This window comes from Spirillospora sp. NPDC000708 (assembly GCF_040299565.1).
Taxonomy (GTDB): domain Bacteria; phylum Actinomycetota; class Actinomycetes; order Streptosporangiales; family Streptosporangiaceae; genus Spirillospora.
Map to the genome: position 1 here is coordinate 1 of NZ_JBEPCJ010000084.1, position 48,664 is coordinate 48,664.

The 48,664-nt window shown below is 71.1% G+C and carries 43 protein-coding genes and 1 pseudogene; 26 read left to right on the forward strand and 18 right to left on the reverse strand.

Translation table 11 applies throughout. From position 1 onward, the window contains the following. Window positions 1-745: 745 nt before the first annotated feature. The 3 genes from ABT299_RS40340 to ABT299_RS40350 all read right to left on the reverse strand — a co-directional run bounded on the left by ABT299_RS40340 (window position 746) and on the right by ABT299_RS40350 (window position 5,691). A complete protein-coding gene (locus tag ABT299_RS40340) occupies window positions 746-895 on the reverse strand; it encodes a hypothetical protein (protein ID WP_500253976.1) in 150 nt (49 codons plus the stop codon). Between the two features lie 221 nt (window positions 896-1,116). After that, complete coding sequence (locus ABT299_RS40345) at window positions 1,117-2,565, reverse strand: hypothetical protein (protein ID WP_500253977.1); 1,449 nt, start codon at window positions 2,563-2,565, stop codon at window positions 1,117-1,119. Between the two features lie 66 nt (window positions 2,566-2,631). Next, on the reverse strand, window positions 2,632-5,691 hold the full coding sequence (locus ABT299_RS40350; RefSeq protein ID WP_500253978.1) for a DUF262 domain-containing protein: 3,060 nt from the start codon (window positions 5,689-5,691) through the stop codon (window positions 2,632-2,634). 124 nt (window positions 5,692-5,815) lie between these two features. Between ABT299_RS40350 and ABT299_RS40355 the strand changes: the two are divergent. The 3 genes and pseudogenes from ABT299_RS40355 to ABT299_RS40365 all read left to right on the forward strand — a co-directional run. Beyond that, window positions 5,816-6,055 (forward strand): annotated as a pseudogene (locus tag ABT299_RS40355) (AIR synthase related protein); the annotation flags it as partial. Window positions 6,056-6,233: 178 nt separating this feature from the next. Next, window positions 6,234-6,692: an AIR synthase-related protein gene (locus tag ABT299_RS40360; protein ID WP_500254005.1), complete on the forward strand. Its 459-nt coding sequence runs from the start codon at window positions 6,234-6,236 to the stop codon at window positions 6,690-6,692. Between the two features lie 611 nt (window positions 6,693-7,303). Continuing rightward, window positions 7,304-8,500, forward strand: coding sequence for an MFS transporter (locus tag ABT299_RS40365; RefSeq protein WP_500254006.1), 1,197 nt, complete (start codon window positions 7,304-7,306; stop codon window positions 8,498-8,500). On the opposite strand, the gene ABT299_RS40370 is transcribed toward ABT299_RS40365, so the two are convergent. Both ABT299_RS40370 and ABT299_RS40375 read right to left on the reverse strand, forming a co-directional pair. Further along, on the reverse strand, window positions 8,387-9,232 hold the full coding sequence (locus ABT299_RS40370) for a helix-turn-helix transcriptional regulator (protein WP_500253979.1): 846 nt from the start codon (window positions 9,230-9,232) through the stop codon (window positions 8,387-8,389). The genes ABT299_RS40365 and ABT299_RS40370 overlap by 114 nt on opposite strands. Before the next feature lie 611 nt (window positions 9,233-9,843). Further along, window positions 9,844-11,844: a beta-propeller fold lactonase family protein gene (locus ABT299_RS40375; protein WP_500253980.1), complete on the reverse strand. Its 2,001-nt coding sequence runs from the start codon at window positions 11,842-11,844 to the stop codon at window positions 9,844-9,846. A gap of 383 nt (window positions 11,845-12,227) precedes the next feature. On the opposite strand from ABT299_RS40375, the gene ABT299_RS40380 reads away from it, so the two are divergent. The 8 genes from ABT299_RS40380 (at window position 12,228) to ABT299_RS40415 (ending at window position 20,211) form a co-directional block, all read left to right on the forward strand. Continuing rightward, window positions 12,228-12,443 (forward strand): hypothetical protein, encoded by a 216-nt coding sequence (locus ABT299_RS40380; protein WP_500253981.1) that lies wholly within the window; start codon window positions 12,228-12,230, stop codon window positions 12,441-12,443. Beyond that, the gene (locus ABT299_RS40385) at window positions 12,440-13,489 is read left to right on the forward strand and encodes an AMP-binding enzyme (RefSeq protein ID WP_500253982.1); all 1,050 of its coding nucleotides are present in this window, start codon (window positions 12,440-12,442) and stop codon (window positions 13,487-13,489) included. Before ABT299_RS40380 ends, ABT299_RS40385 begins: the two co-directional genes overlap by 4 nt. A 539-nt stretch (window positions 13,490-14,028) precedes the next feature. Beyond that, window positions 14,029-14,805 carry a helix-turn-helix domain-containing protein gene (locus ABT299_RS40390; protein ID WP_500253983.1) on the forward strand — a complete coding sequence of 259 codons (777 nt, stop codon included), beginning with the start codon at window positions 14,029-14,031 and terminating at the stop codon, window positions 14,803-14,805. 80 nt (window positions 14,806-14,885) lie between these two features. After that, the gene (locus ABT299_RS40395) at window positions 14,886-16,481 is read left to right on the forward strand and encodes an AMP-binding protein (RefSeq protein WP_500253984.1); all 1,596 of its coding nucleotides are present in this window, start codon (window positions 14,886-14,888) and stop codon (window positions 16,479-16,481) included. Window positions 16,482-16,526: 45 nt separating this feature from the next. Further along, entirely contained in the window at window positions 16,527-17,411 is an 885-nt protein-coding gene (locus tag ABT299_RS40400; RefSeq protein WP_500253985.1) for an amidohydrolase family protein, read from the forward strand. Further along, window positions 17,411-18,211 carry an SDR family oxidoreductase gene (locus ABT299_RS40405; protein ID WP_500253986.1) on the forward strand — a complete coding sequence of 267 codons (801 nt, stop codon included), beginning with the start codon at window positions 17,411-17,413 and terminating at the stop codon, window positions 18,209-18,211. Before ABT299_RS40400 ends, ABT299_RS40405 begins: the two co-directional genes overlap by 1 nt. Before the next feature lie 10 nt (window positions 18,212-18,221). Beyond that, window positions 18,222-19,253, forward strand: coding sequence for an LLM class F420-dependent oxidoreductase (locus tag ABT299_RS40410; protein ID WP_190850986.1), 1,032 nt, complete (start codon window positions 18,222-18,224; stop codon window positions 19,251-19,253). A gap of 469 nt (window positions 19,254-19,722) precedes the next feature. After that, window positions 19,723-20,211, forward strand: coding sequence for an RDD family protein (locus ABT299_RS40415; RefSeq protein ID WP_500253987.1), 489 nt, complete (start codon window positions 19,723-19,725; stop codon window positions 20,209-20,211). Between the two features lie 116 nt (window positions 20,212-20,327). On the opposite strand, the gene ABT299_RS40420 is transcribed toward ABT299_RS40415, so the two are convergent. Further along, window positions 20,328-20,603: a DUF6225 family protein gene (locus ABT299_RS40420; RefSeq protein WP_387024685.1), complete on the reverse strand. Its 276-nt coding sequence runs from the start codon at window positions 20,601-20,603 to the stop codon at window positions 20,328-20,330. Window positions 20,604-20,698: 95 nt separating this feature from the next. Between ABT299_RS40420 and ABT299_RS40425 the strand changes: the two genes are divergently transcribed. From ABT299_RS40425 to ftsH, 7 genes are all read left to right on the forward strand, one after another. Continuing rightward, complete coding sequence (locus ABT299_RS40425; RefSeq protein ID WP_500254007.1) at window positions 20,699-21,133, forward strand: NUDIX hydrolase; 435 nt, start codon at window positions 20,699-20,701, stop codon at window positions 21,131-21,133. 92 nt (window positions 21,134-21,225) lie between these two features. Further along, complete coding sequence (gene fdhA, locus ABT299_RS40430) at window positions 21,226-22,434, forward strand: formaldehyde dehydrogenase, glutathione-independent (RefSeq protein ID WP_347256485.1); 1,209 nt, start codon at window positions 21,226-21,228, stop codon at window positions 22,432-22,434. A 94-nt stretch (window positions 22,435-22,528) separates the two neighbouring features. Continuing rightward, the gene (locus ABT299_RS40435; protein ID WP_500253988.1) at window positions 22,529-24,757 is read left to right on the forward strand and encodes a bifunctional glycosyltransferase/CDP-glycerol:glycerophosphate glycerophosphotransferase; all 2,229 of its coding nucleotides are present in this window, start codon (window positions 22,529-22,531) and stop codon (window positions 24,755-24,757) included. Window positions 24,758-24,794: 37 nt separating this feature from the next. Further along, complete coding sequence (locus ABT299_RS40440; RefSeq protein ID WP_500253989.1) at window positions 24,795-25,967, forward strand: hypothetical protein; 1,173 nt, start codon at window positions 24,795-24,797, stop codon at window positions 25,965-25,967. Window positions 25,968-26,022: 55 nt separating this feature from the next. Beyond that, window positions 26,023-26,589 carry a dihydrofolate reductase family protein gene (locus ABT299_RS40445; protein ID WP_190850972.1) on the forward strand — a complete coding sequence of 189 codons (567 nt, stop codon included), beginning with the start codon at window positions 26,023-26,025 and terminating at the stop codon, window positions 26,587-26,589. 109 nt (window positions 26,590-26,698) lie between these two features. Continuing rightward, window positions 26,699-27,838, forward strand: a complete 1,140-nt coding sequence (locus tag ABT299_RS40450) for a site-2 protease family protein (RefSeq protein ID WP_500253990.1) — start codon at window positions 26,699-26,701, stop codon at window positions 27,836-27,838. 158 nt (window positions 27,839-27,996) lie between these two features. Beyond that, a complete protein-coding gene (gene ftsH / locus ABT299_RS40455) occupies window positions 27,997-29,862 on the forward strand; it encodes an ATP-dependent zinc metalloprotease FtsH (protein ID WP_500253991.1) in 1,866 nt (621 codons plus the stop codon). Here the strand turns inward: ftsH and ABT299_RS40460 are convergent. From ABT299_RS40460 to ABT299_RS40490, 7 genes are all read right to left on the reverse strand, one after another. After that, complete coding sequence (locus ABT299_RS40460) at window positions 29,859-31,136, reverse strand: alpha/beta hydrolase (RefSeq protein ID WP_500253992.1); 1,278 nt, start codon at window positions 31,134-31,136, stop codon at window positions 29,859-29,861. The two genes, ftsH and ABT299_RS40460, sit on opposite strands and share 4 nt — an antisense overlap. 128 nt (window positions 31,137-31,264) lie before the next feature. Then, window positions 31,265-31,918: a response regulator gene (locus tag ABT299_RS40465; RefSeq protein WP_500253993.1), complete on the reverse strand. Its 654-nt coding sequence runs from the start codon at window positions 31,916-31,918 to the stop codon at window positions 31,265-31,267. Window positions 31,919-32,003: 85 nt separating this feature from the next. Beyond that, window positions 32,004-34,265: a DUF7134 domain-containing protein gene (locus ABT299_RS40470; RefSeq protein ID WP_500253994.1), complete on the reverse strand. Its 2,262-nt coding sequence runs from the start codon at window positions 34,263-34,265 to the stop codon at window positions 32,004-32,006. Between the two features lie 51 nt (window positions 34,266-34,316). Beyond that, window positions 34,317-35,207 carry a M48 family metalloprotease gene (locus ABT299_RS40475; RefSeq protein ID WP_500253995.1) on the reverse strand — a complete coding sequence of 297 codons (891 nt, stop codon included), beginning with the start codon at window positions 35,205-35,207 and terminating at the stop codon, window positions 34,317-34,319. Continuing rightward, a complete protein-coding gene (locus ABT299_RS40480) occupies window positions 35,204-35,575 on the reverse strand; it encodes a BlaI/MecI/CopY family transcriptional regulator (protein ID WP_433145377.1) in 372 nt (123 codons plus the stop codon). The genes ABT299_RS40475 and ABT299_RS40480 overlap by 4 nt, the downstream gene beginning before the upstream one ends. A 105-nt stretch (window positions 35,576-35,680) precedes the next feature. Further along, complete coding sequence (locus tag ABT299_RS40485) at window positions 35,681-35,935, reverse strand: hypothetical protein (protein WP_500253996.1); 255 nt, start codon at window positions 35,933-35,935, stop codon at window positions 35,681-35,683. A 100-nt stretch (window positions 35,936-36,035) separates the two neighbouring features. After that, window positions 36,036-37,172: an epoxide hydrolase family protein gene (locus ABT299_RS40490; protein WP_500253997.1), complete on the reverse strand. Its 1,137-nt coding sequence runs from the start codon at window positions 37,170-37,172 to the stop codon at window positions 36,036-36,038. A 62-nt stretch (window positions 37,173-37,234) separates the two neighbouring features. Between ABT299_RS40490 and ABT299_RS40495 the strand changes: the two genes are divergently transcribed. Continuing rightward, window positions 37,235-38,197, forward strand: coding sequence for a helix-turn-helix transcriptional regulator (locus tag ABT299_RS40495; RefSeq protein WP_500253998.1), 963 nt, complete (start codon window positions 37,235-37,237; stop codon window positions 38,195-38,197). Window positions 38,198-38,275: 78 nt separating this feature from the next. Here ABT299_RS40495 and ABT299_RS40500 read toward each other — a convergent pair whose 3' ends face one another. Beyond that, window positions 38,276-38,629 carry a VOC family protein gene (locus tag ABT299_RS40500; RefSeq protein ID WP_500253999.1) on the reverse strand — a complete coding sequence of 118 codons (354 nt, stop codon included), beginning with the start codon at window positions 38,627-38,629 and terminating at the stop codon, window positions 38,276-38,278. A 116-nt stretch (window positions 38,630-38,745) separates the two neighbouring features. Here ABT299_RS40500 and ABT299_RS40505 point away from each other — a divergent pair, with 116 nt between their 5' ends. Both ABT299_RS40505 and ABT299_RS40510 read left to right on the forward strand, forming a co-directional pair. After that, window positions 38,746-39,573: a helix-turn-helix domain-containing protein gene (locus tag ABT299_RS40505; RefSeq protein ID WP_500254000.1), complete on the forward strand. Its 828-nt coding sequence runs from the start codon at window positions 38,746-38,748 to the stop codon at window positions 39,571-39,573. An 87-nt stretch (window positions 39,574-39,660) separates the two neighbouring features. Continuing rightward, a complete protein-coding gene (locus tag ABT299_RS40510) occupies window positions 39,661-40,557 on the forward strand; it encodes a LysR family transcriptional regulator (RefSeq protein ID WP_500254001.1) in 897 nt (298 codons plus the stop codon). Window positions 40,558-40,574: 17 nt separating this feature from the next. Here the strand turns inward: ABT299_RS40510 and ABT299_RS40515 are convergent, their stop codons facing one another. Then, a complete protein-coding gene (locus ABT299_RS40515; RefSeq protein WP_500254002.1) occupies window positions 40,575-41,342 on the reverse strand; it encodes an oxidoreductase in 768 nt (255 codons plus the stop codon). A 443-nt stretch (window positions 41,343-41,785) separates the two neighbouring features. Between ABT299_RS40515 and ABT299_RS40520 the strand changes: the two genes are divergently transcribed. The 4 genes from ABT299_RS40520 to ABT299_RS40535 all read left to right on the forward strand — a co-directional run bounded on the left by ABT299_RS40520 (window position 41,786) and on the right by ABT299_RS40535 (window position 44,396). Then, entirely contained in the window at window positions 41,786-41,917 is a 132-nt protein-coding gene (locus ABT299_RS40520) for a hypothetical protein (RefSeq protein ID WP_500254003.1), read from the forward strand. Window positions 41,918-42,027: 110 nt separating this feature from the next. Beyond that, window positions 42,028-42,549, forward strand: a complete 522-nt coding sequence (locus ABT299_RS40525) for an EF-hand domain-containing protein (protein ID WP_347256483.1) — start codon at window positions 42,028-42,030, stop codon at window positions 42,547-42,549. 225 nt (window positions 42,550-42,774) lie between these two features. Continuing rightward, complete coding sequence (locus ABT299_RS40530; RefSeq protein WP_387024649.1) at window positions 42,775-43,986, forward strand: ammonium transporter; 1,212 nt, start codon at window positions 42,775-42,777, stop codon at window positions 43,984-43,986. A gap of 11 nt (window positions 43,987-43,997) precedes the next feature. Beyond that, a complete protein-coding gene (locus ABT299_RS40535) occupies window positions 43,998-44,396 on the forward strand; it encodes a VOC family protein (protein ID WP_190850942.1) in 399 nt (132 codons plus the stop codon). 91 nt (window positions 44,397-44,487) lie between these two features. Here ABT299_RS40535 and ABT299_RS40540 read toward each other — a convergent pair whose 3' ends face one another. Then, window positions 44,488-45,126 (reverse strand): acetate uptake transporter, encoded by a 639-nt coding sequence (locus ABT299_RS40540; protein ID WP_190850940.1) that lies wholly within the window; start codon window positions 45,124-45,126, stop codon window positions 44,488-44,490. A gap of 428 nt (window positions 45,127-45,554) precedes the next feature. Between ABT299_RS40540 and ABT299_RS40545 the strand changes: the two genes are divergently transcribed. Continuing rightward, a complete protein-coding gene (locus ABT299_RS40545; RefSeq protein ID WP_500254004.1) occupies window positions 45,555-46,388 on the forward strand; it encodes a glycoside hydrolase domain-containing protein in 834 nt (277 codons plus the stop codon). Between the two features lie 11 nt (window positions 46,389-46,399). On the opposite strand, the gene ABT299_RS40550 is transcribed toward ABT299_RS40545, so the two are convergent. Both ABT299_RS40550 and ABT299_RS40555 read right to left on the reverse strand, forming a co-directional pair. Further along, complete coding sequence (locus tag ABT299_RS40550; protein WP_387024644.1) at window positions 46,400-47,749, reverse strand: sensor histidine kinase; 1,350 nt, start codon at window positions 47,747-47,749, stop codon at window positions 46,400-46,402. Further along, window positions 47,746-48,420 carry a response regulator transcription factor gene (locus ABT299_RS40555; RefSeq protein WP_387024642.1) on the reverse strand — a complete coding sequence of 225 codons (675 nt, stop codon included), beginning with the start codon at window positions 48,418-48,420 and terminating at the stop codon, window positions 47,746-47,748. The genes ABT299_RS40550 and ABT299_RS40555 overlap by 4 nt, the downstream gene beginning before the upstream one ends. Between the last annotated feature and the right edge of the window lie 244 nt (window positions 48,421-48,664).

Consider the following 48,664-nt stretch of genomic DNA (forward strand, 5'->3'; position numbering starts at 1 on the left):
CGCAAGGCCCGCTGCTCACCAAGCCGCCTGACCGCCATCGTCCAGGCGATCCTCGCCCTGCACCATCACGCCAATTGAGGTTGGAAAGACCTCACTTGAGGGCGCGATTGCCGTCAGCGCGGGCTTGCGACGGCCCGCGCTTCTCCAGGTGTGACCGGGGTACTCGGGCTGCGCGGTCGTAGGCGTCCGCGGCGCGATCGAGGTTGCCGCCACGGTAGTCACTATGCGTAAGTGAGGGAATGGTGTTTCGCGGCCTCAAACCACGTTGGCGGTGAGCACGAGGTGCGCACGAACTGCAATGGATCTTGGTGGATGAGGGTGCATCGTGCGGAAGCTGACCTGCGGGAACGTGGATTCGTCGGGATGGCGAATCATCACATAGCACGCCCGGAATGGTACTGCTAATGCGGTTTGGGTTTACCGCCCATCCGGGGTTCAAATCCCCGATCCTCCGCCACTACCAGCGGTTCTCTCGATGTGACGAGCGTCGAGCGGGCCGCTGGTTTTGCTTTGGGGGGCCGATGGGGGGCCGAGGCGGCGGGGGACCACCGCGGCGGATGCCTCGGCGGCCTTGAAGACTCATCTCCGCGTACGGCTCGCTCGCATGGTGGGCTCGAAGGTCCACCGGCCGCCGGTGGCCGAGCGCTGGTTCAGATGTCGATGATGGCTGCCAGTTCGGTGCGTTCCAGCGCGCCAGACTGGGCGGCCAGGAGTTCCAGGATCTTGCCATGCCGGTCGAGGCTGGTCAGCGCCGGCAGCGGCGGTGGTCGCTCCAGTGGCCGTGGGCTGGTGGTCCGGCCAGGTCCCGCGTGAGGCGGCGGGTCATGTGGTGGACGGTGGCCCACAGCACCATGGCTTGCCTCGGCCTCCGGCCGCAGCACACTCCACTGCTCATCGGTCAGGTCCGATGGATAGGACCGTGGGCGGTCACGGCAGCGGCAGCCCGGCACGACGCAACTGGCGTCAGGGACCGGAACCGGGTAGACAGGCGTCCAAGGGTTTCTGGTGGACGGGTGATCTAGACACTCCCTCGATTGCCAGAAGTCCTCTTCGGTCTCCAGACCCGCCGCGCGACCCCACCCGAACCGTCCGCTAACGGGCTCTTAGATCGAGGCTTCAGCGCTCGAGAAGGGCCATGAGTGTGGAATCGGCGGCCTGTTCCGCGGGGCCGGCTCCAGAAGCGACGCCGTTCCATCTCTCGGCGAAGGCCTCCGCGGTCTCGCGGAACGACTGCCTCAAAGCCGGTCCGGAAAGCACGCCTGCGACCGCGATCAGATGACGCGCCCAGGCGCGGCCTTCGACGGCGGCGCTGATCGCCACCGTCCATTCGCCGTCCTCGTCCGCAATGCGCTCGACGGCCAGGGAGGCCTGGCCCACCGGGTTCTCGGCGCTGCCGGTGAACAGCGAACCCGTCCTCCACCAGCGCTGGAGGTCCGCTTCCGCGGCCGCCGTGAGGGGCATGTCGCCGGTGACCGTACCGGTGAATCCGGCACGGACGACGGTGGGTCTGCGGGCGCTGTCGATCTCGACCCACCCTGCCTGCGCTCCGTCCGGACCAGCGAACTCGATGCGGTTCGGCCCATCGAACTCCCATGCCGAGACCTTCACATCGAAAGGCGCGGGCTTGCTCTTCGAGGCGGAAGCCTTCGAGGCGAAGGCGATGCGGTATCTGGTGCCCGGCCTGATGTGCTTGCCCTTGAGAAGCCGCACTTCGTACGTACTCTCCGGGCTCGTGAAGAGCCGACGCCCGTCGAAGGCCAGCCTCTCGACGCCCTGGTGAAGCTCGGCCACATAGGTTTCGGCCCACTCGCGGGACACGGCCCGGAGGTGGACCCGATGCTCGAAGTCGAGACGCTCATGCATGCCGCGCTTCGCCATACCGGGCACCTCGGCGTTCCAGGCGGACACGGCGTTGGCGAGGCCCTCGTCCAGTTTGCGCAGGACGCGGGCCCGGTTGCAGGCGAGCCACACCGCCGCTACAGGACGGAGAAGTGAGCGTCCACCGAGCCGCGTCGTGGTCCGGACGGACCAGCGTCCGCGCTTGTCCTTGCGCCGCTCGAGCCGCAGTTCGGCAAAGGCGAACGGATGTACGAGCCGCAGCGAGAAAGGGGACGTTTTCGAAGCGGGTGCGGACCACCACTCCTCGGCCGGCAGTTCCCCTTTCCACCGCGCGCGCCGCAACCAGCGAAACGGCTTCGGTCCCTGATAATCACCGGTCATGCGGATGGAATGAAGCCGCTGGCCGGACATGACCAGGTCCAGGCGCAGATTGACGGTATGACCACCGGAGACGCCCTTGGCTTCGATCCGCGACGCGCCGGACCGGTTCCAGACCGGGAGGTGCACATCGACGGTCAGCTCGTCTTCCTCTCCGCGATAGCGGGCTCCGGAGGCGAGATGTCGGCCTTCTACAAGCCGGACGTCGCTGATGATCTCGTCCCCGAACTCGAAGCCGTCCTCGGTGATCGGCGCCTCCTCCATCGCGTCCAGCAGCGCACGCACTACCTGGTCCAGCAGGTCGCGCGGGAGCGGAGCGACCTCGACATCACGTCGATAGCGGCCCATACTGGCAAGTCCCTAAGTTCGAGCTTTTGGTCGGTAAGTCAATAGGTAGAATGGGCAGTCGAACGGTCACGCCGGATAACCGAACTGTGTTAGCCAGTCGCGAGCCTTTCGCAGTTCCTCGTCAGTGAAGAGCGGGGCGAACTTGGGATCGAGGACCTGAGCCTCCACGGTGAGGTCCAGTCGTTTGCGCTCGTAGAGGGCGACGAAGCCGTCGGAAACGCGAGGATTCGCGAGCAGGCGCTTGGCGGTCGCCAGGCCGCCGTGGTCGGTGAGCATCCGTAGAAACTGGTTCGCGTTGTAGCCGGCTTCGGTCTTCGCTCTGGTGTAGACGCTGAGCATGGCGGCTTGGAATTCCGCCAGCAGTCCCTCTTCGGGGTCGGTGATCGGGGGTTTCGGGTCGTTTCGCAAGGGCTGGAGGGTGTCGAGGAACCAGTCGAGTGCCTGGAGCAGGCGTTCCGTGCCGGTCTCGGTCAGCAAGTGGAAGGGGAGGCTTGGGTAAGAGGTCAGGTTGGCGTCAGGCACGCTGACGCCCTCGATGCGCTGCAGCCTGTCCCGGAGTTGGGCGCGCAGTTCAAGCGCATCGAACGGCGGTCTGGTGGACAGCGGCTTGAAGGCCATCTCGATGACGCCCGATTGGGGGTAGATCAGCAGCGGCCAGATCACGCCCTTCCCGCCGTTCGGCAGGGGAAACTGCAGGCGGCAGCTGACTTCCGCGGAGGAGCCGTAGAACAGGCTTCCGCCGCGTGCTCGCCAATGGTCGAGTATTCGGCCGACCGAACTGGCGATCTCCAGGCCTTGATCGGTCAGCTGATTCCGGAAGCGGTCCGCCTGCTCCTCGTCGGTGGTGTCCATGCCGATGGACGCCGCGAGATCCGCCGGGCCGAGGCGTCGTGCGAAGTCGGCGACGCCGCCGTGGCTGAACGGGACGCCCTCGCGGGCGAGGACGTCACGTGCCGTCTCCGTGCGGTCGTCCGGCCAGCGGAACGCTGGGGAAACGGTTCCTTCGGAAGTCAGGACCCGGTGGGCGTTGTCCATGCCGGGATGGTTGTTGAGGTAGCTGCCGACGCGAGGCGCTGGGACGCCCAGGACTGTGGCCAGGTCGCCGAAGGTCGTCCATGATCCGGCGGGAATCTCGGCGAGAAGGCGGCGCAGCACTACCCAGGTGCGGCGTTCGTCTTCCAGGTCGGCGCCGCCAGGCAACGGTGCGGGCCACAGCGCTATGGCGCGTTCGGCCAGCGCACGCCCACGTGCCTGGATCTGGGCCTTGCCCCAGCCGGGTGTGTCGGCGATTTCCCGGTTCATCCGCAGCGCGCTGGCGTCCAGGATCTCCTGTTTGCGGGTGAACGGATGGTTGGACAGTGCCGAGTTGTGCGCGGTGAGGGTGAGGTTTCCGAGGGTGTGCAGCAGCGCCGAGTGCAGCTCGGCGGGGCCGCCCTCGTCGGTGACGTCCTCGGCCAGCAGCGCCAGCCATTCGGGGGTCGCGGTCTGCGGCATGATGTGTTCGATGGTGAGCTTGGCCGCCGTGAAGTCGACCGGCTCGGGTGCCTCGTAGCTCTGCTCCAGCCGCTTGAGGACGAAGCGCCGCTGGTTGGCGCGGCCCCGCCAGTAGAACGGCGCGTCCAAGATCGCCTTGAGCAACTGCTGGTCGGACGGCCAGTTACGGCGCGGCCCGGACAGGTAGCGGTGCACCGCCTCGTCCACCGGCCGGTCGGCCTCCATTTCTCGGGGTGCGCCGTTGACGATGCGGTTGAGGTTGCTGGTAGTGATGTGGCAGATCATCCGCCGGACCAGAAAGCTCTCCAGGTAGGTCAGGGCGCGGGTGGCTTCGGCGACGGTGGCCTCGCCTCGGTCCAGCAGGTCGAGCAGGTGCAGCGCCAGCGGGTAGCTGATCTGGCCACCCCATTCCTGAAGACGTTCCAGTACGGCCCGCAGTTCGGGGTCCTGTTCCCGGCCGCCGGGTTGGACGATTCGCATCAGTAGCCGCCCGCGGCGCCGCAGTTCGGCGACCTCCGCTTCCAGGGCCTCTTCCCCGCCGACTTGATGGATCTCGTCCAGACGGCGTTGCTGGGCCCGGTAGACCTCGCTCTGCTTGACTCGGTCGTCGCCTCGGATCACCAGATCCAGCCAGGCGAGCAGTTCCAGGTTGTCGGCGCCGAGCTCGGTCTGCATCGGCAGCCAGATCTTGGTGTAGACCCTTTCCCCGTTATGGGGCAGCAGCATGAAGACATAGTTGCGCAGTAGATCGGTCTGGCCGAGGCGCACGCCGGTGTTGTTGAGCGATTCGAATATCCGGTAGACGTTGTCGCCCTGTTCCGCGGTGATCTCCACGATGGACAGGCCAGAACGTAGGACGACCTCCAGCCGCTTCAACGCGGCGATGTCGTCCTCGCTGTCGTAGTCGATCAGCGCGTCCCGGAAGAACCGGTACGCGGCCCCGACGCCGTCCCTGCCGCCGGCCGTGGGATCCTGGTCGACGCAGGCGATGAACGCCGCGCGGTCGGCCTGGGTCGGCAGCAGCCGGTAGAAGTCCTGGCCTTCCCGGAACTCGTTGGTCAGATACTGCTTGTGAATGCGGTCGCCGTCGCGCGGGCTCATCTCGCGGAAGCGGTCGCGCAGGGCACAGCACGCCACCATCAACGTGGTGAGGCGTTGCTGCCCGTCCACAACGAGCCACCGCTGGGTGTCGCCGGCGGACATCTTCCCCGGCGCCAGTACCACCGACCCGATGAAATGCGGTGTGCGCTGCTCGGTGGCCAGCAGTTCCGCTTGCTCGAGGATGTCGTCCCACAGCTGCGTCCACTCGGGCTGCCGCCAGCTATAGGTCCGCTGGTAAAGCGGTACCTGGAACTGCTTGTCACCTTCGATGAGCTTGAAGTAGGAGATCTCGTGAGCACGCATCCGGGAGTCACCTCCGGGCAGGGGGACGACATGTGCCTTGACCCGAACCCCTACCCCATCGATCGTCGCAATGAGCCGGTTCTTCGCCCGAATCGTCCACTCCTGGCCACCACGTGTAGCGACACGCATGTTGAGCGCGAGTCCGATCGCCGGGCGCCATGGTTCCATGCAGAGCGCCGGCATCGCCTCCGACGAGCCGACGCGGCTGGCCGACATCATCGCGCCCATGTTCGGCGGACAGTCAGGATGGTCTCAGCAGCTTCGCGACGGAGTCCGAGCCGAACTCGTCGCGGGCGCCAACGCCCAGGACGACTGCGCGGTCTTCGGAATCGACGGGCCCATGGACATCGTCATGGGATCGGATTACGTCCGCGGGCCGAAATTTCAGCTATACGAGCTCGGCTACCTGTCGAATTACGACATCGGCTACTACCTGGCGATGGCCAATCTCAGCGATATCGCCGCCATGGGTGCGCTTCCGATCGCGCTTCTCACGGTCGTTCGTTATCCGCGGTCACTGCCGGACGACGACTTCACGGTCCTCATGGAGGGGATTCGCGACGCCTGCCAGCAGGTGGGCACGCCGAACGTCGGAGGCGATATCGGCAGCGCCGAGAGGATCATCCTGTCCGCGTCCGCCGTCGGCATCGTCGAGCGAGGCGGATCGTTGCTGCGGACCGGTGCGCGGGCGGGAGACCCTCTGTGTCACCGGGCCGACGGGGGTGGCGGCATCCGCCCAACGCTATTTCGGTGCTCTCGGCTCTGGCTCGGTGAAGCTCCCGCCGACCAAGGAGGAAGCGCTGATATCCGCATGGCGGCACCCCCAGGCACTCGTACGGCAAGGGCGTTGCCTGAGCACGAGCGGTGTGGTGACGAGTTGCCAGGACACCTCCGACGGCCTGAAGGCCGGCGTCCAGTCACTGGCGGCCGCCAGCGGCGTCGGCTTCGTCGTCGAGGAGGGCGCACTCCCCGTCGCAGGCATAGTGGCCGAGGTCGCACAGCTGACCCAGGGCCACCTGACTTCGGTCATATTGGGCGACTCGGTGGACTTCCAACTGGTCTTCACCGTCGCGGAAGAAGGAGCGTCGCGGCTCTCGAAGATCTTCGCGGAGGCGGGGCTCCAGCTCTTCGACATCGGCTACGCCACCGAGGAACTCCAAGTGCGGCTGAGGCGCACGGACGGCCGAAAGGAAGAGCTCCCCGGAGTTCCCTGGCGTCACGCCACCTGAGCCGATGGAGAGTTAGGCCACCTCGTCGGGCATGGCCGGGCGGTGCCTTCGACCGTGCGGCACGCCTCCGCACTCGGTCCAGAGGAATGGCCTGTGACCGTCGGTGGCCGATGTTAGGTTGGCCGCGCGGTATCAAGGAGCTGACCACGACCGGGTTCCTCAACGAGACCGTAGCCCGGTCACGGCCGGCGGACGTGCGAAGTCGTACTGTCCGCGTTTGCAGAAGGCGGTCAGGAACATCTCCGCCACGACGTCCTCGGCCGTGCCAGGGCCGAGGCGGCGGGCGACGTACCGGTGGATCTCGTCGCCGTGCCGGTCGAACGAGTGGCTGTCACCCGGTACTCGGCCGGTCGCCCCGGAACGGTTCCCTTTCCGGATCGCCTCTCGCGGCGGCCCGTCCGGCGACTCGACCGCCGACAACGGCGGACTGCCCCTCGCCATCCGCGGATGCCGCCAGATCACTCGTTCCTGGAGCGCCGCGCTCCGGACTGCACCGACTCCTGACGACGATCCCGCATCGTCGATCGCGTACGGCGCAGACCGGTCAGGTGATCAACTTTTGGCGTCACGCGATCAACTGCGGCGGCACGGAGGAGGCGAGGCTGGAAGGCATGTCAACGCCTCAGTCCTCGCCGCCGTCCGCAGACACTCCGCCGCCGGAATGCCCGGCATGGTCCGGCGGCTCGACGAACTGGTCACCGATCGTCGCGCTCGCTGCCGGGATCGCGGTGCTCGTCGCCAGCGAGTTCCTGCCGGCAAGCGTGCTGCCCGCGATGGCCGCCGATCTCGGGCTCAGCGAGGGCACCGCCGGTCTGGCGGTCGCCGCGACTGCGGTCGCGGGCGCGGTCACCGCCCCCAGCATCGCGGTGCTGCTGCCGCGGACCGACCGGCGCACAGTCCTGACTGGCCTGCTGGTTGCGGCGGCCGTCTCGAACCTGGCGGTGGCGCTCGCCCCCGATTTCGCCGTCCTGCTCCTCGGCCGACTCGTCCTCGGCGTCGCCATCGCCGGGTACTGGTCGTTCGCGTTCGGCGCCGGAACCCGCGCCGTGCCGGGACGCGACAGCGTGGTCTCAACGTCCATCGCGCTGGGCGTCACCCTCGCGACGATCGGCGGCGTCCCGTTGGCGTCCCTACTCGGTGACGCGGTCGGCTGGCGGTTGGTGTTCGGCGTCGCGGCGGCCCTCGGCATCGCCGCTGCCCTGGCCGTGGCCGTGACATTGCCACCGGTACCCCCGCACCCGGCTGCCGGAATGGCGATGCTGCGGGCGGCGCTCGCCAACCGGTGGCTGATGGCCGGGGTGCTGGGCGTGGTCCTGGTCGCGTTCGGCAACTTCGCCGCCTACCCCTTCATCCGGGTCGCGATCAAGGACGTCGACGCGGGCGCCACGGTATGGCTGCTGCTGGCCTGGGGCGTGGGCGGGATGGCGGGCAACCTCGCCGCCGGGCGGTTCGCGGGACGGCTGCGCGCTGTGGTCGCTGCGGCCCCGCTGCTGCTGGCCGGCGGCCTGCTGGTCACCGCGACCGCGCCATCCCTGCCGCTGCTGGCCGCGGGGGTCGTCGTGTGGGGCCTGGCCTTCAACATGGTCCCGGTCGCCACCCAGCTATGGGTGACCCGCGTCGAGCCCGAACGCGCCGAGTCGGCCCTGTCATTGCAGGTCACCGCGTTCCAGGTGGCGATCACGCTGGGGTCGGCGTCAGGAGGCGCGCTCCTGGACGCCCGCGGCGTGCAGGCGGCCTTCCTGCTCGGCACGGGGTTCGCCGCGGCGGCCGGGCTGCTTTTCGCCGCGCTGCGCGTCCCGCGCGGGTGACGGCTCCCGCCAGGCCTGCGGCGCGACGCCGTGGTGGGACGAGAACGCCCGGCTGAAGGCGGCGGTGGAGCCGTACCCGACGGCGGACGCGATGTACTCCACCGGACGCGAGGGGTCGGTGAGCAGCCGGCGCGCCTCCCGCATCCGGATCTCCCGGAGCACCTCCGCGGGTCCGCGGCCGAGTGCGCGGCGGAACCGCTCGCCCAGGGCGGAACGCGACAGGTGGACCAGGCGGGCCATCCCCTCGACGGTCCACGGCTCGGCTGGGCGGGCGGTCACGGCGGCCACCACCGCGGTGACGGCCTCGTCCGGAGGTCCGGCGTCGCCGCCCTGGTCCTCCTGCCAAGAGGCGGTCATCGCCGCGCCGATCAGGTTGCCGTAGCTGGCGGCGAACAAGGTCGGTCGGGACGCACGCTCGAGCGGGCACCGCGTGACGAGCGCCATGACGCCGCCATGCCGGGTGCCGAAGCCGCGGACCACCAGCGGGCTGGGCAGCCGACGAACCGGGACGGTCATGCGCAGGTCCGCTACAACCAGGGTGGACTCCTCGTGCCGTTCCGACGCGGTGAGCCGGTGAGCGGTGCGGGCGTCGATGAGGACGGCGTCCCCCTCGGCGAGCGACTGCGCCTCGAACGCCGCCTCAAGCGTGAACTCGCCCGCCAGCACCAGCGCCCACAGCGGGACCGGCGGTTCGGTGAGCACCGCGCCCGCCGGCAGCTGGACATGGTCCATGCCCGACATCTCCCAAGCCGGTTCCGGGGAGGAGGTGCTGGCGTCGTTTGCCCGTGAGATGTCCACGATGTTCGCCACGTGAGCTGAAGCAGGTAAAAGACGGCGGCCTATTCCCGCGCGTCCCGGACGGCGTCTCCGGGAGCTCTCGACCGGCTGCGGGAGTGGACCTGGTGATTACGGTGAGTGCTCGGATGGCGGGGTCCGCCGTTTTGGACCTCAACCGCGGTTGAACTGGTGGGCTGGTCGCCGTCCGGTCTCACAGTCAAGGGGGAGCGATCAGTCATGGCGAGCAGCACGGAAGACACGACCATGGAACCCTCCGGAGGTGCGTTCGCGGCGGATCGCCGTCTCGGTGGACGCTTCCGATGGTCTGGCTGGCGTCGTCCTGGTGGCGATGTCCATCTCGGGGACGGCAGCGGCACTGCCGACCATCGGTCGTGACCTCGACGCCTCCGGAACCCCGTTGAACTGGATCGTCGCCGGTTACAACCTGGCCTGGGGGCGGGGGTGGGCCGGGCTGCATAGCCGGTCGTCGATTGAGACCGGACCGGACACGGGCGCGCCGGGGAGGTGGGTGTCGATGGGCGCGCAGGTGATCCAGCGAGAATCCATCAGGTGTTATGGCTTGCGGTCCGCGCGGGCCCGGGGGCGGACAGTGCGGCGACCCCGACCGGGTTGTCGCCGACGGCGACGGTGTCGATGACGGTGTCGGTGAAGACGTCGATCACCGACATGGTGCCGTCGTTGCGGTTGGTGACGTAGGCGAGGCCGGCGCTGCCGTCCGGGTTCATCGTTATTCCCCAGGGACTGGATCCGACGTTGATGGTGGCGATCACTGTGAGCATGCCGGTGTGGACCACCGACACGGTGTCGTCGTCGGTGTTGGTGACGTAGGCGCGGCTGCCGTCCCACCACACCGCCACGTTCTGCGGGTAGGCGCCGACTCCGACGTTGGCGATCACCGTGTCGGTGTCGGTGTCGATCACCGACAGGGTGTCGCTGTTCTGGTTGACGACGTAGAGGCGGGGGTCGCCGAGCGGGTCCGTGGCCAACCCGTGCGGGTAGGAGCCGACGCTGATGGCGGCGATCACCGGGGCGTCGCCGGTACCGATCAGGCCGGTGTCGATCACCGACACGGTGTCGCTGTACTCGTTGGTGACGTAGGCGCGGGTGCCGTCCGCGCTCACCGCCACCCCGTACGCCCCGAAGCCGACCTCGACCTGGTCGATCACCGTGTCGGTGGCGGTGTCGATCACGGCCAGGTCGGCGAGGGTGTCGTCGCTGTGATCGGCGACGTAGGTGCGGGTGCCGTCCGGGCTGACCGCCACCCCCATCGGGTAGGAGCCGACACCGATGGTGGCGATCACCGGGGAGTCGCGGGTACCGATCACGTCGATGTCGATCACCGACACGGTGCCGTCGTCGACGTTGGTGACGTAGGCGAGGCTGCCGTCGGGGTGGACCGCCACCCCGTACGGGTGGTCGCCGACGTCGACGGTGGAGGTCGTCTTCAACGCGTCAGTGGCCAGCACCGACACGTTGTCGGGGCCGCTGTTGGTGACGTAGGCGCGGGTGCCGTCCGGGGTAACGGCCATCCCGGTCGACCAACCGGGGCCGCCGGAGCCGTCGATCACCGTGTCGGTGGCGGTGTCGATCACCGACACGTCGCCGCTGAGGTAGTTGGTGACGTAGGCGCGGGTGCCGTCCGGGCTCACCGCCACCCAGACCGGGCCGACGCCGACCGTGATGGTGTCGATCACTGTGCTCGTGGCGGTGTCGATCACCGTCACGGTGTTGGAGACGTCGTTGAGGGAGCCGGGCCCGCCGTCCTGGGGCGACGGGCTCCAAGGCGTCCCGTCGCCGTAGTTGGTGACGTAGGCGCGGGTACCGTCCGGGGTCACCGCCACCGCGACGGGCCCAGAGCCCACACCGACGGTGGCGATCACCGGGTTCCAGGTGCCGTTGATGTAGCCGGTGTCGATCACCGACACGGTGTCGTCGCCGTTGTTGGCGACGTAGGCGCGGGTGCCGTCCGGGCTCACCGCCACCCCGACCGGGGCGTCGCCGACCAGGAAGGAATCGAACACCGACAGCGACCCGGGGTCGATCGCCGTCACGGTGCCGAGCTGGCTGCCGGAACTGAATGCCAGGCCGGTGACCAGAACCCACCGGTTGTCAGGGGTGACGGCCACTCCCTGCGGAGCATTGTCGACAGTGATGGTGGTGGTCACCGTGTTGGTGCCGGTGTCGATCACCGAGACGGAGTTGCCGCCGTTGTCGGCGACGTAGGCGCGGGTGCCGTCCGGGCTCACCGCGACCCCGGCCGCGTGGGAGAAGTCGCCGTCGATGTTGGCCGTCACCTCGTTGGTGCCGGTGTCGATCACCGACAGCCACTCCTGGTGGAACAAGGAGCCGAAGTTGGTGACGTAGGCGCGGGTGCCGTCCGGCGTCACCGCCACCCCCCAAGGGTTCATGCCGACGTCAACGGTTGCGGTGCCCAAAACGCCGTTGCCGATCACCGAGACGTTGTCGCCGCCGCCGTTGACGACGAAGGCATAGATGGGCGCGACGGCCGCCGTGGCGGCCCGGCCCCGCTCCACACTCTGATCCACGCTCGCCCCTCCCCAGCCCGTCCTCGTGTCCCGACGCCACGGCGGTGTCGACACCGCCGGCGCCCAGCGCATGGACAGCAGAAAGTCCCCGCTACCAGCAAGAACAACCGGCCACGGGCAACCCAGAACCCCGTGCGCCCGCCCCGGACGCGTTCCCCGGGCACGAGTGTTGAGCGTCGAGATTCTGTCAGCGCGGACGCCGATGAGATGTCGTCGGCGCGTCGGCATCGGAGGAGGGCGGGCCCCTGAGCTGCGGCCGCGCCCGTCTCGTCTACCTCGCGTATCGCAAGCGGGTTCGGCGGTGAGGTCAGGTCAGCGCGGGTCCGACAGCGGGTGGGTCGGGCAGTGTTCTCACCACCCGTACCCGCTGGTCCACTTCGGTCGTGGTCAGCAGCCGCGCCAGCCGCGGCCAGGGCCGCAGCACCAGGAACCGGCGGCAGGACGGGCCCGTCTATCGCGGCCTGAACCCGTTCGGGTGTCGTGCGGTGCCGACAGGCGATCTTGTCGACGTCCCGGCCTTCCTCGTGACGGTGGCGGATGGCGTCGTAGAGCTTGAGGACCTCGTTGAACCGCTGGGTGACGTAGTGCCCTCACCGTGAGTTCGACCGGCGCGCTGATGGGACGTCCTGATAGGCATCCCGCCGTCGCCGACTGCGCGGTCGTCGGCGTGCCCGACGAGCGGTGGGGCGAGACGCCGAAGGCCCTGGTGGTGCTGTCCGAGGACGTCTCCGAGCAGCAGATCATCGACTACTGCCGCGAGCGCCTCGCGCACTTCAAGTGCCCGACGTCGGTGGAGCGCCGCGACGAGATCCCGCGCAACCCCCGCCAGCAAGATCCTCAAGCGGGAGCTGCGCGCCCCCTACTGGCAGGGCCGCGACCGGGGCGTCCACCAGCCCCAGCGCCCACGCCGTGCGCCAGGTCCGCCGGGGTCCGGGTGTCCCTCTGCGGCCACGGCGGAACGTGCCAACACGGTGACATCCGGTTCCGGCCTCGCGAGACTGGCTGCGTGACGGACTGGGTCGCCAACGGCATCTCGATCGCCTCCCTCGGGACGACGATCGTTTTCGGGGTCCTCCAGGTGCGCAAGGACGGCGAGCGGCGCTTCGCCCCTCCGGACCGGACGGCGCCCGAGCCCCCGAGCGAGCCTCCGGCCGGGCCCCAGGCGCCCTATCCGACGTACCCGCAGGAGCCGACGTACCCGCAATACCCCACGTACCCGCAGCCCCAGCAGCCCCAGCCCGGTCCGGTCCCGCCTCCGCCGGCGCCGGACTCCGTAGAGCGCCTGCCCTGGTGGATGGCGAGCACGCGCAAGTCGTTCCTCTTCTCGATGGTCATCACGGCGGCAATCACAACGCTCCTCGAGCTGGTGTCCGGCAATCCGGTCGTCCAGGCGGCGATCGCGAGCGGGCTGCTGGTCGCCGTGCTGGCCGTATGGCTGGCGCGGCGGTCCCGCAGCAGGCCGTCCTACAACCTCACGGGCCTTCTTCTCATCCTCGTGGGCCTCGCGGGCATGCTGGCGATTCTCGCCCTGCCGCTGGCGCCGGCCCTGCGCGTGCCGCAGGTGGTGGTCGCGTTCACGGTGCCGTGGTTCCTGCTGAGCCGCCTCGCGGACCGCGCCTTCCCGAATCCCGCCCGCCAGGGGTAGCGGGGTCCGCTGCGGTCAGCGGAAGCGGATCATCGCCGAGACGGGACGGTGGTCGGACAACTTGTCGGCGCTGGCGGGCACAGTGCGGCAGGGTCTTCGCGGCGGTGCGGGACGTCCCCGACTGGTCGCACTCGGCGTAGGCGCGGTACAGCGGGTCGAGCGCGGCGTTCTCGGGCGGCTCGGTGAGGATGCTGCCTGCGGCGACTAGCTCCCCGCACATCGGGCAAGGCCAGCCCACCACGTCGGGCACCGTTTCAACCGGGCGTGCACCCTGGAGTACTTGAGCGTGGACTCCATGAACCTGCATGGAAGAACGGCACTTGGGAGTTCGCGGTTGTCGACTCCAGCGAGTCCCTGGCCGAGGTGCCGCGTGGTCGCCAAGTCCACCTCGTCCACTCCTGGGTTTGACTGTCTCGCCCCGTGGGTTCGGGAATGCGGCCGACCTGCCGGAGCGCTGGCCCGTACCTCTCACGGGCGCGTTACTGGATTCGTGGCCACTTATTCTGGCTGTCCGCCAACGCGAGCTACGCTGCCTGTTGATGAGTGAGGTTGCGCAGCAGCCGGTGTTCTGGACCGACGACTCGCCGGTCTGTGAGCCCATGGCGCATGGTGAGGACATCGCCGCGCACTTCCATGACTACGGCCAGCTGAGGTACGCCGCCTCCGGGGCGCTCGTCACGACGACCAAGGTCGGCACTTGGGTGGCGCCGGCGAACCGCATCACGTGGGTGCCGCCCTTCTATGTCCACAGCAGTCACTCTTACGGCGAGACCGATGTCCGCGTGCTCGCGGTTCCGGCAGCGTTGTCCGAGGAACTGCCGCCCGAGCCGTCGGTCTTCGTGGCCAGTGCGCTGCTGCGCGAGGCATACCTGGCGATGAGCAGCGAGCATGAGCCCGCCGGCAGTGAGCGTGGCCGTCTGCTGCTCGCGGTGATCGGTGCGGAGTTGGCCCGCGCCCCGCAGGAGCCACTGCGGCTGCCGGAGCCGAGCGATCCTCGCCTCAAGGCCGTCACCGACCTGCTGCACGCCGACCCGTCCATTTCGGCGACGCTGGCGGAGTTGGGGCACCGAACCGGCTCGAGTGAACGGACTCTCAGCCGGCTGTTCGGCAGCGAATTGTCGATGAGCTTCCATCAGTGGCGCACGCTGCTGCGGATTCAGCGAGCGCTGCTTGAACTCGCTGAAGGTACCTCGGTCACCGAGACGGCGATGCGACTCGGCTGGTCGAACCCCGGCAGCTTCATCAGCGCCTTCACCGATCTCGTCGGCCAGACGCCCGGTCGTTACCGCTCCACGGCGGGTGCGGCTCACCGCTGACGTCGGTCTGGCGGGTTATCGGAAATTCCAGGCGGAACATCAGTGGCACGCCCGTCCGCTCGGCGGCCACGCTTTGAGGCATGTCCCACCACCTTCCGGGTCACGGTGCTGCGGCTTCGGCGGCCGCTACGGCGGCATCCTCCGGAGTCACGCTAGGTGACCTGATCCTGCAGGCGCTCAGCCGGCACAGCTCGTCCGAGGCCTTCGTGGCCGGTGACCGGCGACTGACCTATGCGCACGTCAGGGACCTTCTCTCGCAGTATGTGGCCGCGCTGGCCCATCGGGGAGTGGGTCTCGGCGTGGGGGTCACGATGCTCAGTCCGAACATGCCGGAATCGTGGATCGTCCAGGCCGCGACGTATCTCCTGGGCGGCCGCTTCACCGGGCTGCAGGCCCTGGCCTCGGTCACGGACCACATCACCGTCTGCGAGGACGCGGAGGCCACGGTGCTGGTGGTGACCGCGCCCCTGGAGGAGCATGGCCGCCAGGTCCTCGCCGAGGTCGACTCCCTGCGACACCTGATGGTGATCCCTGCCGCCGGTGGTCTGTCCGAGGGCGAGCCCACGGCGGTCCGGTCGCTGGACCGTGGTCCGGCGACGGAGATGGACGTCGCCTGGCTGCAGTACACCGGCGGGACGACCGGCAGGCCCAAGGGCGTGATGCAGCCTCATCGGTCGATGGTGCAGATGGTCTATGCGCACATGGCCGACTTCGAGCAGCCGCACCTCCCGCGGTACCTGGCAGCGGCCCCGCTCACCCACGCGGCCGGGCTGGCCGTCATCCCGACCCTGCTGCGCGGCGGCACGGTGGTGATCGAGCAAGGCTTCGAACCCGGCCGGTTCCTCGACGTCATCGAGGCCGAGCACATCAACTGCGTGAGCGGCCTTCCGACGATGATCTACACCTTGCTGGACCAGGAGCGTCCGGAGACCAGGGACCTCTCCAGCCTCGAGGTGATCTGGTACGCCACCGGGCCGATGTCGCCGGTGCGCCTGGCGGAGGCCCGCGAGCGGATCGGTCCGGTCTTCTCCCAGATCTACGGGCAGACGGAGTCGGCCGGCATCGGGACGGTCCTGACCAAGGCCGCACACGAGACCGCGAGCCTTGAGCAACTCGCCTCCTGCGGCCGTCCCGTGGTCGGCAACCGCATCAGGCTCATCGACGACAACGGCCACGACGTTCCTTTGGGTGAGGTGGGCGAGATCGCCATGCGGAGCCGCGGGGTGATGCAGGGCTACAGAAACCTCCCCGACGAGACGGAAGCGGCGCTCAAGGGCGGATGGCTCCACACCGGAGACCTCGCCCGCCAGGACGCCGAGGGCCTGATCTACATCGTGGACCGCAAGAAGGACATGATCATCTCCGGTGGCTTCAACATCTACGCGAGCGAAGTCGAGGCCGTTCTCACAGCGCACCCTTCGGTGGGCGCAGCCGCCGTCATCGGCGTGCCGGACAGCCGCTGGGGCGAGCTCGTCACCGCGTTCGTGGTCCCGCGATCGGGACGGCAGGTCGATATTCGCGCGCTCCAGTCCTACGTGAAGCAGGCCAAGGGCTCGATGTACGCGCCCAAGAAGGTCGTGGTCGTGGACTCGCTTCCCGCCACGCCGGTGGGAAAGATCGACAAGAAGCGCTTGCGTGCGCCGTTCTGGGCCGACTCGACCCGCAATGTCCACTGATCATCCCGAGGCCCTTCCCGCAGCCATTCACGAAAGGCGCTCAATGTGAACGTACCACCGGCCCGGCTGATCGACTTCCATTCCCACTGGGGCACAGAGCGCGGATGGAAGGGAAGCCCTTACGAGACGGCTGAGGATCGCGAGGCCCTGCGGGGCTACTTCAAGTGGGACATGAGTTTCGTCAGCGACGAGGAGCAGGCCGTCCAGTTCCGCCGCGCCAACGTCAGGGCGATGCTCGATTTCGCGTTCACCTACACCATGGACGCCGGTGCACTACGCGACCAGCATGACTACGCCTTCGACTACGCGCGCAAGCACCCCGACGTCGTACTGGGCAATTGGATCGGCATCGACCCCACGCAGCCGGCTCATGTCAAGGAATTCGAGCGTTGCCTGAGCGAGGGGACGGGACTCGTCGGACTGACGGTCCACTCGTTCACACCGGCCGGGACACCCGACCAGCCGGAATGGGAGACCTGTCTGAACATGTGCATCGAGGCCAACCGTCCCGTCCTGGTCCATGTCGGCATGTCGGCCACCGGGGCCGGTACCCGCGGAGGCATGGGCATCACCCTAGAAGGCTGCCACCCCCGTTACGTCGACCGCGTCGCGGCCAAGCATCCCGATCTGAACGTGATCGCGGCCCGGGTGGCATGGCCCTGGCAGTCGGAAATGATCGCGGTCGCACTGCACAAGGCGAACGTGTGGATGGAGCTCCACGGTTGGTCACCGCGCTACTTCCCCGACGAGCTCAAGCGCGAGATCGGTAAGCGGCTGCGCAAGAAGGTCTTCTTCGGAGCCGACTACCCGATGCTCGCCCACGACAGGCTGGTCGAGGAATGGCGCGAGGAGGGCTTCTCCTCCGATGTCCTCGATGACGTGTTCTCCGGCAACGCCGAGACCTTCCTCACCTCGATCGGAGTTCAGTGATGGACCTCGGACTGACCGGCAAGGTCGCCATCGTCGGCGGCGGCAGCGACGGCTTGGGATACGCCATCGCCGATCGGCTTCTGAAGGAAGGCGCCAACGTCACGATCTTTGCGCGGCGCGCGGAGAAGGTCACGGCCGCCGCGCAACGGCTTGCCGGCGCATACGGCGAGGAGAAGGTCCTCGGGCTGGCCGCCGACTGCTCGGTCGACGCCGACATCGAGCGCGTCACCGCCTCGACCCTTGAGCGGTTCGGTCCGGCCGTTCACGTCCTGGTCACCAACGACGGCGGACCGCCGATCCGGCGCATCTCCGAGCTCACCGACGAGGTGTGGCTGAAGGCCTTCGAGCGCCACTTCTTCTACGTCGTCAGATCTGTGCGAGCCACCGTGCCGTACATGACCACCGAAGGCGGCAGCATCCTCAACGTGGTCTCCGGCGTCGTCGAGCGCCCGGCCGTCGGCATGGCGGCGTCCGTCGGCGTGTGGTCGGCGGTGATCGGCTACGCCAAGACCCTCGCCCTGGAGGTCGCCAGGCAGGGCATCAACGTCAACACTCTATTGTCCGGCTTCTTCGACACCGCCCTGCTGAACGGACTGCTGGAACGGCAGCCGGAGCTGTCCAAAGCAAGCCTCGGGAACGGGATACCGATGGGGCGCATCGGGGCGCCCTCCGAGTTCGCCGACCTGGTCGGCGCGCTCGTGTCGCCCAACTTGCGGTTCGTCACCGGCGCGGTGATCCCGGTCGACGGTGGCGCCGGCATCGGCATGGGCGCGAGCTTCGACTCGCCGACGTCGAAATGAGGGACTGCTCATGAAGATCTCGACGATGCTCACCTACGGCACCGACCCGCGGGAGGCCGCCGACCACATCGCTCGACTCGAGGCCGCCGGGCTCGACACCGTCTGGGTCGCCGAAGGGTACGGCTATGACTCGCCGACCCTGATGGGCTACCTGGCGGCCCGCACCTCGCGCGTGAAGATCGGCGCGGCCATCCTCAACGTCTACTCCCGCACCCCGACCATGCTCGCCTCGACCGCGGCCGGCCTCGACAGCGTGTCCGGCGGTCGCGCCATCATCGGCCTCGGCGCCTCCAACCCGAAGATCATCGAGGGGTGGCACGGCATGCCCTTCGTACGGTCGACCGGCCGTACCAGGGAGACCGTAGAGATCATCCGCGCCGCCCTGCGGCGCGAGGCGGTCGACTACAGCGGCCGCTCCTTCGAGATCCCTCTCCCGGCCGGTCAGGGCACGGGCCTCAGTGAGCCGCTGAAGATCATGACCAAGCCGCTGCGCCCGTCGGTTCCGCTCTACATCGCCGCGCTGGGGCCGAAATCAGTCGAAGGCGCGGCGGAGTACGCCGACGGCTGGCTGCCTTTCCTGTACCTCCCCGAAGCCGCCGCCGGGGTATGGGGCGACGCGCTCGCCGCAGGAACCGCGAAGCGCTCCGAAGACCTCGCGCCCCTGGAGGTCGTCGCCGGCGGCATCGTCGCCATCGGCGAGGACGTGAAGGAGATACTCGACCTCGCGCGGCCGATGCTCGCGCTCTACATCGGAGGCATGGGCGCCCGCGGCAAGAACTTCTTCAACGACCTCGTCCGACGCTACGGCTACGAAGCGGAGGCCAAGGAGATCCAGGACCTCTACCTCGACGGCAAGAAGAAGGAAGCCGAGGCCAAGGTCCCCTTCCAACTCCTTGAACAGATCAACCTCGTCGGCCCGGCCTCGTACGTTCGGGAGCGGATCGAAGCCTTCCGCGAGTCCGGTGTCACCGATCTCCAGGTGACCCCGGTCGGCGACGACCCCGCCGGACTCGTGCACCAACTCAAAGAGTGGGCGGCCTGACCTCCGCCTCTGCCCACGCAACGCTCCCTGCAGCGCTTGACGGTTAACGGCCCCGAGATGGCGGCCTCGCGGCCTGAGCTTCCCCGGCCCTTGATGTCTCCCTGGCATTGTGGTCACGGGTGTGAGGAGACGGTGGCCTGGGTCGGTGGTGTTGTTCGAACTCTTGTGGTGTCTTCCACGCCCGCCTGTGGGACTGACTGACCGGCCGAGCGGTCCCGCAGGCAGGCCTGCGCAGTGGTGATAGCCATCGATAAGAAACCTCCGGGGCGGTCGCGGGTCCGATTCCGAAGTCATATGGGCGGGCGAAGGTGTCGGTCCCGGTACAGATGCACCGGGACCGACAGGCCCAGGGCGCCTGGGGCACAGCGCCTCCCCACCGCGAGCCGATCCGGATACGTGATCGGCTCACCTCTCCAGCGTACGGTGATTTACACTGGCCATCCGAAGTCACGTCGGGACGGTCTTCACCATGCGCACCAGGGCCAATCTGGCGAGCGGCAAGCTGCGCCTGATCGCGTACGTCGTCGATACCGTCATACTCGCAGTGCTGTTGTGGGTGTCGTTTGAGGTATTCGCCGTTCCACGGTGGGACGGTTCCTACGACCTTGAGGGTTTCGCGGTCGCAGCGTTCGTTCTCAACGCTGTGTACCACTGCCTGATCCCGGCGGTGTCGGGCCGGACACCCGGTAAGTGGCTGGCGGGCATCAAAATAATCCGGACGGACTTCAGCGACATCGGCCTGGGGCGGGCAACCTGGCGGTATGTCTTCATGCTGCTTCTTGGAGGCGTCACCCTCGGAATCGGTTCGTTGATCGACGCGGCTTGGCTGCTCTGGGACCCTGACGCGCAGACCCTGCACGACAAAGCGGCCGACACCTGGGTCGTCGAAGCCCGGGACCCAAGGATGGACGTCCACACCTCGGCTGATCCCTACAGTTCGGCCAATCCCGAACTGTAGTGAGACGACCGGCTGATATGTGCACGTCACGGAAACCAAGAACCGTTCGGATTTCCTGAAGCCCTGCCGTTACGCGCCTCTGCGAGAGCGTGGCCGGAGTGAACGTCGCCTGACCTTCATGATTCGGCCCGAGGGCGCATATACCAGTCCGTGCTGAAATCGGCCCGGAGAACGAACTCGTCCTGCGCGAGGTAGTCGGCGTCGTCCACGAACACGCCGCCGAGAACGAATTCACGATCCGCTTCCAGGGAGTCATTGGACCGCGGTGCTTCCGGCACGTCGATGCGCAGCCGCATTCCGCCCGGAAGCCCATCGAGCGCCTGGCGAAGTTCGCCCACCGTCCACTCTCGTACCTCGTGACGGTATCGCTCCAGCTCCTGATCGCCATCCACGCAGGCAGAATACGCTCCGAACCGGGGCAGCGACTCTTCGCTCCTGGCTGGGTGTCGACAGTGACCATGAGGTGAGGTTCGGGGAGGCAAGGGTGATGACGTCATTCGGGGTGGGGTCGTCGAGGGCCTCGGCGCTGATCTTCAACGGGCGTGGCGAGTACCTGCTGCACCTGCGCGACGACATCCCCGGCATCGTGGAGCCCGGCGCGTGGTCGCTGCTCGGGGGCGGGCGCGAACCTGGCGACCGTTCGCTGGCCGAGACGATCCGGCGGGAACTACGGGAAGAGGCTGGGCTCGAGCTTCCCGTCCTGGAGCCATTCGCTGTGGACGAAGTGGTGGAGGGCGATACCAGGCTTTTCTCGGTCCAGATCTTCGCCGGCCGCTGGGACGGTGACCCGTCCATGCTGACGCTGACCGAAGGCATCATGCTCCACTGGTTCCGCCCGGACGTCCTGCCGCGGCTCAGGATCGCCCCGTCGATCGTGGGCTTGGTCCGCAAGCATGGGCGGACGATCCAAGCCCGCCCATGACCGTGCCCAGTGGTGAGTTTGGGGCTGAAGATCTGGTTGACCTGCGGAAACGGGGTATACCGCCCGCGATCCTCAATGCGGAGGGAGGAACCGTGGCGGACACCAATCGCGGCGTCGTGTACCAGGGACCGGGCGAGGTCACGGTCGAGGAGCTGGACTTCCCCAAGCTCGAGCTGGCCGAGCAGAACGGCCGCAAGCTCCAGCACGGCGTCATCCTGAAGGTACTCGCGACCAACATCTGCGGGTCCGACCAGCACATGGTGCGCGGCCGGACGACCGCGCCCGCCGGGCTCACGCTCGGCCACGAGATCACCGGCGAGGTGATCGAAACGGGCAGGGACGTCGAGTTCATCAAGGAGGGCGACCTCGTCAGCGTCCCGTTCAACATCGCCTGCGGGCGCTGCCGGAACTGCAAGGAGCGCCACACCGGCGTGTGCGAGAACGTCAACCGGGAACGTCCGGGCGCCGCCTACGGCTACGTCGACATGGGCGGCTGGCACGGCGGGCAGGCGCGGTACGCGGTCGTCCCGTACGCCGACTTCAACCTGCTGAAGTTCCCGGCCGACCGCGACACCGTGATGGCCAAGCTGCCCGACCTGGCGATGCTGTCGGACATCCTGCCCACCGGCTACCACGGCGCCTACACGGCGGGCGTGACCACCGGGTCGACGGTGTACGTGGCGGGCGCGGGGCCGGTCGGGCTGGCGTGCGCCACCGCCTGCCTGCTGCTCGGCGCCGCCGTCGTGATCGTCGGGGACATGAACGAGGAGCGGCTGGCGCAGGCCCGCGGGTTCGGCTGCGAGACGATCGACCTGTCCCAGCACGCCGACGTGGGCGAGCAGATCGAGCAGATCCTCGGCGTGCCGGAGGTGGACGCGGCCGTCGACTGCGTCGGGTTCGAGGCGCGCGGCCACGGTCCGAAGGGCGGAGAGCAGCCCGCGACCGTCCTCAACACGCTGATGGACATCACCCGGGCGGCCGGCAAGCTCGGCATCCCCGGTCTCTACGTGACCGGCGACCCGGGAGCGTCGGACGAGAACGCCCGGGTCGGGCAGCTCGGCCTGAAGATCGGGCTCGGCTGGGCCAAGTCCGAGTCCTTCACCACCGGACAGTGCCCGGTGATGTCCTACAACCGGCAGCTGATGATGGCGATCCTGCACGACCGGGTGCAGGTCGCCCGCAACGTCAACGCGACGGTCATCCCGCTCGACCAGGCGCCCCAGGGCTACGCCGAGTTCGACCGGGGCGCGGCGCGCAAGTACGTCCTCGACCCGCACGGGCTGGTCGGCGCCGCGGCGTGAACTCCGGCGCGGGCCGCCGACACGGGCGCGCCCGCGCCGCCGTTCCGGCGCCCGCCCTCTCCTGTCGGGTTCCGCGTGGACGGCCGGAGGTCCCATGGCATTTTCGGATGCGGCGGTCACGATCAGCGTGGTCCTGCCGGTGTACAACGTGCGGGATTACCTTCCTCAGTGCCTGGAATCGCTCTTCCAGCAGGCCGCCTCCGGGGTGGAGGTGGTGGCGGTCGACGACGCGTCGCCCGACGACTGCGGGCGGATGCTCGACGAGTATGCGCGCCGCGACCCGCGCCTGCGGGTGGTGCATCTGGACCGCAACCATGGCCTGGGCGAGGCCCGCAACATCGGCCTCCGCCGCGCTCATGGGGACTATGTCTGGTTCGTGGACAGCGACGACTGGGTGACCAGCGGCGCGCTGGCCGCCATCCGCCGGCGTCTGGAGCGTGCCCGGCCGGACGTCCTGGTGTTCGATCACGCGCGGGAGATCGCGCCCGGCCGGCTGGCTCCCAACCCGTGGGGCGGGCTGCTCCGCGAGCCGCCGCCGGAGGAGTCCTTCACCTTGGACGAGCGGCCGTCCGTGCTCGGGCTGATGATGACGGCGTGGAACAAGGTGATCCGGCGGGAGTACCTGCTGGACCTCGGCCTGGAATTCGGCGATGGGTTCTATGAGGACGTCGCGGTCACCTATCCGATCCTGATGGCCGCCGAACGCATCTCCCTCCTGGACCGCGTCTGCTACGTCTACCGCGTGCGGCGCACGGGCGCGATCACCTCGACGTCCAGCGACCGGCACTTCGAGGTCTTCGACGGGTACGGGAAGATCTTCGCCTTCATGGACGGACGGCCGGGCTCGGCCGGCGACCACCGGGCCGCGATGTTCGACCGGATGATCTGGCACTACACCACGATCGCCGAGGACCCGTCCCGGGTGCCGGCGGCTTCGCGGCGGCGCTTCTTCCGGCGGGTGTCACGGGAGTTCCGGGCGCACCGTCCGAGCCCATACCGATATCCGCCGGGGGCGCGCGGGATCAAGTTCCGGCTGGTCGAACGCGACCTGTACTGGCTGTTCCGCGGGCTCGGGCCGCTCAATCGGACGCGGCTCGTGCTGCGTGGCGCGGTACGCCGGGCGGGCGGCATGGCGCGCACCGGCGCCAGGCGCGCCAAGGCCGCGGTGCCTCTCGCCTACTACCAGCTGCAGAAACGGCTGCCGATGGACGCCGGTCTCGCGGTCTACGCGGCGTACTGGTACCGCGGCTACGCCTGCAACCCCAAGGCGATCTACGAGAGAGCCCGGGAGCTGGCGCCCGACGTCCACGGTGTGTGGGTGGTCGGCCCGGAGGCCGCCGGGTCGTTGCCGGAGGGCGTCGACCACGTCGTCGAGGGCTCGCTGCGCTACTTCCGGGTCATGGGGCGCGCGAAGTACTTCGTCAACAACGTCAACTTCCCGCATGCCATGTCCAAGCGCCGCGGCTCCGTCCACATTCAGACACTGCACGGAACGCCTTTGAAGAAGATGGGGTTGGAGCAAGAGCCTTATCCGGTCGGCGCGAGCGGCATGAATTTCGCTCGGCTGCGGAAGCACAGCCGCCGGTGGGACTACGTCGTCTCCGCCAATCCGCTGTCGTCGCAGGTATGGCGGCGCGCCTATCCCGGTGACTACGAAATCCTGGAGACGGGGTATCCGCGCAACGATCGCCTCTTCCACGCGAGCGGCCAGGACATCGACCGCATCCGCCGGGAACTCGACATCGCGGCGGGCCGGACCGCCGTCCTCTACGCGCCCACCTACCGGGACCACCTCGACGAACTCGTGTATCCGCTCGACCCCGCCGTTCTGGCGGCGGCGCTCGGCCCGCGATACGTGCTGCTCGTCCGCGCCCACTACCTCACCGAATCGACACCGCTTCCGGCGCCCTCCGCGGATTCGGCGTCGATTCTGGACGTGTCCGGCCATTCCGCCGTCGAGGATCTCTGCCTGGCGGCCGACATCCTGATCACCGACTACTCGTCCATCATGTTCGACTACGCCCACCTCGACCGGCCCATCGTCATCTACGCACCGGACTGGGAGACCTACCGCCGCACGAGGGGCGTCACCTTCGACCTGCTCGCCGAACCTCCCGGCCCGGTGGCCCGCACCGAGGACGAACTCATCGCGTGCTTCAAGGGCGACGAACCCGGCAGCGCATCGTCGACCGCCAAGCGCGCCGCGTTCCGCCGCCGGTTCTGCACCTTCGATGACGGCCATGCCGCTGAACGCATCGTCCGCCGCGTCTACGGCAACAGCGGATCCGATGAGCGCGACGTCCGGAATGCCATCGTCCGGTGATCGGGTGGTCGGTGTTGGGCGACGGTAGGTTGGCCAGGTGGATCGAGAGGTGTTCGCCGAACGGTTCGATGCGTCGACTCGGGCGGCGTGGCGGTTCGCCCAGTCGCTGGTGTCCGAAGAGTTGCCAGAGCCGCTGGTGTTCCGGGTACGGCTCAACCAGTCCTATGACGGGCACCCTCCGAAGCCCGGCGAGTTGCGGTTTCCGGAGGACGGCAGCCGCCGTCGGGCCGCCGAGTTGAACCGATGTGACGCGGACACCGTCGTGGCCGAATTATGGCGCGACGGTCACGTGCCCGAGTGGGTGAACATCGCGGTGGTCGGCGAGACGGGTGCGGCGACGGTCGTCGAAGTCGTGTGTTGCGGGCGCTTCACGAGTGACGATTCTCGGCTCTATCACGCCGAAGAGGGGGCGCCGCCATTTCATGTCCTCGGTCCGGTTCTGCCGCCTCGGCATGACGGCACTCCGTTCAGCATCCACCGGCATTTCGAGTGCTGGGATACTTTCGACCTCGGACATCTGGCGGCGGTCGCCGACAAGGTGTGGTCGTTGTCGCTGGCGACCGGAGAGTTCGATGACGATCTGCTCTCCGCGTTGCCGGATCTGACCCGCGTTGAGATCTTCGAGCATCAGGCGTGCGCGATCGGTGCCGAGGCCTTGTCGGCCTTCCTGCGATTCCCAAGGCTGCGGGTCTTGCGCCTGCATCTCGGCGAAGCGAGTCCCTTCCATGCCGGCGCCGGTCGAGGACGGCTCGGCGCCCTCACCGATCTGACGGTTTCCGGCCTTCCGCCGCGGTCGTGGGGCCAGGATGTGCTGGCCGACGTCGTCCCCGACCTTGCGAGCGTGCACCTCAGCGCGAAGGACGCTCTTTGGCTGGACGGCGCCTTCCCTTCGTCTCTGAACAGGATGAGCCTCAGTGCGGCGAACGTCGCCGGATCGGCGAGGCTGCCGGCGAAGCTCGACAGCCTGTCCATCCGCCTCACCGCCGCCGCCGACGAGGACCTGATGACGCTGCTCGACGGCGTAACGCAGGTCAGGTCGCTGAGCCTTCGCGGGACACCCGTCAGCGATGCGATCGTTCCGGTGATCGAGCGGTACGACCTCGATCGGCTCGATCTCGTCGATACCGAGGTGACGCCCGCGACGCTGTCCGGATTCCGCGCCGACCATCCCGGAATCAGCGTGCTTCCGCGCATCGGCCCGTCGCGATGAGTTTCGGTCGTGCTTCGGGTCTGCACTGGAACCGCTACGACCGAGAGGGAGCTTCATGGGCAAGGTCATCTACTGGATGAACACCTCGATCGACGGCTACATCGAGGACGCCGACGGCGGCATGGACTTCATGGAGCCGGACGAGGACTTCCAGGAGGCGGCGAGCGACCACGTGCGCCGGATCTCGGCGTTCCTGTTCGGGCGGCGGCTGTACGAGGCGATGGAGGCGCCCTGGACGCAGGAGCTCGGGAAGGACGGCGCCCCGGCCGTCGAACGGGAGTTCGCCCGGCTCTACAAGGAGACGCCGCGGTACGTCTTCTCCGACACCCTCCAGACCGTTCCCGAAGGGGTCACGCTCGTCCGGCGCGAGGACGCCGTGTCCGTGGTGACGCGCCTCAAGGACGAGATCGACGGGATCCTCCAGCTCGGCGGTCCCGAGCTGGCCGTCTCCCTGCTGGACCTCATCGACGAGTTCTGGGTGTACGCGGCCCCCGTGATCATCGGGGGCGGCAAGCCGTACCTGCCCGTAGGGGAGAACGTGCCGCTGCGCCTGGTCGAGCAACGTTCGTTCGCGTCGGGAATCACGTTCCGGCGCTACGTACGGCCCCCTGCCGGGCGGTAGGTCCGGAGTCGCCCGCGGTTCGGGCCGAAGGTCCCGTTTCCGAGGGCGGGTCGGCGACGAGACTGGAAGCGTCAGGACGCGATCCGGGAACGCCGCCGGGAGGTTCTCGATGAGGCAGACGCTCAGGTTGGGCACCGTCATGGGCATCCCGGTCGGCGTGAACTGGTCGGTCGCCGCGGCCCTGGTCCTCGTCGCCGACGTGCTGGCCCGGTCGATCCTGCCCGCGTCCTCTCCGGGCGTGTCCGGCGGGATCCGGTGGGCCGCGGCGGTGGTGACCGCCGTGCTCTTCCTGGCGTCCCTGGCGGCTCACGAGTTCGCCCATGCGGTGGTCGCGCGCCGGTTCGGGGTGAAGGTCGTCTCGATCACGCTCTGGATGCTCGGCGGCGTCGCCCGGTTCGAGGGGGAGCCGCCGACGGCCCGCGCCGATCTGCGGATCGCGGCCGTGGGGCCGGCGATGAGCGGTGCGCTGGCCCTGGCGTTCGGCGGTGCCTGGGCGCTGGCGGGCGCGGCGGGGGCCCCGGCCACGGCGGTCGCCTGCCTGGGGTGGCTCGCCGCGACGAACGTCCTCCTCGCCGTCTTCAACCTGCTCCCCGCCGCTCCCCTGGACGGCGGCAGGATCCTGCGCGGGTTCCTGTGGCGGTCCCGCGGCGACCGGGTGAGCGCGGCGCACACCGCCGACCGGGCCGGGACGGTGCTGGGCTTCGTCATGATCGGCGGCGGCCTGCTGGCCCTGCTGGCGGGCGCGTGGCTCGACGGGCTCTGGCTGGCGCTGGTCGGCTGGTTCATCGTCGCCGCCGCGAAGGTCGAGGACCGGTGGACCGATCTGCGGGAGGCGGCGGCGGGGCGGCGGATCGCCGACGTCATGACGCCTCATCCGGCTCACGGGTGGACCTGGCAGCCCGCCGGGGCCTTCGCCGAGACCGTCGTCCAGGCGTCCCGCCAGCCGGTCTTCCCCGTCGTGGACGCCGCCGGAGACCCGGTCGGCGCGGTCACGACGGCCCGCCTGGTCCGGCTGCGGTCCGAGGAGGCCGGAACGGCCCTCGCGCGGTACATGACGCGTCTCGACCCCGACCGCGTCGTCGGCCCGGAGGAGCCCGCCTCGGCCGTCCTGAAGGCGACTCCGATGCCCGGCGGCCTCCTCGCCGTGGTGGCGGCCGACCACCGGCTGCTGGGCATCGTCACGACCGAGGACCTCCAGCGGCTCGTCCAGCGGGCGAGGCTCGGCGACTCCCGGGGCACCGCCGCCTGACCGGCCGGATGATGGATGACGGCACTCACTTTGGGTAGTCGCCCTAGTGCTATGAGGAAGCATCGAGAGGAGTGGACCCGGCGGCCCGGCATGGCCGCCGACCTGCGACGTCACGCTGCCCGGGGACGCCGGGCCGGCAGTGTCCCGCCCTGAGCCGGATGAAGTCCGCCAACTCCGGCTCACCGCAGCAGCAGCCGTCGCCGCAGAAGCCCACGGCGCGCCTGTGGCTGCTGCTGGCCGTCACGATCCTTCTGGTGCTCTTCCTGTTCGCCCCGGCTCTCGTGACCTCACGGCAGCGGCAGACCGAGAACCTGTCCTATACCGACTTCTCGGCCCGCGTCGACGCCGGCCAGGTGCGCACCGTCAGCGTCGACAACAAGGGCGCCGTCGAAGGGAAGCTGACCGACGGACGAGCGTTCACCTCCCGCATCCCGACCGCGCTGAACACCTCGGACCTGGCGCAGCGGATGCAGGCCCGGCACGTGAGGATCACCGCGACCCGGACGGGGAGCAGCCCGTGGGGCGGCCTGCTGCTCTGGCTGCTGCCGCTCGTCCTGATCGGCGGCTTCCTGCTGTGGGCGAGCCGGAGGATGGGGGGCCGCGCGGGCGGCCTGGGCGCCTTCAGCCGCTCCAAGGCCAGGGTCATCGAGGCCGAGCGCCCCACCACCAAGTTCACCGACGTCGCCGGCTACGAGGGCGTCAAGCAGGAGATCAGCGAGTCGGTCGACTTCCTGCGGGCGCCGGACCGGTACGCGGTGGCGGGCGCGCGGCCGCCGCGCGGCGTGATCATGATCGGGCCGCCGGGCACCGGCAAGACGCTGCTCGCGCGGGCCGTCGCGGGGGAGGCCGAGGTCTCGTTCCTGTCGGTGACCGGGGCGTCGTTCGTCGAGATGTTCGTCGGTGTGGGCGCCTCCCGGGTCCGCGACCTGTTCACCGAGGCCCGCAAGCGCGCTCCGTCGATCGTGTTCATCGACGAGATCGACGCCATCGGCGGCAAGCGCGGCAGCGTGCTGCCCGGCGGCGGGCACGAGGAGCGCGAGCAGACCCTCAACCAGCTCCTCGCCGAGATGGACGGCTTCGACCAGGAGAGCGGGATCGTGGTCCTCGCCGCCACCAACCGCCCCGACACCCTCGATCCCGCCCTGCTGCGTCCCGGCCGGTTCGACCGGCAGGTGGTCGTCCCGCTGCCGACCCAGTCCGAGCGCGCCGAGATCCTCGCCGTCCACGCCCACGGCAAGCGCCTCGACACCGATGCCGACCTGGACCGCATGGCCCGCGCCACGCCCGGCTTCTCCGGCGCCGACCTGGCCAACCTCCTCAACGAGGCCGCCATCAACGCGGCGCGGGACGGCCGCGTCACGATCACCGCGCAGGACCTCGACACCGCCCGCGACCGCATCATGCTCGGCCGCCGCGACGCCGCCAACGCCCTGCTGCCCGACGAGCGCCGCTCGGTCGCCGTCCACGAGTCCGGGCACGCGCTCCTGGCGGCGCTCTGCGAGCACGCCGACCCGCTCACCAAGGTGACCATCCTGCCCGCCGGCATGTCCCTCGGCTCCACCGAGCAGCTGCCGGAGGTCGAGCGGCACCTTTACAGCCACTCCTACCTCACCGACCTGCTCACCATCCGGCTCGCGGGCCGCGCCGCCGAGCTGCTGGTCTTCGGCCAGGCGTCCACGGGCTCCGCCGCCGACCTGGCCGACGCCACCCAGGTCGCCACCCGCATGGTCCGCGAGTTCGGCCTGTCCACCGCCCTCGGACCGGTCGGCTACGCCACCGACGGCCACGAGGCGCTCAGCACCGTCACCGCCGCGCCCTCCCCCTACTCCCCGACCACGCAACGGCTCATCGACAAGGAGGTGTCGCGGCTCCTCCGCGACGCGGAGACCCGCGCGGTAGAGCAACTGCGCACGCACCGCGTTGCGCTCGACCGGCTCGTCGCTCTCCTCATGACGGAGGAATCCGTGGACGGGAGCGCCGTCATCGCCATCCTCCGCGACGAAGGGACCCAGGACCGCCCCTAATGGGGTTCGGCTGGAGAGGTATAGGCGGGGAGGGGGAGGCGGTGGCCGAGGAGGAAGGCCCGTAGCAAGGCCGTGTACGCGGCGGGCTGGTTGCCGGCTATGGCGTGGCCTGCGCCCTTGACGAAGACGAGCGTCGAGTTGGGCAGGGTCTGGCGGTAGTCGCGGGTCGCCGCCCATTTCACGTAGTCGCACTCGCCGCGCATGATCAGGGCCGGGACGTGGAGTCGCCGCAGGGCCGGACGGGGGTCCGGGACGTCGCGGAAGTCCCGGCTGGTGATCTGGTTGACGTAGAAGCCCTGGCGGTTCCCGTGGGGCGTTCTCGGGGGCGCGCCGGGGCAGGACGAGGCGTCCTTCGCCGCGAGGCCCAGCTCGTGGAAGCGCGCGTCCGCCTCGCGGTCGCCGAGCAGGGCGTGGGCGGCGTTGGGGTTGACGTCCAGGAGGAGGGCGGCGGCGAGGAGCCGGGGCGACGACGTCAGCTCGTCGTAGCGCTTCTTCTGCGACGGCGTGAGCCGTGTCCAGGGATCGCCGTCGCCGTCCGGCAGGGCGGGCGGCCACAGGGCACCGGGGGAGGTGAAGGCCACCTTGGCGACGTGATCGGGATGGGCGGCGAGGTACTGCGCGGCGAGGGAGCCGCCCCAGGACTGCCCGACGAGGATCATCTTGTCCGCGCCGATGGCGCTGCGGATCGCGTCCAGGTCGGCGACGTGGCGCGCCACCGTGTAGCCGGTGACGTCGGACAGGCGCGTGGAGCGTCCGGCGCCGAGCTGGTCGTAGGCGTACACGTCGAAGCCGTCCGCGGCGAGCGCGGCGCCGCCGACCGGTACGCCCTCGCCGGGGGTGCCGGGACCGCCGTGGAGGAACACGACGGGCGTCGGCTTGCGCTTGCCGGTGGCCGGCGCGTGGACGTAGGCGATCCGGGAGCCGGTCGGCAGGTTCCAGAACCGGACGCCCGCGGGAGGCGCGACGGGCGCGGGGACGGGACCGGGCCGGAAGACGGTCATCGAGGCGACCGCGGCGACGGCGGCGGCGAGACCGGCGCCGAGCAGCAGCGCGGCTCCCCGCTTGCGCCGCACCCCGAGCAGCCCGAACGCGGGGAGGCCGAGCAGGACGCCGACGCCGGCCACGACCAGCAGCCCGATGACCGCGAGGACCGGGACGGCGGCGGTGACGGCCGCGAGGCCGACGAAACCGGCGATCCCGGCGAGCGGCGCCGCCACCGCGGCGGTGGGGAGCAGGAGGGCGCCGGACAGCCGGCGCAGGGCGGTACGTGGCATGCGGATCACGCTAGAAGCGAGGAAAGCCCTGCTCGTGGGACCTTCGGCCCATTTCCAGGAGGCCGGATCCCCGCGCTACGGCGGGCCCGGACCCCGCCGTCCGGCGGATGGCGACCGGGGCGCGGGCGTCAGCGGATGCCGGGGCGGACGAGGCCGCTCTCGTATGCGAAGATCGTCGCCTGGACGCGGTCGCGGACGCCGAGCTTGCCGAGCACCGCCGCGACGTGGTCCTTCACCGTCGCCGGGCTGATGCCGAGCGCGGCGGCCACCTCCACGTTGGTCAGGCCGCGCGCCACCCGGCGGAGCACCTCCGTCTCGCGGGGGGTGAGCGCCGCGAGGCGTTCGGCCTCCTCGGGACCGGGGCCGCCGGCGAAGCGGCCGATCAGCCGTCCGGTGACGGCCGGATCGAGCAGCGCGTCGCCCCGCGCGGCGAGCCGCACCGCGTCGATCACCCGCTCCGGGTCGGCGTCCTTCAGCAGGAAGCCGGCCGCGCCCGCGCGCAGGGCGGCGAACACGTACTCGTCGAGATCGAACGTGGTCAGCACGACGACGCGGGTCGCGGGGACGTCGGCGGTGATCCGGGTGGTCGCCGCCAGGCCGCCGGCGCCGGGCATGCGGACGTCCATGAGCGCGACGTCGGGGCGGAGCGAGGCGGCGAGGGCCACGGCGGTCTCGCCGTCGCCCGCCTGGGCGACCACGGTCATGTCGGGTTCGGCGCCGATCATGGCGGCGATCCCCGCGCGCACGACGGCCTGGTCGTCGGCGATCATCACGCGGATCATGCGGCCACCGTGCCGGCCGCCGTACCGGCCGCCATACCGACCACCGTGCCGGCCGCGGCCGTGAGGCCCGCACCGGTCGTTCCGATCAAGAGCGGGACACCTCCGGCAGCCATCCCCGTGCCTCACCGTCGTCGGTGAGCGCCAGCGTACCGCCGCAGGCGTCCGTCAGCGCGCGCAGGCGCCGCGCCGCCGCGGTGCCGCCGGGCGCCCGCCCGGACACCGCGACGCCCCGGCCGGAGAACGCGACCGTGATCGCGTCTCCGCCGGACAGCAGCTCCCGCGCGACCTGGTACGCGGCGACCTCAAGGGCCGGCGGGAGCGGCCTGCGGTCGCCGGTGAACCGGACGGCGGCGCCGCGCCGGGCCGCCAGGACGGCGATGCCGTCGACGGTCGGCGGCGGGTCGCCTCCGTCGTCCCGCGTCCGCAGGTCGGCGAGCAGTTCGCGGAGCGCGGCCAGCCCCGCCTTGGCCTCGGCGAGAACGGCGTCGAGGCGTCCGGCGTCGGCTTCGTCGGCCACGTTCTGCGCGTGCCGCCGCGCGGTCCGGCGCAGCCCGTCGGCGATCCGCAGGCGCTCGGACGCGGCGGCCGCGGAGACCTCCCGGGCGAGCCGGTCGCGGTCTCTCGCGGCGGCCGCGTCCCGTCGGCTCCGGCGCGCGGCGGTGTGCGTTCCGAGCGCCCAGGCCGCGAAGCACGGGATCGCGAGCGCCGTGGTGAGGACGGCCCCGGCGGCGACGCGGTTCCCGGTGATGCCGTCGCCACTGGCGAGGGCCGCCCCGCCCATGGCCGCGACGGCGAGGGGCGCGGGCCACGTCCGGCCGCCCGGAGGGAAGGCGGCGACCGCGTACACCAGCGCCAGCTCGACCCACCAGTACCAGAGGAACACGTCGCTGAGGGGCGGGCCGGGCCAGCCGGCCAGGTCGAGCCCCAGCCACACCAGGAGCGTCGCGAGGGCGATGGTCAGCGCGCCGCGCGGCGCGCGCCTCCGCCACCACAGCGGGAACGCGTGCACGGTGAACAGCAGCGCGAGCGGAGCGCCGAGAACGGGCGAGGAGAAGGGGTCCGGGTCGTCTCCCGGCGGCAGTTCGGCGCCGAGGGACAGCGCGAACGCCAGCACGACCAGCACCGCGTCCAGCGCGGCCGGCCCCCGCCAGCCGCCCGGGCCGTTCGGATCGGCGACGAGGGCAGAGACGCGCGACCTTGCCGTCCTGTGCTCCGGCACGGGCGTGGGTGTGGCCAGAGGGAACTCGGCGTGTACCGTCCAGCCGCCTCCGTCGGGGCCTGCGGAGAGCGAACCGCCGAGGGTGCGTACGGCGGAGCGCAGCCCGGCCAGGCCGTGTCCCGTGCCGAGACCGGGAGCCGCGGGCGGGCCGCCCCTGTCGGTGACCGTGACGGTGAGCTTCGCGGCGGTTCCCTCGACCCGGACGCGGCACGCGCCCGAGGCGTATCTGACGGCGTTCGTCAGCGCCTCGCGCACCACCCGGTGGGCCGCCGCGACGACGTCCGGCGGCGCGTCGGCGGCCGTGCGCAGGTAGTCGACGGCCGGGTGCTCTGAGACCAGCGCGTCGATGTCGTCGAAGGTGACGGTCCCGGCGGCCTCGATGAGGCGGTCCAGCTCGGCAACGGCCTGCCGGGCCGCGCTCGCGGCGTGACGGGTGGCCTCGGCCGCCAGGTCCCGATCGGCGAGGCGGGTCGCGGCGCCGGCCGACACCACGATTCCGGTGAGCCGGTGCGCCGCCACGTCGTGCAGTTCGGCCATGAGCCGCTCGCGTTCGGCCTCGGCGGCGAACCGCGGCAGCGCGGACGTTCCGGCGCGGTAGGCCGCGAGCGCCGACCGGTCCGCCCGCCTGCGCCGCCGCGATCTCCCGAGGACCCAGAGCATCGCCGCGCCGCCCGCCGCCAGGAGCCCCGCCCCCGCCGCTGTTCGGGGTGCCGCGCCCGCGACGGCGGTCGCCACGGCCACGGCCAGCGAGGTCGCGGCGGCCCCGGCGGCGGCGAGCCCCGCCGTGCGGTGCACGGCCAGCGAGTACAGGGCGATGACCAGGGCGAACGGCCACACCACGGCGGTTCCACCCGCGCCGGCCGCCAGGAGCGCGGCCACCAGCGCGCAGCCGAGCGCCCACACGGGCGCGATCCGGCGGACGGCGAGCGAACCGGCGGCGACGCACGTGCTGAGCACGGCGGCCGAGGTCTTCGCGGTCTCGTCGGTGAAGCCAGGAGACCCGAGGTCGAAGACCCGCGCGAGGGCCGACGACACGTCGAGCGCGGCCCACACGAGCACCTGCCCGGCGACGACGGCCGCCGCCAGGAGCAGGTCCCTGCGGGTCGCCGGCTCAGGCGCCCAGGCCATGGGCGTGTCCGAGCCGTCGCGCCGGTCCCTCCCGCAGGCGGACGATCATCGTCACCACATCGCGAGCAGGGGAAGGAGGACGGACGCGACGGCATGGTCGAGCTGGAGCGTGGCCGCCGTCAGCGAGCTGGTGACGAACCCGTTGCCCAGCAGCAGCAGAGGCCCGGTGACGGTGTTCTTGGCGGGCGGGGTGCCGAGCAGCGCTTCGACGCGCTGCACGACCCCGGAATCGGCGAACCCCGCCGCCGGACCCGCCGCCGGACGGTGGGCGAGCGCGACCCGGGCGATCGTGCGGGCGACCAGGGCGCGGTCGCCGACGGCCTCGGCGGCGTCCTCGTCCGCCCAGCGCTCGACGGCGAGCCGGAGCCGGGCCTCCAGCGGCCGCAGGAACGGCAGCAGCGTCGCGGCGACCGTCCCGGCCGCCAGGTGGCGGTGATGGCGATGGCGCAGGTGCGAGCCCTCGTGCTCGAACACCACCCGCAGCTCCTCGGACGTCAGGTCGCGCAGCAGGCCGCGGGAGACCAGCACCCCGCCGCGCCGCCCCGGGACGGCGACCGCGATCGGAAGCGGCGTCTCCAGCGGGCGCCGGGCGTCGTCGCCGGCGGCGCGCAGCTCGCGCGTCCACCGGGCGCCGGCCCGGACCACGGCGAGCAGCCCGGCGAGCGTCAGCGTGGACACCGGGATCCCGACCGCGCCCGGCACCGGACGGTCGTCGCCGAACAGCGCCCACTCCGGCAGGTGCGCGGCGGCTCCGGGCGCCAGCGACGCCCCGTAGTTGACGGCGACGAAGACCCCGGTCCCGAGGGCGGCGACGGCGGTCATCGCGCCGGTGGTGGCGAGCAGCCGCGCCGTCCACACCGGATGGACGGGTAACCGGGCGAGACCGAGGACCACGCTCAGCGTGGCCATCAGGCCGAGGGGCAGGAACGTGAGGACGTTCACCGGGGCTCGTCCAGGCCGCCGAGGATCTCGCGCAGTTTCCGCTCCTCGGCGGCGGTGAGCGTGCGGACGAACCGGCTCAGCACGCCGCCCGGGTCGCTGGCGTGCCGCAGGTGGTCGCGCATGCGCCCGGCGACCAGCTCCGACTCGTCCACCGCCAGCCGGTACCGGTAATGGCGGCCCACGCGGACACGCGTGACGAGCTCCTTCTCGTACAGCCGGAACAGCACCGTGTTGACGGTCGTGTACGCCAGGTCGGCGTCCAGGTGCGGGAGCAGCTCGGCCGTCCCGGCCTCACCGCCCCGTCCCGCGAGCGCCGCCAGGACCTCCGCCTCCAACTGCCCGAGCGCCTTACGCGACACGTCACTCACCCCTCGGTTACTACAAGCGTACTGATAACCGAGATCACGGACCGGGGACCTGCCGTTACCGGCGGTCCGACGACCTGCCGTTACCGGCGGTCCGAGGACCTGCCGCTACGCGTGCGCGGCGATGGCGGGCAGCAGGTCGTGCAGCGTCCGGCCCTGGCCCGGTTCGCCGATGGCGTTCATCTTCCAGCCGCCGCCCTGCCGGTACGGGCGGGCCCCGAACAGCCCCTTCTTCTTGACCGCGTCCCATCCCAGGCCCATCCGGACCAGGGTCAGCGCGCCCCCGGACTTCTCCAGCGAGATCCGCTGCCCCTTGACCATCGACACCGCCACGGTCCGACGCCTCCGCTCCACGATCGCCACGCCGCGCGTCCCGTGCCTCCCCGGGACACCGCTTTGAACTACACTTGTAGCAGATGTGCGGCCGTGGCACGGGCTCTCCGCCTCCGGCAGGGGGCGCGCCTCAGCGGACGAGCCGGAAGAACGCGCGGACGTCGTCGACCAGCAGGTCCGGCGCCTCCATGGCGGCGAAGTGGCCGCCCCGGTCGAACTCCGACCAATGGACCACGTTGTGCTCGCGTTCGGCGACGCGGCGGATCCCGGCATCGCCGGGGAAGACCGCCACGCTGGTCGGGACGTCGGACTTCCCGACGGGCTGCCCCCAGTCGGTCGCGCCCTCCTTGTAGAGGCGGGCGGACGACCCGGCGGTGCCGGTGAGCCAGTAGAGGGTGACGTCGGTGAGCATCTGGTCGCGGTCCACGGCCTGGTCGGGGAGGTCGTGGGCGGGGTCGGTCCACTCCTTGAACTTCTCCACGATCCAGGCCATCTGCCCGGCGGGCGAGTCGTGCAGGCCGAAGGCCAGCGTCTGCGGGCGGGTGGACTGGATCATGGCGTAGCCCGAGCGGTCCTGGTCGGTGTAGACGGCCAGCCGGGCAAGCTCCGCCTCGGTGAGGCCCTCCGTCTCGCCGGGCGCGAAGGTCGGGAAGCCGAGGGAGCCGTTGACGTGCACGCCGACGACGTTCTCCGGCGCGACGCGGCCGAGTTCGGGGGAGACCAGCGAGCCGGTGTCGCCGCCCTGGGCGCCGTACCGGTCGTAGCCGAGGCGGCGCATCAGCTCGGCCCAGGCGCGGGCGACCCGCCGCAGGTTCCAGCCGGCCTCGCGGGTGGGGCCGGAGAACCCGAAGCCGGGGAGCGAGGGCGCCACCAGGTGGAAGGCGTCGGCCGGGTCGCCGCCGTGGGCGCGGGGGTCGGTGAGCGGGCCGATGACCGTCATGAACTCGGCGACCGACCCGGGCCAGCCGTGCGTGAGGACGAGCGGGAGCGCGTCCGGCTCGGGGGAGCGGACGTGCAGGAAGTGGATGTTCTGGCCGTCGATCTCGGTGGTGAACTGGGGGTGCTCGTTGAGCGCCGCCTCGTGCCTCCGCCAGTCGTAGCCGGTGCGCCAGTACTCGGCCAGCTCCCGGGCGTAGGCGGTCGGGACGCCGTACGACCAGCCGACGCCGGGCAGGTCGTCGGGCCAGCGGGTGCGGGCCAGGCGGTCGTGGAGGTCGTCCAGGTCGGCCTGCGGGATGTCGATGCGGAACGGGTTGATCTTCGCCATGCCCTGAACGCTAGGAACCGCTTAGGACGGGTTCGGTCCTAGGTTGCCGCAGGATTGGGGACATGGCGGAGACCTCGGCGCGACTTCTCAAGCTGCTGTCGCTTCTGCAGACCCACCGCGAGTGGTCCGGCGCGGAGCTGGCGGAGCGGCTCGGCGTCACGATGCGGACCGTCCGGCGGGACGTGGAGCGGCTGCGGGCGCTGGGCTATCCGGTGCACGCCGTGCCGGGCGCGCCGGGCTACCGGCTGGGCGCCGGGTCCGACCTGCCGCCGCTGCTGCTCGACGATGACGAGGCGGTCGCGGTCGCGGTGGGGCTGCGGACGGCCGCCGGGGGCACGGTTTCCGGGATCGAGGAGACGTCCGTCCGGGCGCTCGCGAAGCTCGAACGGGTGCTGCCGTCGCGGCTCCGGCACCGCGTGCACGCGCTCCAGTCGATGACGGTGCCCATGACGGGTGCGGCGGCGCCGGTGGCCCCGGAGGTGCTGACCGCCATCGCCGCCGCCTGCCGCGACCATGAGGTGCTGCGGTTCGACTACCGGACGCACGAGGGCCGGGAGAGCAGCCGTTCGGCCGAGCCCCATCGGCTCGTGCATTCGGGACGCCGGTGGTATCTCGTGGGCTGGGACGTCGGCAAGGAGGACTGGCGGACGTACCGGGTCGACCGGCTGCGCCTGCGGACGCCGAACGGGCCGCGCTTCGTCCCCCGGGACCCGCCCGACGAGGACCTCGCCTCCTACCTGTCCCGGGCGATCTCCAGCGCTCCGTACCGCCACCGGGCGCGCTTCACCATGCACGCCCCGGCGGAGGTCGTGACCGGGCACATGCCGCCGACGATGGGGACGGTGGAGCCCGTCGACGCGGACACCTGCACCCTGCTGTGCGGGGCGAACGACCTGGACGAGATCGTCGTGTGGGTCGCCCTGATGGACATCGGGTTCGAGGTGCACGAACCGCCGGAACTGGTCGAGCGGATCGCCGTCTTGGCCGACCGCCTCCGCGCCGCGTCCGACGCGACGGGGCGATGAGGGGTTCCCGCACGTCGCGGCGGACGGCCGGCCGGGCCGTGCGGCGTCCGGGATGCCGCACGGCCGTGCCGCTCCGGTTCAGGACATGATGCAGAACGGGTGGCCTTCGGGGTCGGTCAGGACGGTCCACCCGCCCGCGCCCGGCTGGAACTCGGGCTTGGCCGCGCCCAGCGCCTCGAACCGCCGGACCGCCTCGTCGACGTCGTCGACCTTGAAGTCCAGGTGCGCGTGCTTGCCGTCGGCGGGCCAGCCGGGGCCCTTGTAGCCGTCGACGCGCTGGAAGGCCAGCTGGACGGGGCCGTCGCCCAGGTAGGCGCTGTCGCCGTCGCTCTGGGTGATCTCCCAGCCGGTCAGGTGCCGGTAGAACTCGGCGAGCGCCTTGGGGTCGGCGCAGTCGAGGATGATCGTGGTGAGTTCCGTGCGGGCGGTCATATCGATGGCTCCTTGGTGTCGTCGCCTTGCCCGCCCAGCATCCGTCCCGGGGCGCCGCCGGGTCTTGAAGATCCTTGCGGGCCGTTCCGTCGTACCGGCGGCGTAGCGTCCGCGGTGTGCTGTCAGCCGTGACCCTCGCCGCCCGGCCGCAGTTCGCCGTGACCTCGGTGGACTGCCGCTCCGACCACGTCCGGTGGTCCGAGCCGGAGGCGCACCGGGACCACCGGATGGTGCTCGTCCGGCGGGGCCGGTTCCGCAGGTGGGCCGACGGCGCCGCCGCCGACCTGGACCCGACGGTCGGGTACCTGGGCGCACCGGGCGCGGAGGAACGGTTCGCGCACCCGGCCGGCGGCGACGCCTGCACCTCGGTGAGCTTCACGCCGTGGCTCGCAGAGGAGCTCACGGACGGGCCGGCGGGGCACGGGGCGACGGTCTACGTGGACGCGCGCGTCGATCTCGCCCACCGCCGCCTGCTCGCCGCCGCAGAGGGCGGCGACGTCGACTATGCCCTGGTGGAGGAGCTGCTCCGCCTCGTCGCGGCGGCCGTGGGACGGCCGGCCGAGCGGCCGGGGCCCGCCGACCGGACGCTGGTCGCGGCGGCCAGGGAGGCGATCATCGCGGGGGCGCCGGAGGCGGCGGGGCTGTGCCCGCTCGCCCGGCTCCTGGACGTCTCGCCGTACCGGCTGAGCCGGGCGTTCTCGCGGGACATGGGGGTGTCGCTGACCCGCTACCGCAACCGGGTCCGGGTCGGCCGGGCCATGGACCGGCTGGCGCAGGGCGAAGCCCGCCTCGCCGACCTGGCCGCCGATCTCGGGTTCGCCGACCAGGCGCACCTGGCCCGCACCGTCCGCGAGCACCTCGGCCGCACGCCGACCGCGCTGCGCCGGCTGCTCGCCGCCCGTCCCGCGGTCGCGGGCCTCGGCGCGACCGGCGGGCCGGAATAAAACGCGCCGCTCCCCCGGTGTAATGGTGATTACCGCGATGACGGCCGGCCGGACCGCGGTCCACCGCAGGGGAGGGAACGGGAGCCGATGAGCCTTCGCCAGTACGAGTACGCCCTGGCCGTCGCCGAGGAGGGCTCGGTGACGGCGGCCGCGGAGCTGCTGCACGTCGCTCAACCATCGGTGTCCCAGCAGATCCGCGGCCTGGAGCGGGAACTCGGCGTGAAGCTGTTCGCCCGCACGCCGACCGGACTGGTGCCCACCGTCGTCGGCCGCGCGTTCCTCCGGGAGGCGGAGGTCGCGGTGACCGCCGCGCGGCGGGCGAGGGCGACGGCGCAGGCCGGTGCCGGAGAGCTCGCCGGCGAGCTGGTGGTCGCGGCGCAGATGGGCTTCGGGACGCGGCAGCTGCCGGGCGCGCTGGGCGCGCTGCGCCGCCGCTTCCCCCGGCTGGAGGTCACCGTCTTCGAGGAGCCGAGCTCCGCCGAACTGGACCGGCTGTGCCGCCGGGGCGTGCTGGACCTCGCCCTGATGGCGGCGTGCGACCAGAGCCCCGACCACGCCCACCGCCTCGGCGGCGAGGAGTTCGTCGTGGTACTGGGCGCCGGGCACCCCCGCCTCGCCGCCGACCGGGTCGAGCTGCGCGACCTGGAGGGGGAGCCGTGGGTGCGGTTCGACCGCGACAGCGCGCTCGACGCCGTGCTGCTGGACGTGCTGCGCCGCAGCGACCTGTCCCCGGCCACTGCCGCCCGCGCGTCCCAGACGGCGACCGCCGTGCGCTGGGCCGCGCACGGGCTGGGGGTGACGCTCGTCCCCGCCTCCGCGGTCCCGCAGGGGCACGAGCACCTCGCCCGCCCGGTGTCCCCGGCCGTCACCCAGCCCGTCATCGCCGTCGTCCGGCAGGACGCGGGCCCGGCGGAGACGGCCCTGCTCGACCTCTTGCGGCAGGAGACCTGGTCGGCGTCCGCCTCCTTCTCGCCGGTGCCCTGACGGGCCGGCCTCCGGCGTCACCCCCGGGGGAACTCGCCGCCGTCCACGAAGAGGTTGCTCCCGGTCAGCCAGCTCGCCCGGCCGGACACGAGGAACAGCACCGCCTGGGCGATGTCGTCGGGCTCGCCGTCGCGCCCGAGCGGGGTGGCGGCGGTGGCGCCCGGCCCGACGTCCAGGCGCGCCCACTGCTCCCGCGTCGCCTCGCCGCCGGGAGTGGCGACCCTGCCGGGACTCACGGTGTTGACCCGGATCCCGAACGGGGCCAGCTCCAGGGCCAGCCCCCGGCTGTAGTTCTCCAGCGCCGCCTTCGCCGCCGTGTAGTGCAGGAACGGCCCCATCGGGGTGAGGACGGCGGCCGAGGAGACGTGCACGACCGCCCCCGAACGCCGTTCCCGCATCCCCGGGACCAGCAGCGCGTCCAGCCGCACCGACGCGAGGTAGTTCAACTCCAGCGCCTCCCGCCACTCCTCGTCGGGAATGGCCGCGGCGTCCTTGAACGGCTGCGCCCCGCCCGCGTTGTGGACCAGGACGTCCACCCCGCCGAGCCTTTCCCGCGCGGCCTCGGCGACCGCCTCCGCTCCGGCCTTCGTCCGCACGTCGGCCGCCACGAAGGCGGCCCCGTCCGGCACCGTGGCCGTCGCCGACCTCGCGGTCGTGAGCACCTCGGCGCCCGCGTCCAGGAACCGGCGCACGACGGCCGCGCCGATCCCGCGGGAGCCGCCCGTGACCAGGGCCCGCTTTCCCACGAGTTCCCGCGTTCCCGCTTCGTTCTCCATCGTGGTCATGCCAATGGTCCTCTCGATAGCGTTTTGGCTCGCTCGACGGAAGAAGAAGCGACGTGCACGGGTCCGCGAATTGTCGAAGGAATCGCGGTGAGCACCTCGCCTCGTCGAGCCGTTTCACGGTACGGCCGGAAAAGGACGAGAGGCAAAGACGAAAAGACAGCGGAGGCTATAGGAGATTCCTATGGCGGCCCGGTCGCGCCGTGAGACGACGCCCGGCCGCCTCGCCCGGCGCCCGGTGGTCGGCGGGGTCGTCCGGGGCCGTCCGGAGCGCTCGGGTGTGCCGGGCGCTCGGCGTCGCGGGGCCTGAGGGCGCGGGTGCCTGATTTTAGCTGACTTCGAACTTGTGTTCGATATCTGCCGCATGGTTCGGGGTATGCTCTCCTTGCGGAGAGTGGTGGTGGACGGACGCAGTGTCAACGGGCGGGAGAGGGAAGGTGATCGGGATGGGGAAGCATCACCGTCGCTGGAACTGGCGGCAGGTCGCGGCCTTCGCCGCCCTCGGGCGCTTCGCGCTCGAGGCCGTGCGCATCGCCTGGGAATGGCTGAACGACGACGGCTCCGGCCCGTCTCTCTGACGGGGGCGGCCGTGATCGTCACTCCGGGCCAGCGGTTCGTCACCGCGCTGTGACGACAAGGGGGCCGTGAGGGCGGTGTTCCCCGGCGAGGGAACGGGGACGACGGGAGCGTGGCGAGCTCCTTTCAGCGAGACAAGGTCCGGCTGGTCTTCGACGCCATGGACGGCGACGGGGACGGCGCCCTCCGGCAGGCCGACTTCGACGACCTCGCCCGCCGGTGGGCGGCGGTCCGGGCCGCGGGCGACGAGGAGCGGCTCCTCGCAGTCATGCGCGGCTGGTGGGACACCCTGGCCGCGCACTCCCGGACGGCCGGCGCGGTCACGATCGACGACGTCCTGACCGTCGTCGACCTGCTCGACGGCATGCCGGGCGCGGTCACCGCGACCGCCGACGCGATGTTCGAGGCGGTGGACGAGGACGGCGACGGCCGCGTCTCCCCGGCCGAGTACCGGCGGATGATCGAGGCGTGGAGCGGCGGCCGCGCCGACGCCGGCGACGCCTTCGCGCTGCTGGACTCGGACGGCGACGGCGCGATCTCCCGGGCGGAGTTCGCCGCCCACTGGTACGAGTTCTGGGCCGGGGACGACCCCGCCGCCCCGGGCAGCCGGATCTTCGGGCGCGTCCCCGGCTGACCGCGCCTTCGGCGTCACCGCGCCTCCCGCGTCCCGGCGCCTCCCGCGTCACCGTGCCTGCCGCGTCACCGTGGCTTCGGCGTCCCGGTGCCGTCGAGATCGGCGTTCACCAATCACCGGTCAAGGTATGGAAGGCGTGGTTTGCGCCGCCACGCGAATGGCGAACCATCGGTAGGAGCCGGGGCGCCGCGCTCCGCCCAGGTGAATCGACCGATTGGTTCGAATATGTCGACGGGCCTCAATACCGGTGATTCCGCCTGGCTCATGGTGAGCACGGCGATGGTGCTGCTGATGACCCCCGGGCTCGCCTATTTCTACGGCGGCATGGTCCGCTCGAAGAACATGCTGACGATGCTGTACATGAGCTTCATCAGCATCAGCCTCGTCACGGTCCTGTGGTTCCTGTACGGGTACGGGCTGACGTTCGGCAAGGACGCGGGCGGCGCCGGGCTCATCGGCTGGGGCGACTGGCGGCTCGGCCACATCGCGCCGACGGCGCTGCAGGGCCGGATCCCGGAGCAGATCTACGCCTGCTTCCAGCTGACCTTCGCCATCATCACCGTCGCGCTCATCAGCGGCTCGATCGCGGGCCGCGCCCGGTTCGGGCCGTGGATGCTGTTCGTCGTGGTGTGGGTGACGCTCGTCTACATCCCCGTCGCCCACTGGGTGTTCGCCGGGTCCGGCTGGCTGAGCAAGTGGGGCGTCATGGACTTCGCCGGAGGGCTCGTTGTCGAGCTGAACTCCGGCATCTCGGGGCTCGCGATGGCGCTCGTGCTCGGGCCGGGCGTCGCCTTCCGGCGCCGGGAGGGCCCCCGGCCGGGCAACATCCCGTTCGTGCTGCTCGGTCTCGGGCTGCTGTGGTTCGGCTGGTTCGGCTTCAACGCGGGCTCCGCGCTCGCCGACGGCGCGCTCGCGACCCGGGCGTTCGTCAGCACGATGATCGCGGGCTCCGCCGGGATGCTGACCTGGCGGCTGGTGGAATGGCTCCGGTTCCGGCGGCTCACCAGGCTCGGCTCCACCAGCGGCGCGCTCGCCGGGCTGGTCGCCATCACCCCGTCGTGCGCCTTCGTCAGCGTCGAGGGCGCGTTCCTCATCGGCGTCGTCGCGGCCGTCGTGTGCACCTACGCGGTGGAGCTGAAGCTGGTCGCCGGGTACGACGACACCCTGGACGTCACCGGGATCCACGGTGCCGGCGGGGCCGTCGGGGTGCTGTCCCTCGGCTTCCTGGCCACCGGCTGGGACCGCGGCGCGGCGGGACTGTTCTACGGGGGATCCGCCTCGGTGCTGGGCAAGCAGGCCGTCGCCGTGGCCGCCGTCGGCTGCTACGCCTTCCTCGTCACCTTCGCCATCGGCAAGGTCATCGACCGGCTGTTCCGGATGCGCACGACCGAGGCCGAGCAGGCCGCGGGGATGGACGCCGCCTTCGCCGACGGCTGAGACTGGCGGGCGTGCGACTCGAACTGATCACCATCGTCGTCGACGACTACGACCGGGCCATCGCGTACTTCACCGGGGCGCTCGGGTTCGACCTGGTCGAGGACTCGCCCTCGCTGACCAACGACGGCCGTCCGAAGCGGTGGGTGGTCGTCCGGCCGCCGGGGGCGGAGACCGGTGTGCTGCTCGCCCGCGCGGACGGCCCGCGCCAGGCCGGCGCCGTCGGGGACCAGGTCGCCGGGCGCGTGGGCTTCTTCCTGCGCGTCGACGACTTCGACGCCGCGTACGCGCGGATGGCGGGCGCGGGCGTCGAGTTCGTCACCGCGCCCCGCGACGAGCCGTACGGGCGGGTCGCGGTGTTCCTCGACATCGCCGGGAACCGCTGGGACCTGCTCGGCCCGGCGGACGGCTGACGAGGCGGACACGGGCGAGGCGGACACGGGCGAGGCGGACACGGACGAGGCCCCTCGCGGAGTGCGCGAGGGGCCTCGGAGGCCGGACGGGTCAGGGCTGGGCGGGGGGCTGCGTCGGCGTCGGCGTCAGGTTGAGCATCGGCTTGCCGACGAAGAGCGTCGTGCGGCCGAGCATGCCGTTGATGACGCCCGCGGCGGAGGTGTACCAGGCGACCAGGGCGGTGATCACCCCGAAGTAGCCGCCGATCTTGATCGTCGTCTCGCTGGTGGAGAAGTTCCCGATGAACAGGATGATCTCGGTGATCTCCAGGGCGAGGAAGACGCCGAAGACGGCGAGGTTCACCTGCGTGCTCCACAGGAGCATGTACGTGTTGAAGATGGCGAAGGCCAGCAGGATCCAGCCGAGGTCGTTGGCGACCTGGTCGGCGTTGCCCTCCTTGGCGACGAGCAGGATGTAGAGGCCGAGGCCGATCCAGAAGCCGCCGTACGAGGAGAAGGCGGTCGCGCCGAACACGTTGCGGTTGCGGAACTCCCACATGCCGGCCAGGAGCTGGACGAGGCCGCCGTAGCCGAGCGCGTAGCCGAGCCAGGCGTCGGTGCCGTCCGTCCACTGGGCGTTCTTGGCGGAGAGAAGGAACGTGGTGAGGGCGAAGGCGGCCAGCCCGAGCGGGGCGGGGTCGGCGGCCGAGGGCGGGGTTTGAGGAGTGGACTCTTGCTCGACGTAGGTCATGTTGCCTCCTCGTTGGAGTCCCCACGTCGCGGCTTGCTCGGGAGCAGGCGGGGATGGACGAGGGAACGCGGGAACAGACGTTCGGAAAGGCCGCATCGGCGGGACAGGGACTCGCCATGCCGCATGCTGGTCCGACCTCACCGTCATGCCGTGCATCTGGCGCGAGGTTGGACGCGCGTCAGATGCGCCCAGTAACTGCGGAGACCCGTAGTGTCGCTGGCCTCGAGGCGATCATAACTCCGCATGTGTCTCAGGTCACTGTCCTGTTGGACGTCGCTTCACCAAAGAATCGCCGGAAGATGACGGAGCCCCGCCGCCCGATGCGGCGTTCGGACGGCCATGCGTTGAACATCGCGGAACATCGGTGGTCGTGGCGGTTCGGGGGGTGTTGCCTGCCTTCGACTGACCCCGGGGAAGGGAACGGCGGGATGAGCGTGTTCGGTGTCGACTACGCGTGGGGACGCCCGGGTGCGTCCGCGCTGCGCGATGCGGGGGCGAAGTTCGTCTGCCGCTACCTCTCGCACGACACGACCGGCAAGAACCTGACGGCCGCCGAGGCGCGCGAGCTGTCGGCGGCCGGCCTGTGGCTGGTCGTCGTGTGGGAGAGCACGGCGTCGCGGGCGCTGTCGGGGCGGGACGGCGGCGCCGCGGACGCGCGGGACGCCGCGGCCCAGGCGAGGGCCTGCGGGATGCCCGCGGACCGGCCGATCTACTTCGCGGTCGACTTCGACGCGACGCCGGAGCAGCAGGCGGCGATCAACGCGTACGCGGACGGCGCGGCGTCCGTCCTCGGGCGCGGTCGGGTGGGGCTCTACGGCGGATACTGGCCGGTCAAGCGGGCTTTCGACGCCAAGAAGATCACGTTCGGGTGGCAGACGTACGCGTGGTCGGGCGGCAACTGGGACTCGCGGGCGCAGCTCCAGCAGTACTCGAACGACCACCGGATCAACGGCGTGGGGGTCGACTATGACCGGGCCGTCCACGACGACTACGGGCAGTGGAAGGCGGGCGGCACGTCCGCGCCGCACGCCCCCGCGTGGCCCGGCCGGTACCTCACGCAGCCGCCCGTCATGCGCGGCGACGACGTGCGGACGTGGCAGGCGCGGATGAAGGCGCGCGGGTGGTCCATCACGGCGGACGGCGCGTACGGCCCGGCCTCGGAGGCGGTGTGCCGGTCGTTCCAGGCCGAGAAGGGCCTCGGCGTGGACGGGATCGTCGGCCCGGCCACCTGGAAGGCGGCGTGGGAGTCGCCGGTCACCTGACGGGCCGCCGGTCAGCCGGCGGGCGGGGGCGCCTCGGGAAGGGTGACGCGGACGGTCGTCCCGCCCGACGGGCGGGAGCGGAGCTCGGCGCGCCCGCCGTGGGCGGCGGCGATGGCGGCGACGATGGGCAGGCCCAGGCCGGTGCCGGTGCTGCCCTGCTCGGCGCGGTGGAAGCGCTCGAACGCGCGGGCCGCGTCCTCGGGCGCCATCCCGGGGCCCTCGTCGGAGACCTCGATGACGCCGGGCGCGAGCCGGATCGTCGCGGGCGTCCCCGGCGGAGTGTGCGCGGCGACGTTGGCGAGGAGGTTCGCGAAGACCTGCCGGATGCGCGCCTCGTCGACGTCCGCGACGAGCTCGCCGGGCGCGTCGAGCCGGACGGGATGGCCGGGCGCGGCGGCGGTCGCGTCCGCCACCGCGTCCCTGGCCAGCGCGACGAGGTCGGTCGGGGCGGGCCGGACGGCGGCCTCCCGGTCCAGGCGGGCGAGGTCGAGCAGGTCGGTGACCAGCCGGTTCATCCGGCCGGCCTCGTCCTCGATGCGGCGCATCGCGTCGGGCAGCTCGTCCGGGCCGAGGGCGCCGTGCCGGTACAGCTCGGCGTAGCCCTGGATGGTGGTCAGCGGGGTGCGCAGCTCGTGCGAGGCGTCGGCGGCGAACGCGCGGACGCGGGCCTCGGAGCGGCTGCGGGCCCAGAACGCCTGCTCGATCCGGTCGAGCATGACGTTGATGGCGGTCGCGAGCCGGGCGGTCTCGGTGCGGTGGCCGGGGCCGGGCATGCGGGCGCCGAGGTCGCCGCCCGCGGTGATCGCCTGCGCGGTGGCGGCCATCCGGTCCAGCGGCAGCAGCCCGCGGTGGATCAGCCACCGGCCGAGCAGGGCGAGCAGCGCGAGCAGCAGCGCGCCGGTGGCGGCCTCGGTGAGGACCAGGTTCCGGACGGCCGAGTGGATCTCGTCCAGCGGGGAGGCGACGACGACGGTGCCGTTGCGCCAGGGGCGGGCGACGGCGCGCAGCCCCGGCAGGGAGAACGGTTCGAGCGACCGCGCGCGGGCGGCGAGGCCGGCGGTGCCGAGGCGCTCGACCTCGCCGACCGCGTGGTCCGGCGCGGGCGCGTCCCCGCTGAGCACCCGGACCCGCCCGTTCGGCCCGACCGCCAGCACCACGAACCGGGCCGGCGCCACGCCCTGCTCGGGCAGCCCCGGCCGGACCAGCCGGGCGACCGCCCGGTCGCGGGTCGCCTGGAGCTGCCCGTCCACCCGGTGCATCAGGTACCCGTGCAGCACGAGCGCGCTGACCAGCCCCATGATCGTCAGTCCGGCGAGGGTGACGGCGAGCAGGCCGGCGAGCAGCCGGGCGTTGAGCGTCATGGCCGCAGCGCGTACCCCACCCCGCGCTGGGTGTGGATCAGCGGCGTGCCCAGCGGGTCGAGCTTGCGCCGCAGGTAGCTGATATAGGTCTCGACGACCTGCGGGTTGCCGTGGTCCCAGCCCCAGACGCCCTCCAGCAGCTGGGCGCGCGACAGCACCATCCCGGCGTTGCGCATCAGGTGCGCGAGCAGCCGGAACTCCGTCGGGGACAGGTCGACCTCGACGCCGCCGCGGCGGACCGTCCACTGCCCCTCGTCGAGCTCCAGGTCGGCGACGCGCAGCACCGCGCCGGCGGGCGGCGCGGCCCGCCGCAGCACGGCCCGCACCCGGGCGATGAGCGCCTCGATCGAGAACGGCTTGGTGACGTAGTCGTCGCCGCCGAGGGTGAGCCCGGTGACGGTGTCGGACGGGGTGTCCCGCGCGGTCAGGAAGATCACCGGGACCTGGTCGCCGCCCGCGCGGAGCCGCCGGCACACCTCGAACCCGTCGAGGTCGGGGAGCATGACGTCCAGCAGGACGAGGTCGGGCCGCTCGCCGGCCGCCGCGCGCAGCGCGTCCTCCCCGGACGCCGCCGTGACGGTGGTGAAGCCGTGGAAGCGCAGCGCGACCTCGATGAGGTCGCGGATGTTGGCCTCGTCGTCCACGACGAGCACCCGCCGGTTCTCGCTCATGCGCTCCCGCCGTCGGCCTCCGGCCGGGCACCGCGCCCGGCCGCCGTCCTCGCCCCGAAACTACCTCCCGCCGCCGCCTTCCCAGGCCAGAGCACTCGCCCCGCGCCCGCGGGCCGGGGGCCCCGGCGCCGCGTAGATGGCCGCCCGGGGCGGCGCCGTAGGAGAAAAGCGCCCCGAGCAGTGGGGGGGGGGGGCGCTGTGGGGGTGGGGGGGCGGCGCCGCCCCGCCGCCGGCCCGCCCCAAC

What these genes read in the sequence shown, in the direction of transcription:
- ABT299_RS40340 (WP_500253976.1), bottom strand. Translation starts at nt 895, where the DNA reads ATGAGCAGTGGAGTGTGCTGCGGCCGGAGGCCGAGGCAAGCCATGGTG.
- ABT299_RS40345 (WP_500253977.1), bottom strand. Translation starts at nt 2,565, where the DNA reads ATGGGCCGCTATCGACGTGATGTCGAGGTCGCTCCGCTCCCGCGCGAC.
- ABT299_RS40350 (WP_500253978.1), bottom strand. Translation starts at nt 5,691, where the DNA reads ATGGGCGCGATGATGTCGGCCAGCCGCGTCGGCTCGTCGGAGGCGATG.
- ABT299_RS40365 (WP_500254006.1), top strand. Translation starts at nt 7,304, where the DNA reads ATGTCAACGCCTCAGTCCTCGCCGCCGTCCGCAGACACTCCGCCGCCG.
- ABT299_RS40370 (WP_500253979.1), bottom strand. Translation starts at nt 9,232, where the DNA reads ATGGACCATGTCCAGCTGCCGGCGGGCGCGGTGCTCACCGAACCGCCG.
- ABT299_RS40390 (WP_500253983.1), top strand. Translation starts at nt 14,029, where the DNA reads ATGAGTGAGGTTGCGCAGCAGCCGGTGTTCTGGACCGACGACTCGCCG.
- ABT299_RS40395 (WP_500253984.1), top strand. Translation starts at nt 14,886, where the DNA reads ATGTCCCACCACCTTCCGGGTCACGGTGCTGCGGCTTCGGCGGCCGCT.
- ABT299_RS40405 (WP_500253986.1), top strand. Translation starts at nt 17,411, where the DNA reads ATGGACCTCGGACTGACCGGCAAGGTCGCCATCGTCGGCGGCGGCAGC.
- ABT299_RS40410 (WP_190850986.1), top strand. Translation starts at nt 18,222, where the DNA reads ATGAAGATCTCGACGATGCTCACCTACGGCACCGACCCGCGGGAGGCC.
- ABT299_RS40415 (WP_500253987.1), top strand. Translation starts at nt 19,723, where the DNA reads ATGCGCACCAGGGCCAATCTGGCGAGCGGCAAGCTGCGCCTGATCGCG.
- ABT299_RS40425 (WP_500254007.1), top strand. Translation starts at nt 20,699, where the DNA reads ATGACGTCATTCGGGGTGGGGTCGTCGAGGGCCTCGGCGCTGATCTTC.
- ABT299_RS40435 (WP_500253988.1), top strand. Translation starts at nt 22,529, where the DNA reads ATGGCATTTTCGGATGCGGCGGTCACGATCAGCGTGGTCCTGCCGGTG.
- ABT299_RS40445 (WP_190850972.1), top strand. Translation starts at nt 26,023, where the DNA reads ATGGGCAAGGTCATCTACTGGATGAACACCTCGATCGACGGCTACATC.
- ABT299_RS40450 (WP_500253990.1), top strand. Translation starts at nt 26,699, where the DNA reads ATGAGGCAGACGCTCAGGTTGGGCACCGTCATGGGCATCCCGGTCGGC.
- ftsH (WP_500253991.1), top strand. Translation starts at nt 27,997, where the DNA reads ATGAAGTCCGCCAACTCCGGCTCACCGCAGCAGCAGCCGTCGCCGCAG.
- ABT299_RS40460 (WP_500253992.1), bottom strand. Translation starts at nt 31,136, where the DNA reads ATGCCACGTACCGCCCTGCGCCGGCTGTCCGGCGCCCTCCTGCTCCCC.
- ABT299_RS40465 (WP_500253993.1), bottom strand. Translation starts at nt 31,918, where the DNA reads ATGATCCGCGTGATGATCGCCGACGACCAGGCCGTCGTGCGCGCGGGG.
- ABT299_RS40470 (WP_500253994.1), bottom strand. Translation starts at nt 34,265, where the DNA reads ATGGCCTGGGCGCCTGAGCCGGCGACCCGCAGGGACCTGCTCCTGGCG.
- ABT299_RS40490 (WP_500253997.1), bottom strand. Translation starts at nt 37,172, where the DNA reads ATGGCGAAGATCAACCCGTTCCGCATCGACATCCCGCAGGCCGACCTG.
- ABT299_RS40495 (WP_500253998.1), top strand. Translation starts at nt 37,235, where the DNA reads ATGGCGGAGACCTCGGCGCGACTTCTCAAGCTGCTGTCGCTTCTGCAG.
- ABT299_RS40500 (WP_500253999.1), bottom strand. Translation starts at nt 38,629, where the DNA reads ATGACCGCCCGCACGGAACTCACCACGATCATCCTCGACTGCGCCGAC.
- ABT299_RS40510 (WP_500254001.1), top strand. Translation starts at nt 39,661, where the DNA reads ATGAGCCTTCGCCAGTACGAGTACGCCCTGGCCGTCGCCGAGGAGGGC.
- ABT299_RS40515 (WP_500254002.1), bottom strand. Translation starts at nt 41,342, where the DNA reads ATGACCACGATGGAGAACGAAGCGGGAACGCGGGAACTCGTGGGAAAG.
- ABT299_RS40520 (WP_500254003.1), top strand. Translation starts at nt 41,786, where the DNA reads ATGGGGAAGCATCACCGTCGCTGGAACTGGCGGCAGGTCGCGGCCTTC.
- ABT299_RS40530 (WP_387024649.1), top strand. Translation starts at nt 42,775, where the DNA reads ATGTCGACGGGCCTCAATACCGGTGATTCCGCCTGGCTCATGGTGAGC.
- ABT299_RS40540 (WP_190850940.1), bottom strand. Translation starts at nt 45,126, where the DNA reads ATGACCTACGTCGAGCAAGAGTCCACTCCTCAAACCCCGCCCTCGGCC.
- ABT299_RS40545 (WP_500254004.1), top strand. Translation starts at nt 45,555, where the DNA reads ATGAGCGTGTTCGGTGTCGACTACGCGTGGGGACGCCCGGGTGCGTCC.
- ABT299_RS40550 (WP_387024644.1), bottom strand. Translation starts at nt 47,749, where the DNA reads ATGACGCTCAACGCCCGGCTGCTCGCCGGCCTGCTCGCCGTCACCCTC.
- ABT299_RS40555 (WP_387024642.1), bottom strand. Translation starts at nt 48,420, where the DNA reads ATGAGCGAGAACCGGCGGGTGCTCGTCGTGGACGACGAGGCCAACATC.